The sequence below is a fragment of the Desulfovibrio desulfuricans genome (assembly GCF_024460775.1).
Taxonomy (GTDB): domain Bacteria; phylum Desulfobacterota; class Desulfovibrionia; order Desulfovibrionales; family Desulfovibrionaceae; genus Desulfovibrio; species Desulfovibrio desulfuricans_E.
This window is the reverse complement of the sequence record NZ_JANFYZ010000003.1, coordinates 1-57,536: the sequence shown is the minus strand read 5'-3', so window position 1 is coordinate 57,536 and position 57,536 is coordinate 1. Positions and strand designations below refer to the sequence as shown.

The window sequence follows — 57,536 nt, the reverse complement described above, 5'->3', positions numbered from 1 at the left end:
CTACCACGTTGGGCAGGTCTTCCTGGCGCATATCCATGGTGCGCTTGCACTCGCCCTTCATCACAAGGGCATTGCCCACCAGTTCGTGCAGGCCGCTTACATTGACGCCGGGCGCCCAGTAATTGGCCAGCGGGGGCAGGGTGGCGCGGTCGATGGCGCACACGCAGGCCATGTGGTTGACGCCGTGCTTTTCCTGCACATAGCGCAGGGCATTGCCGCGCGGCATGCCGGAACGCATGCGCAGTTCCATGATTTCTTCTGTGTTGAGGCCGGAACCCGCGCCGCAGCAGAAGGTCTGCTCGCGGATGGTGTTCTCGGGCATTTCCACAAAGTTGTTACACACGGCGTTGAGCACATAGCGGGGTTCATCAAGCAGGCCCATGCCGCGCGCAGGGTTGCACGAGTCATGGAAGGTGGTGATGATATGATCGTTACGGCTGGGGTCGAGGTTCAGCTTGTTGTGGTGGATCAGGTCAGCCGTGAACTCGGCAATGTGCACCATCTTGGTGGAAGCCGCGTTCTGGAACACCGTGCCGGTGTAAGGCGAAACAGGCGTCGTCATGTGCGAGGGCGACGGGCCGTTGTAGGTGTCCATGTACTGGTTGATCACGCGCCACATGTGGCCGCATTCGCCGCCCAGAATCCACTTGGAACCCAGACGCTCGGCTTCGGCGTACATTTTGGCGTTGAGCTTCTTTGCCATGTTGAACGTGGTAAAGGAGCCGAAGTTGCCGCCTTCCGAAGCGTAGGTCGAGAAGGTGTAGTCCAGATCCAGCTCGTGGAAGAGCATCAGATAGCCCATGAAGGTGTAGATGCCGGGGTCGGCAAATACGTCGCCGGAGGGCGTGATGAACAGGATTTCGTGGCCCTTTTCGTTGAAGGGCGTCTTGGGACGGATACCGGTGATGGTTTCGCAGTCATCGGCCAGCATTTCCACGATTTCCACAAAGGAGTGGGGCTTGATGCCAAGGTGGTTGCCGGTGAAGCTGCAGTTCTTGACCGGGTCCATGATCCAGTGGATGCCAAGGCCCACTTCATGCAGCAATTCGCGCACGATGGCGGTGATTTCCGCCGTGTCGATGCCGTAGGGGCAGAAGAGCGAGCAGCGGCGGCATTCGGTGCACTGGTAGGCGTAGTAGAAGAGTTCCTTCACTACTTCCTTGTCCCAGCCGCGAGCGCCAACTTTCTTGCCGAGGATCTTGCCCAGCATGGTGTGGTCGCGGCGGTAGAGCGAACGGAGCAGCTCGGCGCGCAGCACGGGCATGTTTTTGGGATCATTGGTGCCCAGGAAGAAGTGGCATTTGTCGGCGCAGGCGCCGCAACGCACACAGATATCCATGAACAGCTTGAGCGAACGGTGTTTTTCAAGGCGTTCTTCAAAAGCGTCGCAGAGAATCTGTTCCCAGTTTTCGGGCAGGTTCCAGTCTTCTGCCGCCGGATCCCATTCGTGGGGATTGGGCATGTGCAGAAGTTCCATGGTCTCTTGCTTGGCCGGGTAGCAGAAGCTGCCCGGTGTAAATTCGGGCTTGGTGTCAAGCCAGTCCTGGGCGGGAAAGGCCGGGCGGCTGGACACAAGCATTTGCGGCGTAGGTAATTTTGCCATCGTGGAAACTCCTTACTCGGCGGCCTTTTCGGGTTGCTTTTCCAGCGGCAGCCCGGCATCGGCCATGGCGTCGCGGTAGGTATCCTCGTACTCGGCGTAGGTGAAGTACTGCTTGGGCGGATTCCAGGGGTTGATGTGGCGCACGCGGCGGGAATTATTCGCCATGTTGCGCGTGGGGCTGAAGAACACGCCCGGCATGTGCATGAGCTTGGAGAAGGGGAAGTAAATCAGCAGTACGCAGACCAGAGTAAGGTGCGTGAAGAACAGGGCGTTGATGCCCACGGTGGACACAGGCGCAAAGTGGGTCAGGCCCATGACGAAAATCTTGACCTGGGCGATTTCGGTCTTGTCGAAATAGCGCAGGCAGATGCCGGTACCCACGATGCTGATGATCAGCCACAGGGGGAAGTAATCGTTGGCAAGCGAAAGGTAGCGCAGGCGTTCGTTGAACAGGCGGCGTCCCAGAAGGAACAGCAGCGCTACCAGCAACAGGCCGCCCGTCCAGAAGAAGCGGGGCGAGCCAAACTGCATGATGCCGTCAATGCTTTCCAGAAAGCGAATACAGGAAGGCACGGGTTCCATAAAGAAACGGAAGTGACGGATAAAAACCAGCAGGAAGCAGTAGTGGAACAGCAGGGCAAAAACCCACAGCCACTTGGAGGAATAATAGATGGTGCGCGGCCCGTTGCTGACGGGATCAAATTCCCTTACTTCCGCAACCGTGTTGCGGAACAGCGAACGGAAGCAGAACACTTCCAGAAACATGCGCTGCACAACACCCCAAGTTGTGCTGGGACAGTCGATTTTTGCCTGCTTGATGAAGTCAAGCGACTGCTCCTGCCCACCTGTGGTGGGGATGCAGAAGGGCACGGGCGATTTGGCCCAGTACACCATGCGCCAGACGACACCGGCGATGAACACGACTACTGCCACATAAGGCAGCGCCACGCCGAACAGGCCCGCAAGCCCTATGGCCGCTCCCGCCCAGGCGATGGCTCCTATGAGCAGCACCAGCAGTAATGAATTGAACATTCCCTACCTCACTTCCACTAAAGTTGCCTCAAAAGCCCACCACGGGATTTGAGAGATCTCTGGCCCGCATGCTGCAAAGCCCACGGTCAGGCCCTACGGCCTAATGAACGCGGAATGTCAGCGGTTGTCCCCAGAAGGAACAGCTCCGCTTTCCAGTTGTTGCGCCCAGCGCGCCAGTTGGGCGTGCTGGTTGCGTATTTCCGTAATGCGCGACTCAGCCAGAATTTCCCGGTCTTCCATATACATGTCGAAGGCCAGGAGCGTCAGGCTGTCGATGCGCGATTCGGTCTCAAGGTAGGCCGCCAGGTCGTCCTGGGCCATAAGTTCAGGCATGACGTGTTGCCGCAGAAGAGGCTTCATGAGGCTGAACACCGCCAGGCTCTGGCTGGGGGAGAATTTTTGCACTGCCCGCAGTTTGATAAAGCGGTCCATTGCCTTGCGGGTCTGGGCCACTTCCACGGATTCGCCGGTAACGGCATCGTACACGGCCCCTGCGGCTTCCTTGGTCATGTTTGCTACAGGATTGCCGAAGGGGTCGTCTTTTGTGCGAAGAAAACCTGTTGTTTCAAATGGATAGGTGTCGAATACGGAGTCTGTCCATAAACGCACCATCTCGCTCTTGTGTTTACGAAACACGTCGATTGCTTTCATTCTGTCCCCGTGCCCTTTTGTCTAAGGCTCTCTCATATAAATAGTAAGCGCAAAGGGCGTCAAGCCCCTTTGCGCTTTTAAAACGCAAGGTTTGTCATTTTTTGCACAAGGCCCCGGTGGGCGCTATAAGCCAGGGCCGTTTAAGGCTATGCCTGGGCAAGCTAAATCGACCCGCGCAGTTCCTGAGCCGGAGGCAAAAAGAACTGGAGCCAACTTTGCCTAGGGGCAGGGCGTTGTGCCAGAACACTGACCAGCCACTTGCGGGTCAAGCGGCAAATCTGCACTGCCTGCTGCCGGGGGGGGAGTAGGAACTTGCGGCAAAGAAGCCTGGCTTGCCTGCTGCTTGGTATTCTTTTTCAGCATGGCGGGCAAGCCGTGGTATTCAAAAAAGGGAACAGTCTGCGAACCGGCCATGAACACATGGGCCTTGTTGCGCAACATGCGCAGGCGCAGCAACAGCATATCTGGCGCGGTGGCGGCCATGCCCGTTGGCGCGGCAATGTCTTTTGCCTTGGTCAGGGCTTCAGAAAGGCTTGCGCCGTTATCCATGAGGCGCAGCATGCGCGCAACTGTATGAATGTCGGCTTCATTTTCTGCCAGAGGGTAGAAGGCCACATCCACATGGCCGGAGAGAAGGGCGATGCCTTCCTGACAACTGGGGCAGGAGGGAGAAAAGAACATGCGCACGCTGGCTTCGTTGCTGTTGTCCGTGATGGCCCACACGTCCGCCTGGGTGCGCAGGGCGGTACCGGCGTTGACGATAACCAGCAGACCCCAGAGAACCAGCAGAAGCGAACGGCCCGGCTTGTCCGCCGGAAGGCCGGAGCGGCTGCGCTGCGCCGCCTGCCGAAAGCCAGCGTAGATCATGGCAAAAAAGCAGGCCACAATAAGGCAGCTCACGCAAGGGGCCGTGACCGCCATGAGCAGCAGGAGGCAGATATCGCCCAGAAGGGCCAGACCCGCCAGAATCAGGCCCAATTGGGCCGCACCCATCAAGGCTGCTGCGGCAAGCAGCGTAAACATGACCCCGCCAGCCCACCAAAGCGATATGCCCGCAATGGACGTATCCTGAAACAGGGCGCAGCCCGAAGTTACGCACAGGTTCACTTCGTTGCCAAAGGCGCTCCAGATGCAGAAGGCCGCAGCCAGAACGGCCATGCTCAGAATGCCGGGAAATATTTGATGGGTTCGGTTCATAGGTACCTGTGGATGTAATAGCTTTTCGGCTGGTGCAGCAATTGCGCGACAGGCCCGGTACTGACCATCATTAGGCCCGCCGAAACATCGGGCTGTAGCCGCGATCTCATGCAACTCGTTTCAGGTTATAGGCTGTTTTTGCTTTTTCGTAAAGCGCGGCACCATCTCTGTTACGTGGTGGTGTGCGGCAACTCGGCGCAGTGCAAAACTATATTACAGGGGATGTGGCAGAAGTATGGCGTACACCGTTATTCCAGTCCGCATGCGGCAAGGGCTGGCAACGTGCCCAATTAAACAGGTCTGACCGCATTGGGGCATAACTGCTGGGGCGTATTGGGGATGCAGCGAAAACAAAAGGACGCCCTTTCGGGCGTCCTCTCGCGTTGTGTTGCTGCGGTCAAGCTTACATGGTGGAGCCGGAGGCCGCACGCTGCATCTTGATTTCAACTTTTTCGGTCAGGCTGGCATAGTATTCGCGCAGGATGACGAGCACTTCAGCGCGGCCAAAGTGATCCGGCACTTCCGCGCCTTCGGAAAGCATCTTGCGCAGCTTGGTGCCGGACAGGATGACGCGATCTTCCTTGGTGTGGGGGCAGGTGCGCATGCTGGCCATGCCGTCGCACTTTTTGCAGTAGAAGGTCCAGTCAATGTTCAGCGGTTCGCAGAGCAGACGCTTGCCGGTTTCGGCGGGCACAGGGATCTTGCGGAAGATTTCCTGGGCTTCAAACATGCCGTAGAAGTCGCCCACGCCAGCGTGGTCGCGGCCAACCAGCAGGTTGTTGATGCCGTAGTTCTGGCGGAAGGTGGCGTGCAGCAGGGCTTCGCGGGGACCGGCATAACGCATGTCCAGGGGGTAGCCAGCCTGAATGACAAAGTCTTTCACGAAGTACTTGTCAACCAGGGTGTCGATGCACTTCACGCGCACTTCGGCGGGGATGTCGCCGGGCTTCAGGGAGCCCACGAGGGAGTGGATAACCACGCCGTCGCAAACTTCCACGCCGATCTTGGCCAGGTATTCATGCGAGCGGTGCATGGGGTTGCGCAGCTGAAGAGCGGCAACCTTCTGCCAGCCGCGTTCGTCCATCTTGGCGCGCAGCTGAGCAGGGGTCATGTACACGCCGGGGAACTTTTCGGGGAATTCGCCCTGCGAAAGAACCTTAACGGTACCGGCAACGTTGAATTCGTTCTGAGCCAGAACCATCTTCACGCCGGGGTGGTCGTTGGGGGCCACTTCCCAGAACTTTTCGGAGTCAGGGCCAGTGCCCTTGAACACCAGTTCGCATTCCCACTTCTTGTCGGCTTCGGTCATTTCATAGACTTCTTCGACCTTCATGGTAGCCATGATTTCGCCTTTGCGAACCAGGGCCACTTCTTCGCCGACCTTGAGGGCCTTGGCGTCAGCAGCGGGAACATCAAGGGTAACGGGCACGGGCCAGAAGGTGCCGTCAGAAAGGGTCATCTTTTCGCAGACGCTCTTCCAGTTGGCCTTGTTCATGAAGCCGTTCAGAGGCGAGAAACCGCCAATGCCCATCATGATCAGGTCGCCCTTGGCGCGGGAAGAAATCTCGATCTGCTTCAGGCCTGCGGCTTTTTTCTTCTCGTCATCCAAGGCCTTACCTTCCAGAAGGCAACAGACCAGACCCTTACCGCCATGAGGAGCTACCAGCTTGGACATTGCGAAATCCTCCGTGTTTTAGTTATGTGGGCATCCTTCCGTGGCCGCGTCGCCATGCGGAAGGGCAGCGTTCAGTTCGCATCTTGTGAATAATCTAACAAAAAGTCAACTACCTCTTAAAACTTTTCCTGACTACTCGCCAAAAAAACCACAGCCACTGCGGGTAATACGGAAAATTCACTGATACCTATACGCTGAATCGCGCAAAAAGAGAAGGGGGATTCACAATAAAAATGTGCCTGAACCCGAAAAAACATGTGAAAGTGCGCTTTTTTTCGCAAAGTCTTTTGCTAGGCTATGTTGCGCGAACTGGCGTGATTGCTTGCGGGCAGCGAAATACGGCGAAAGACTGTTTGCCTGGATAGAAATTTGCTGACTGGGGGAAATTTTTCTCAACCTCGATGCCGAGACCTGTGGCAAACCTGAATCAACAAAAAAGGCGTGGATGCAGCATCCACGCCTTGCGGTTATTACTCGGAGAGGGAATCAGCCCCTAGAACGGCACATCGTCCATGTTGGAGGCTTCGGAAGGAAAGGCCGGGCCGAGATCGTCGTCCATGGGCTGAGGCTTGCGGCTGCCACCCTGGGGGGCATTACCGCCGCGTCCGCCCTGCGCACCCTGGCCGCCGCGAGGGGCATTGCCGCGCGGAGCCGCAGAGGCAGCGGGCGCGCCGTAGTCGTCTTCAAAGCCACGGCCACCGCCGCCTTCGCGGGGGGCATCGCCGCCCTTGCGGTCAAGAAACTGCACGCGCTGGGCCTTGATTTCTGTGGTATAGCGATCCTGGCCCTGCTGATCCTGCCATTTGCGGGTTTGCAGGCTGCCTTCCACGTAGATCAGGCTGCCCTTGGCAAGAAAGTTGGCGCAGTTTTCCGCCTGACGCTGAAAAACAGAAACGCGGTGCCATTCAGTGCGATCCACCTTGTTGCCGTCACGGTCGGTGTAGGATTCATCGGTGGCGACATTCAGGGTGGCAACGGGCGAACCACTCTGGGTGTACCGCAGCTCGGGGTCGCGGCCCAGACGGCCAATAATCATTACTTTATTCAGCATGGTGATGCTCCAAGGTGGTATTCGAGTTTCAGACTCAGGCTACAAACGCCTTTTCGAGCTGATCCAGCACGTCTTCAATGGCGTCGCTCAATTTGTTGGCTTCGCGCGGCTGCCATTCGGCAAGGGCCGCTTCCAGTTCGGCCTTGAGCCTTGCGGCTTCAAGAATGCCGGGGCCAAGGGCCTTGCGGCGGGCTGGCGACCAGGGCAAAAACTGCAATCCTTCATCCAGCGCGCGCACCATTTCAAGCACTCCGTGCTTTTCGTGCTTGATGGGAACGCTGAAAGCCAGCTCTGTAAGTTTGGGCCAGAGTTTTTCCAGCAGGTCTTCGTTCCAGGTGACGGCGCTCACGCGGATTTGCAGTGCATTGCCCATAGGTGCTCCTTGGCGGCGGGCCGCCCATATGCGAGTTTGCCGCGCCCAGGCTCGCTGCTTGCGGCAGCGTGCGCAGGGCCAACGGCCTGTGCTGGCAGGAGAGCCTAGTCTTTTTCAGTCCATTCGGTCTGCACACGCATGATGACTTCCTGAATGGCGGGAAGCTGATCCTGCGGGCATACGCCAATGAGGGGCGCTCCGGCGTCGATGTTCTCGTTATAGGTGAAGTAGACGGCATAGATAACGCCCGCAGGCCCCGTATAGACCAGCGGCACCTCGCGCTTCATGCGCGACATGATGAGCAGTTCCATGCCTTCGCGCACGGCCACCGACTGTGAATCAGCCGCGCGGATTTTTTTGTCCACCTCTGGTGTGAAGTAGTACTTGGCCCGCTCGGGCGCAACAAAAAGATGCAGGGCTTTTTTGAGCAGGATGCGTTCCACCTCTGCGCGGGTGAGCATGTGGCGCACCACGGCAAGGGGGGTACCTGCCTCCACAAATGCGCCTTCAAGCTCTGTGTGCAGAAGGCTGATCTCGCCTTTTTCGTTGGCGCAGATGGATTTGGGATTGCGTTCGCGCTCAAGCGTGGCAATGAGCGTTCCGGGCTTTTCCTTCCACTGGCCCTGCGGGCCTACCACTTTGTCGCCCTGTTTTATGCCAGCAAAGGTCACCTTGCCCGTGTGGGGCGTGCTGATGACTATTTCGCGGTAGGGCGAAGCCTTTATTTCGTCCAGCAGTGCAGATATGTTTATCATGCTTGGGTCCGTTAACGTTATATATTGGCGACGCTCCGGCTGGTGGGGCTGCTGCCCCCAAACCTCCGGCGCATGGCGACCGGACTGTTCCCGGCCGCCGCGTCACTCGGAATACTTGTTGTTTTTCTACGCAGTGGGGCGCTATCTGTAATACAGGTTTCTGCCGCCAATGGTCAGCAGGGCCTGCTTGAGGTTGGCGCGCACTTCCCTTCTGTCCCATATGCCCTGAATGTGCCCGCGCGAAAGGGCGCGGTACGAGCGGTGATACTTGGGCGGGATGTCCATGCCCGTGGTTTCCTTGATAACGCCCGGCCCGGCAAAGCCGATGTTGGACGAGCGCACCGCGAACTGGTAGGGCGAGCAGCCGAGGAAGCTGGCCACAGGCCCGGCAAAGGAATTGGTGTCGTACAGCACCATGTACAGGCCGCCGGATTCGATGTAGCGGCGCACAGCAACCGTGCAGCGGGGCATCTGGATAACGCCGTGCGTGCCTTCCTGAATGCGGATGCCCGCCGTGCCGTGCACATAGGCCAGGAAGGGATAACGCTTCTTGGCGGCGCGCTGGGCGGCTTCCACAAACTTGTAGCCTTCCGCCGCGCCCACGGAGCCGCCCCGGAAGGTGCCCATGAGCATGGCCACGACCATCTTGGTATTGTCTATGCGCGCTTCAAAGGTCATGCAGCCGCTCTTGGCTCCGGTTTTCTTCTGCGCGTCAAGAATGCGGTCGCCGAAGTTGGGGAAATCAAGGGGGTTGCCCGCCTCAATCTCGCTATTGAATTCAAAGACCGAGCCGAGGTCAAAGACGTTCTTCACATACCATTCCGGCTCCATGGGAAAGTGGTAGCCGCAGTGGCTGCACACGCCCGCGAATTCGGCAAAGAGGTCAGGCCCCCACAGGTCAAGGCAGCCATAGGCGGCGCTGTTGGGGCAGGTGATGGCCCGGTCTGTCTTGTAGCGCGGTGAAATGTAGTTCCACCGGCTGCGGCGGCCGTCGTCCGACCACGTGGACAGGGCGGTCAGTTCCTTGACCTTGCTGCTTTCGGCCTTGGCGCTGGGCAGCTTGCGGGTGAGCTTGTGCCAGGGGGCCAGCAGGCGGCTCTTGAACACTTCCCACTCGTTGTCGATTTCTTCCATAAAGGTGCGGATACGCATCTGGTGCTTGCGGTAGAAATCGTACTTGAAGCTGACCCACGGCTTGGTGAGCCAGTCCCAGGTGGCAACGGCCATCTTGGTAAAGAAAGGACGCCTGTCGCGCGCTGCCTGACGCGAAAGCCGCAGGAACTTTTGCTGGCGGCGTTCGCGCAGCCTGTCCTTGGCGGCAGAGGTCAGCCCCCAGCGGGTGTACATTTCGTCCAGGTTGGCATCGGGCTTGCGCACGCGGGCCAGGGCCAGGCCTTTGAGGCCGGGTACGGTGCGCGTGGAGATCACAACCTCATCGGTGGCGCGCAGCACTTCCTGTCGCAGATTGCGGAAAAAGTCGAAGTGCCAGGGGCGTGCGCCCAGAGGCGGCTCCTGCACCACGCGGTCGATGTAGCCGAACTTGAGGTTGTCCTGCGCTGTCATCTTGAGGTTATTGGCGCAGCTTTCAATCAGCTCGGTCGTGGCGCGCTGGCCAGCCTTGATGCGGCCTTCAATGGCGGCGGCGCCTTCGGGCGAAATAACCGAATAGTAGCCGTGCGAGAGCATCAGGCGTTTGTCGGCAAGGCCGATGGCTTCCGCACCGCCGGAACCGCCCTCGGAAATAACGGCGATAACGGGCACGCGCAGGCCGGCCATGCTGTAAATGTTGCGGGCGATCTGCTGCGCCGCGCCGGGGTAATCCTCAATGGGATACGAGCCAGGCGTGAATATGTAGGTGTGAACAGGTATCCCTTCGGTCTCGGCCACGCGCATGTACTGCTGCGCCTTGGCGTTGCCCCAGGGCTTGACCGAGCCGCCGTTGCGGAATTCCGCGCCGTGGCCCTTTTCCTGCCCGATAACCATGACGGACTGGGTGTATACCTTTTTGCCGCGGCGGCGGGTAATGACCGCACGGGCAATGAGCATGCTGGGGTCGAGGCTGTGCTCGTCCTGGCCGCCCACTTCGGTGAAGTTGTCGTAGACGTTTTCAAGTATGTCGCGCAGGCAGATACGCTGGGAGTGGCGTACAATGCGCACCTTGTCCATGGGCGTGATGCTGCCCTCAAGGCGGCGTTCCACATAGTTGAAAAGGTCTTCTACCGTGGCAAGTTCGGCATAGGGGTCTTCCACATTGCCGGAGCGGACGCGCGCAGTAAAGGCGGTCAGCTTTTCTTCAAGCAGGTCGGCGTTGTCCTTGTGCTTGCCGGCGAATATGTCCACCAGATAGGTAAGTCTGTCGCGCAGACTCTGGATGCGTTTTTCGATGTTGTTGTCCATAGTATATTGGGGCCAGCTAGACTGGTTTTTTTAGGTAGGCGAAATCCCCGGAATTCCGGGCGGCCAATGGCTTGTCTGCCAGCATGCGTCCATACTGGGGGCATAAAGTTATCGCCCCGGCCAGAGCACTGGAGCTTCCGCTGTCTGCGGAAACCTGCGCCTGATGTGTGGACGGTGCCGTGCTCATGGGCTGGTCCCCGTCAGAAGCGCAAAATGCGCTCTGTGTTGGCCGCAAGGAAGTTGACGTTGGACTTCAGCTCCTCGCCCGAGGCATTGTGTCCCTCCAGCCGCAGATCCCCAAGAAATTCAAGGCCGCGGGCCTTGGCTTCCTCAAGGTCTTTGCCCCAGATGATGGCAAGGGCCAGGTTGGGGTCAAACTCTGTGGGAATTTCGTAAGGCTCGGTTGTCGGAACATGGGTAAGCATGGTCAGCCAGGGCTGGTCTTTCCACGCAAATTTTTCAATGCGACCCACCCAGGGGGTGAAGTTGCTGTCCGGATCTTCGGCGATCAGGCGGTATTCAATGCCCAGACCTTCAAAGGTGATGTCCGACTGCCCGTAGCCCAAAGGCTCGCCAAGGCCAATGCGGATCTGCTCGGCAATGAGGTCCACATCGCCCTTGCCGTTCACCTTTGAAATACGTGCCGAAACGCCATTTTCCACCTGAATGCGCGTGTTCACTTCCATCAGGAAGGGTTCGCCCTTGCGGGTCACAATCCATTCCCAGGTTCCCACGTTGTCGTAGCCCACCTTGCGGGCCATAGTGAGGGAGTAGTCAACAATATCGCGCAGCACCTTGCCCGCATCGAAGGTGTATTTGAGTTCTTCGGGCGCAAAGCCCGGTGCGACCTCAATGCGCTTCTGGCGGCCAGTGGACTGGATGGAGCAGTTGCGGGTGCCAAAGTGTACGGGGTTATGCCCCGAACGGTCAGAAACAACCTGTACTTCAAGATGGTTGAAGTCTGTAATGCGCTGCTCGATGAGCACGCCTTCATCCTTGAACTGGCGCAGGGCGTAGCTGCGGATGCGGCGGTAGACCGAGCGGAACTGATCCGGGTCGTACACTTCCTCAATGCCCATGCCGCCGCCGCCAGCGGAAGCCTTGACCAGCACCAGCGGGCGCGTGATGCCCTGCTGATCCTGAAATTCGAACACGCTCTTGGCGATGCGTTCGGCTTCCATCTCGTCATAGATGGGGCGGTCTGAACCGGGAACGGTGGGTACGCCCAGGCTGCGCGCCAGTCGTTTGGTGTTGATTTTGTCGCCCAGCTCGCGAATGATTTTCCACGAGGGGCCGATGAAGATAAGTTTCCGGTCGCGTTTGGTTACGCGGCGTGCAAAACGAAAATCCTCGGCAAAAAAACCGTAGCCGGGGTGAACTGCTGTGCAGCCCGCCTCATCAGCCACGGCCATAAGTTCGTTGGCGTCATGGTAAGACGACACGCGGTACAGGCTTTTTTCTCCGCCTTGTTCGCGCGCCAGGCGCACATGGCCCGATGCCGCGTCCTCAGCCGTGAAGATGGCGGTAAAGGCCACTCCAAGCTTGCGGCAGGCGCGCATGATGCGCATGGCTATCTCGCCACGGTTGGCCACCAGAATTTTGTGCTTTTGCAGGGGAATGCTGTCCTGAGCTTTGTCCAAGCCTGTCTCCCTCATTGAATTGCGCTTTTTTGTGTTGGTTTATGCCCGGCAAGACCGCGATTGCCCAAGAGGCGGAGCGAGCGCGTGCCGGAGTTTGGATTTGCATCGCGGGGTGTTACGGTTCTGTTTCGTTGCCCGCTCCCCCCTTGTGGGGTGTCGATTGGCGAGCTATACAGACTGTGCATCCGCACCTCTTACCCGCTTTTGGCGCGAAAATCCACTCGCGCAGGGGCTGTCCGGCACAAAAAGCCGCGCAGCGGCAAAGGAACGCGCGGCGCGGATTGCGGCCTGACAGCAGACCACTGAGCGTATTTTTCAGGAGGGGATTCTATGCAAAATTTTCAGGATGTCCAGCGCGCCGCAACGGCACTGCGTGACGCCATTCAGGCCGCGCAAGGGCCTCTGGCCTTGCCCTTGGGAGCGCGCAGGCTTGATCCCAAGGCCGCGCCCGATGCGGATGCACCTGTGGGCATTGTGCTGGGTACGGGGCTTTCTGCCCTGGCAGAAAAGCTGCAAGACCGCGTTGTTGTTCCCTATACCGACTTGCCGGGTTTTCCTGCCTCCAGCGTGGAAGGGCATGCGGGCGCATTTGTATGGGGGCGGTTTGCCGGCGCATGCGGCGAGGACGACTCCATCGGGCGCTATGCGCTTATCCAGCAGGGGCGCTGTCATCTCTATGAAGGGCGTACCCCGGCAGAAGTCTGTATGGGGGTGCGGGTTATGGCGCTGATGGGCGTAAAAACGCTTGTCATTACCAATGCAGCGGGCGGCCTGAACCCGCAGTTCGATGCTGGCGGCATCATGTGCATGAGCGACATAATCAACCATACCGGGCATTCGCCCCTTACCGGAATCAACGCTGAGGAGTGGGGGCCGCGCTTCCCCGACATGTGCGCGCCTCTGGACGCGGATTTGCGGGCGATGGCCATGGAAACCGCAGCAAAAATGGGCCTGCGGCTTGAGCGCGGCGTATACATTGGCGTGCATGGGCCGGAAATGGAAACGCCCGCAGAAACACGCATGTATCGACAGTGGGGAGCAGATGCCGTGGGCATGAGCACTGTACTTGAGATCATTGCGGCACGTCATATGGGCATGCGTGTACTTGGCCTTTCATGTTTGACCAATAAAAATTTACCTGACTGCATGACCCCGGCCCCCTTGGAAGAAATCCTCGCAGTGGCCGCTGTGGCGGGCAAAAATCTGGGTCGGCTCATCCGCGCTATGGTGACAAAACTCTGAAAAGTGCGTAAAAGCGCGGCCCGGACATCATTAAAGAACAAACAATACCGACTGCCGGTTTTTCCCCCTGCCTGCGTCGGCCGCACCCGGCGCTGAACTGGCGCAGCTTCGCTGCCAGTCGGAATCTCTCCCCGGCGGGGAACAAAACCGCACTACCCAGTGTTTTTTTAAGGGCACAAAGCCATGCAGCACAATGAATCCCTTCGTAACGTCGCCATTATCGCCCACGTTGACCACGGCAAGACCACCCTCGTGGACGGTCTGTTCAAGCAGGGCGGCGTGTTCCGCGCCGACCAGCAGGTTGACGACCGCGTGATGGACAAAATGGATCTGGAACGCGAACGCGGCATCACCATTGCCGCCAAGAACTGCGCCGTCAACTGGAAAGGGGTCAAGATCAATATCATTGACACCCCTGGCCACGCCGACTTTGGCGGCGAAGTGGAGCGCTCGCTCTCCATGGCTACCGGCGCGATCCTGCTGGTGGACTCTTCTGAAGGGCCGCTGCCGCAAACGCGTTTTGTGTTGCGCAAAACCCTTGAGGCCGGTCTGCCCGTGGTTGTGGTCATCAACAAGATTGACCGCAAGGACGCCCGCCCCCAGGAAGTGCTCAACGAAATTTACGACCTGTTCATCGACCTGGACGCCAACGAGCACCAGCTTGAATTCCCCGTGCTGTACGCCATTGGGCGCGCTGGCGTGGCCATGAACAATATTGATGACGAGCAGAAGGACCTTTCGCCTCTGTTTGATGCCATCGTCAAATACATTCCCGGTCCCGGCTATGATCCCGATCAGCCCTTCCAGATGCTGGTGGCCGACCTCGACTATTCCGACTATCTGGGGCGTCTGGCCGTGGGCCGCATCATGCACGGCACGGTTTACGCCAAGGAATCCCTGGCCTGCATTGGCGAGGATGGTCAGCCCAAGCCCCTGCGCGCCACCAAACTTCAGGTGTATGACGGATTGCAGGTGGTGGAAGTGGAAAAGGCCCTGCCCGGTGATATCGTGGTTCTGGCAGGTATTGAAGATGTGACCATCGGCGATACCATCTGCACCCGCGACAACCCCCGCGCCATGCCCCGTATCCGCGTGGACGAACCCACCGTGGCCATGCGCTTTGGCATCAACAGCTCTCCCCTTGCCGGGCGCGAGGGCAAGATTGTGCAGAGCCGCGCCATCTATGACCGCCTGGTCAAGGAAACCCTGCGTAACGTGGCCGTGCGCGTGGAAAACACCGCTGACCGTGACGCCTTCCTGGTCAAGGGCCGTGGCGAATTTCAGATGGCTATTCTTATCGAAACCATGCGCCGCGAAGGTTTTGAACTTTCCGTTGGCCGCCCCGAAGTTATTCTGCGCAAGGACGAAAACGGCAAGGTTATCGAACCCATCGAACGCCTGTACGTGGACTGCGACGAAGTGTTCATGGGCGTGGTGACGGACAAGCTGGCCCAGCGCAAGGGTCGTATGCTCAACTGCGTCAACAACGGCACGGGCCGTGTGCGCCTTGAATTCAGCGTGCCCTCGCGCGGCCTTATCGGCTACCGCGACGAGTTCCTTACCGATACCAAGGGTACCGGCATCATGAACTCCTATGTGGAAGGCTACGAAGAATGGCGCGGCGACTTCCCCACACGTTACACGGGTTCCATCGTTGCCGACCGCGCTGGCGCAGGCGTGGCCTACGCCCTCTTTAACCTTGAGCCGCGCGGCGTTCTGTTTGTGGAACCCGGCGACCCGGTGTACGAGGGCATGATCGTGGGCGAACACAACCGCGATAACGACATCGACGTTAACCCCACCAAGGAAAAGAAGCTCACCAACCTGCGCGCTTCGGGCAAGGACGAAAACGTCACCCTCACCCCGGTGAAAAAAATGACCCTTGAACACGCCCTGCACTTTGTGCGCGAAGATGAACTGGTGGAAGTCACGCCTCTTTCCATCCGTTTGCGCAAGGCCGAACTTTCGGCCATGAAGCGCTACCAGACCGCAGGCAAGCGCAAGAACAGCTAAAGCATCAACACCGCGAGCGGCAGTATCCTTGCCGTTCTTCAGATAGTTCACCCCCGCAGGGCATGCCCTGCGGGGGTGTTGTTATCTGCGCCGCCCGCTTGATTTTTTTGTGGTGGCTCAGGGTTCCCTGCCATGAATGGGATGCCTTTCAGACAAATGCCCTTAAGTTTTTATTATGCTGTCGATAAGCGTATGGTGTGCTGCTCTGTCCGCAATGCAAATAATAATTTGATTGTATGTATTGAATACATGCTCAAATACAAAAATATGAAATGTATTTGACTGCCATGAATGATTAGTGTGCTAACAAATTTGTAGTTTGTTGCTTATCATTTTTAATAAGACAAACCTCTGGATGCGCAAAAATACCTCCTTAAAAAAAATCAGAGTAGCATTGACTTTTGAGCAAATTTTTCACAGGTTCTTTGCCCCCCCGCTTGAGTTTTGATACAGCTACTGTAATTTGCAACGGATTATTAATTGTCCGTTCTTTTGCTCTGCGTTGCGGCGCCAAGAGAAAATCCGAGCGAGGTGATTGTGCGCGACCCCCATGCGTCCACGAAAGAGGCCGTTGAGCAGCTGATTCCCTTTATGCCTGATATCAGGCGGTGCCACACGGTTTTTTCTCAACTGGAACGGCAATGGACGTGGATTGCCCTCACGGGCAAGATCAACTGCAACGCCATTGCCGCCACCCTCTTTGATTTCATCTTCAAAACCCGTGATACTTTTGGACTGCTGCGGCAGGACATGACCAGCATGCTGGGCGAAAAACTGCTTGAAAAAGCCGTGCGCGAAATGTCGCCCGTAGCCCAGGTGGTGATGGACATCATCAAGCGCAATCTTTATGAGCGCACTGCGGACGTGAGCTTTCTGGCAACAGATGGCGAAATTGTGGGTTTTTTGCAGAGCGGCGCATGCGATGTGCCCACGCTACGCGCCCGGCTTGCTGCCTACCGCTCAAAATACAGCGTGTACCGTGACATTCTGGTACTTGATCCGCAGGGTCGGGTGTGCGTGCAGCTTGATACCAAAAGGCCGGTGAGCGTCTCAAACGATCCGCTGGTCAGGCAGACTCTGGGCGCGCCGGAATTTGTGGAAACATTTCGGCCCACAGACCTCGCCCCCGATGGCAGGTCGGCCCTTGTATATTCCCATGCTATCCGGGCCGAAGGCGTCACCGAACCCCTGGGCGTGCTCTGTCTTGTATTTGATATGGACGGTGAAACCGCAGACCTCTTTGCGGGCATGGCGCGGTTTGCACAGGATATGGTCATCCTGCTGCTGGACGAAAAAGGTCAGGCCTTTGCCAGCAGCGATACGCGGATGGTTCCCATCGGGCGCTCTTTTGCCCGCACCCCGGAGGACAGCTTTGCCGTGACCTCCCATGCCAGCAAGGCAACCCTGGCGGTCTCGCGTCCTTCAGAAGGCTATCAGGGCTATGAAGGGCAGGCATGGCAAACCCACGTCCTGCGCAACGCGCAAAGCGCTTTTGCCAGCAAGGCGGCAGAAGGGATTGATGTTGCCCTTGTGCGGCGGGAAGCGGGATTCTCCGCCCAGTTGACCAGTATTGAAGAGCAGGCTGGCGATGTTATGGGCGATCTGACGCTGGCGGCGCTCAACGGGCAGATAATGGCCGCCCGTCAAAGCGGCAACGCGCGGGAAGACGAGCGCCATGCCGCCCAGGCTCTGCCGCCCATATTGGATGCCGTGCGCAAAATGGGCATCGAGATGGAGCATGAGTTCCATTATTTCACTGATGGCCTGCTGAAAACGGTAACGGCCTCGCGCCTGAACGATGCCTCGTTTCTGGCCTCCATAACCGTGGAAATAATGGATCGTAACCTGTATGAGCGGGCCAACGACTGCCGCTGGTGGGCGCTGACGCCGGATTTTCGGCGTATCCTTGCGCAGCCGTCCATCAGCAGGGGCGACCTCTCTCGGCTCGAGGATATTCTGGAATACATCAACAGCTATTACACGGTGTATTCAAACCTGTTTCTCTACGATGCGCGCGGAACTGTAGTGGCCTGTTCGCAGGCCGGGGAACGTGGCCTCTACGGACAGCAGATAGGCGAGGAGTATGTGCGCCGCACGTTGTCGCTCAAGGATTCGGACGATTTTTCCGTATCACCCTTTCGTGCTACTGAACTGTATCACCCCAAGGGCGCGGCGCAACCAACCTATGTGTACAGCGCTCCCGTGTTTGCTCCACAGGGGGGGCAGGCCGTTGGCGGCATAGGCATTGTTTTCGATTCCCTGCCGCAGTTTGCGGACATGCTGGGCGATACCCTGCCCAAGAATGGGGATGGCGCAGTGATCACCGGTGCGGCAAGCTTTTTTGCCGAAGCGGGCGGAATCCTTGTGGCCGCCAGCGAAGCCCACATGCATCCCGGCGAAAACTGTCAGCTACAGCCCCAATGGATGGCCCTTGGGCAGGGTGAATGCACCTCGCAGCTCGAATCTGTAGACGGTGTACTGTATGCCGTGGGGTGCGCGCGCTCGCGCGGCTACCGCGAATACAAGCGCGATGGGCGCTACGTCAACGATGTGCTCTGCGTTGTGCGGCTGCCAATTTAGAGCAGTAACTCATCCATTCGCAAGCCGAGCTAAAAATTTTTTCTGCCAGCCCGAAGCCAGAATTGCAAACGCCCTCTGCCGCTCAAATGTCAAGCGGCAGAGGGCGTTGTGAGTAGTTGAACTCTGGAGCGCAGGTCAGGCTATGTGCTGTACCTTGCCCCGGCAGGTGATGGCGGGGCCGTCAAGGGAACTCATGGCATCCAGCAGCAGAGTGCGGTAGGTGCCTGTGCCGCCGCCCACGGCCCCCATATTTTCTGCGGCAATTTCCCCGGCCACGCCCATGGAGCACATGGCGCACAGGCAGGCCTGGGGCAGCTCAGCCGGGGCAGCGCCCACGCAGCAGCCCACCACGGCGGCTGTCATACAGCCTGCGCCGGTGATGCGCGTCATGAGCGGGTCGCCGTTGCTGACGGCCCAGGCCCCCTTGGGGTGGGCCACAATGTCGATGCGCCCGCTGATGATGATAATCGCACCAGTGGCGGCGCACATGTCCATAGCCATGCGGGCCGAGGCGGCAAGGTTGTATTCTGAAACGAGCGTGCCTTCATCGGCGTCAACACCGCGCGCCGTGGCTTTGTCGCCCGCCAGAAAACGGATTTCAGAACTGTTGCCCTTTATGACGGCAAAGCGCACTTCCCGCATCAGGGTGCGCAGTGTTTCGTTGCGCAGGCTGGAAGCGCCCGCGCCCACAGGGTCGAGCACAACGGGAATGTTCAGGGCATTGGCGCGTTTGCCCGCCGCCAGCATGGATGCCGCCGTGCGGGTGTTGAGTGTGCCGATATTGAGAACCAGAGCCGAACTGAGGCCCACAATCTGCTCCACTTCCGCCGCATCATCAGCCATGATGGGCGATCCCCCCGCAGCCAGAATGATATTGGCGCAGTCATTGACTGTCACATAGTTTGTAATGCTGTGCACCACGGGGCTTTGGCGGCGCACCATGTCGAGAATTTCCCCAAAGCATTCCATGCTCTGTCTCCCCCGGCCAGACCGGAAGCAATAGTAAAAAAAGCGCAGGATAGAACGCGCTCAGACACCGCAGATGCCCACAGAAACGCAGTTTGTCCTAGGGCTTGATGTAGGCGAAACCTTCGCGTTGCAGGCGCACAATTTCCACAAGACCGGCGGGCACAACATCGCAGCCGGGCCAGATGTCGGCATGGTCGATCTTGTTGTCGGCCAGCGCGTTGGCGCACAGCAGAATGCGCAGGCCCTGATCCTGCAGGGGGGCCGCAATGGCGCGGAATTCTTCATTGCCCTTGACGAACTGGGTGACGGCTGGGCCGTTGGCTACAACCACAAGCTGAAAGCGTTCTTGGGGCAGGGCTTTGATATAGTTGGCCGCATTACGAAGAACAAGGCGCAGAATGGCGGGGTCCTTGCTGTCCATGTGCAGGCAGAGATCGTAATTCATACTTCTTCCTGTTGTTATGCGTTGCGCAGGCTGCAAGGCCTGTTGCAACAATCCTAGCCAAGCGGCAGTTTTTTGCAAGCAACAGTTGCGAATGGTTCTTGATTCATGCGGCGGGGCAACGTATGGTTAGGTATGATGTTTAACCTTGGCAAACCAAGGCCCCAAGGGGCGCACTGTCTTGCCTTGCTGCGAGCGCTCGCAGTCTTGGTGTTGCTGCTGTGCGCCGGGGGCTGCGGTTTGCTGGCCCGCGCGCCCGCAGAAGAACCGCAGCCAGCGCCGCCGGGGCTGGAAACGGCGTGGCAGGGCAAGCCAGTGCCGTACAAGGTGCGTATCAAGGTGCAGGATGGCCCGGATTCTCTGGCAGGGCAGATGAAAGCCTCAAGCCAGCTTGTGCAGCTTGCCAAGGAGCCGCCAGACAGCCTGCTGGCTCTGGAAAGGCGCGCCAGAGCCGACACCGCCAGCGCGCAAAGCCTGCTGCATTCCCAAGGCTATTATGACGGCCTTGCTTCCGTTCAAATAGACAAGGACGCCTCGCCCGTTGTTGTTGACCTCGTTCTTTCGCCGGGCAAACGCTACAGCCTTGGCCGCGCCGATGTGTACTACGATCCGGAACCCGACATCCCGCAGTTTTTCCGCAACCGGCAGCGCGAGGTGGGCTTTTGGGGGCTGCAAACAGAACCCGTGCCCCCGCCGTCCTTCCCCACGGTTTTGCCCGGCGTAGCCATTGGCAAGCCTATTGCCGCCGATGACCTGCTCGCGGCGGTGGATGCCCTGCCAGAATCCTTGCGGCGGCAGGGCTATCCCCTGGCCGCAGTGGCGGATACCAGCTACACCCTCGACCGCGAGGCCCGCAAACTCAATGCCGATATCCTGGTGCGGCCCGGCCCTCCGGCGCTCATGGGCCGCATCGAAGTGCGCGGAGCCAAGGAAGTGAACGCCGAATACGTACAGCGGCTCGCCCCCTGGAATGTGGGCGAGGAACCGTGGGATTCGGACATGGTGGAAGACTACGCCAACAAGCTGCGTGGTCTGGGCCTGTTCCGCTCCGTGCAGGTCAAACCTCAGGAAGAAAATCTCGCCTGGGGCGCGGGGCGCGAAAGCGCCTCCGTGCTGCCCCTGGAAGTGACCGTTGCGGAATCGCCCTTCCATTCGGTAGGGGCCAGCGCCCGGTACGATACGGATACGGGAATTGGCGTGGAAGGCATGTGGGAAAACCGCAATGTCTTCGGCAATGGAGAAAAACTCACGCTTTCAGCGCCGCTGGCTACGGAAACGCAAGGCCTCAAGGCTGTGTTTGAAAAGCCTGCCTTTATGGCCAGGGAGCAGAAACTGCTCGTCACCGGCTCCACCCTGCGGGAAGATACCAGCGCCTACGAAAAAATTGCGGGCAGCGGTTCCGGCGACATTGAGCGGCGGCTTTCTCGTCAGTGGTGGGGCAGCGCTGGCCTTGGAGGCGAAAGCGGCACCATCAAGGATAACGAGCAGGATCCCAAGGGCTACGGATTTTTTGGGCCACGCGTGGGCCTGCGGCGTGACACGCGCAACAATATCCTCAATCCTTCCGACGGCTCGGAGCTTGCGGTCAAGGTCAAGCCTTACACGGGCTTTTACGGCGAATCATTCAACGTCATGACAGGCGTTGTTTCAGCCAGCGGCTACTATGCCCCCTTCCGCAAGGACGGCCTGCCGGACGACAAGCTTGTGCTGGCGGGCAGGGTTGAGGCCGGGGGGCTTGCTGGTGCCGGGCTGCGCACCATCCCGGCCAGTTTGCGCTACTACACGGGCGGGGCGGGTTCTGTGCGCGGCTATGCCTATCAGTCGCTCGGCCCGCGCGACCACAAGGACGAGCCGCTGGGCGGGCGTTCCTATCAGGTGGTCAATCTTGAGGCGCGCTATAAAATTACCGAAGATGTGGGCATTGTGCCTTTTCTGGATGGCGGCATGGTCTACAGGGACGAGCTGCCGCGCATCATTGGCGACATGAGCTGGGGCGCTGGCCTTGGCCTGCGGTACTACACGCCCATCGGGCCCGTGCGGCTGGACGTGGGCTTTCCCCTGCAGCCCATTGACGGCGACCCCCCGGTGCAGATTTACGTCAGCATAGGACAGTCTTTCTGATGGATCAGGAACACAGCGCGGCCCCGCCGTCTTCCTCTTCTGCCACACCCGCCGCTCTAGGCGGCAAGGCTTCCCCCAGTGCGGGCCAGCCCGGCCACAGAAAACCCTCTGGCGGGGGCAGTGGTCCCTTTCGCAAGTGGCTGCGCCGTGCTGGCTGGGCGCTGGGCCTGTGCGTACTGTTGTGCGCAGTTGCCCTTGCCGCAACCCTCGCGGCCCTGCGCAGCGAAACCGCGCAGGGCTGGCTGACGGAAAAAATCAATACAGCTATGGAAGCCGCGCCGCACGCTGGCGCAACCCCTGCCGGGGTGCGGGCGCGTATCACCCATCTTTCCGGCTCCCTGCCCTTTGAATTTTTTCTTGGGGTGGAGTTGTTCGACAGTGACGGCCTGTGGATGCGCCTGCCGGACTGCCGTGCGCAGTGGGACTGGCGCGCCCTGCCTTCGGTCGTGCGTATTGCTTCTGTAGATGTGAACGATGCGCAACTGCTGCGCCTGCCCATACTGCCGGACGCGCCTGTGCCTGCGCCTGCGCCGTCCCTGACTGAGGCGACCTTGCGCGCCATGCTGGGTGATGCCCTGCGTACGCTTGGCAGTTTGCCCGGCTGGTTGCCGCAGGTGCGCCTTGAAGGGCTGAGCATCCTCAATGCCCGTTTGCCTCAGGCCTTGCTGGGCGGGGAGCCTCCTGCCGCTGCCCGGAATGGAACTCCGCCAGCCGCTACGGGTGCCGCGCCAGATGCTGAAAGAAGTGCGCCTGCCGGCGCAGAGGCCCAGCCAGCGGCATCCGGCGCAACGTTGCCCGAAATGCATCCCGAGACGCATCCCGATACGCAGGGCGGAGGGCAAAACAACACTGCTGCCGATGCCAGTCTTGAAGGCAACCTGAGCTTGGTGGCCGGAACACAGGGTGCGAAAGCATCCCTGCTGGTCAGGATTGCATGTGCGGAAGATACCCCCCTGCACGTGGCCGGGGCGGCAATCTACGGGGTGGAGTCAACAGCCCTTCTTACCCTTGCTCCCTCCCGCGTGGGCGAAATTCTTGCACTTGATGCCACAGCGGAGTTTGCCGCAATCCTGCGCAGATATCCCGACCCTGTTGCCGAGGATTCTCCTGCAAGCCTCCCCGCAAGTTCCCCCGTAAAAATATCTTCTGCCACTGATCAGCCCGCCGAACCAGGTGCACTTGCCGCCTTGCTGCGTGAAGGCGCCAATGCGCGGCTGCGCCTTGCGGCGCGCGTGACGGCTCCCACCGCAGATGGCGAAGCTGTCGGGGCCAGCGCTGCGCTGGAGAAAATCAGCGTTGAAGCCGGGCCTCTGCATCTTGCCGGTCACGCAAAGTGGGACGCTGGCGGGGCCGCTTCGTGGCTGGACGGGCCGCTGGATGTGGATATTCAGGCCAGCCTGGGCGAGAAAGCTGATATGGAAAAAGAGGCGGCTGAAAAATCCGCATCCACATCAGCCGTTGCCCTTTCCACGAATAGCGGCGGGCTGTTGCCGCAACGCGCCCAGTTGCGCATCACGGCAACGGGGCCGCTGCAAACTCCAGATACCCAGATAGCGCTGGCTTGCTCCGCGTGGAACGTGGGCGGGCATGCTCTGGCGGATATTTCCCTGAAACTGCAATCCACGCCGCTCAACTGGGGGCGAGTGCTGCTTGGCGCTATCAAGCAGACAGGTGCAGCTCCGGCAGAAATCGGGCTGTCAGACCCTGGCCAAAAAGAGGCGGAGCAGGCAGCGGAACTGACAGTTAAGGTGCAGGCCTCTGCCGTGATGGATAACCATCCACAGCGTTTTGGCGCTACGCTTTTTGCCCTGAACGACAGGGAAGACGGGCATGGTCTTTTGCGCGCTGGCGTGCGTGATCTTCAATGCCAGTTGCTGGGCGTGGCTGGTTCCGGTCAGGTGGCTGCGGCCTTGCCTCTGCCGCCTTTGGCGGGCGGCATGCCCCGCGTGGACGGCAAGGTGGATGTGCGCGTGTCCGACTGGCAGGCGCTGTCAGCCATGTTGCCGGGGGCGCGGCTGGACGGAGACGCAGCGCTCTCCCTTGAATTCGTTTCGCAGCGGGCGGAATCTGCGGTGCCCATAGCCGCTCAAAATTCGTCAGCTCAGAGTCCCCCCGATCAGAATCCTCAGGCCCAGACAAAGCAGACTCCTGCCCCACAGGCCGCGTACACCCAGCAGGCAACGCTTCGCTGGCGTGTGCCCCGGCTGGCCTATAGGGCAGGCAACGGCCAGCCGGTGGAAGCCCAGGGTTTGGAGGGCGAGGCGGTGCTGACTGATGCCCTTGGCAAGGGCCTGCTTGCCGCCCGGCTTGACCTCGCCGGGGTGCGCAGCGGTGCCATTCGCCTTGGTGCCAAACTGCGCGCGCAGGGTTCCATATTCGGGCCATTGGAGGCCAGCCTTGAAACAGGCGGATTTGCCGCAACGCGTTGCGCAGTGCGCTGGCAGCCCGGTCTGCTTGAATTGCGCCGCCTTGATCTTGACCTGCCCGCGCAAAAGCTGGGCCTGCGCGCGGCGGCAGGGGCCACAGTGCGCTACGGCGCGGGCGATCTGGCGGTCAGCGGTCTTGATGTAGCCATGAAGCCTTCCGGCAGGTTACGGGCGCAGGCCGCCTTTGGGCCGGAAAAGCTCGATCTGCGCCTCACGCTTGAACATCTTTCGCTCGCGCCCTGGCATGTTCTGATCCCTGCCCTGCCCAAGGGCGAGCTTGAGGCCAGCGTGCGGCTTACCGGCACCCCGGCCCAACCCGGCGGGGATATACGCGTGGATGCGCGCGGCCTTGTGGTGCCGGGGGCGGCGCTCAAACCCATGAATCTTGCGCTGACAGGCAAGCTGGAGCGGGACAACGCTGGCGGCGGTGCGCTGGCCCTGCGTCTTGTGCCGGATCAGGCCACGGTGGCGGCTCTGGGCGGCACGGAATGCCGGGTAGAGGCCCGTTTGCCCCTTCTTTTCGGGCCGGACGGATTGCCGAGCCCGAACATGCAGGGGCCGCTGCGCGCATCCTTGCGATGGAACGGAGCCGTGGCCCCCTTGTGGAGCCTGATGCCTGTGGCTGATCAGCGGCTTGCGGGGCGGCTTGCTCTTTCGCTTGATGTGGGCGGCACCCTTGAGGCCCCGGCCCCCAAGGGGTTTGTGCGCATGGACGATACCCGCTACGAAAATTTGCAGTACGGCGTGCTGCTCACGGGCATCAACCTGCGGCTTGAACTTGAAGAAGGCCGTGGCGGCGCATTGGGGTTTGCCCGTCTGAACCTCGCTGCAGCCGACGGGCAGGGCGGTACAGCGCGCATCACAGGGCAGGGCAGGCTCGACGGCAGCATGCTTGATTTCAATGTCGTGGTTGACCATCTGCGCCCCTTGCGCCGCCGCGACATCCGCGTGGAGCTTTCAGCGCAGGCTTCCGTGGCTGGCAGCGCCGCAGCGCCCCAAGTACGCGGAACCGTCACCGTGAATCAGGGCCTTGTGCTGCTCAATAACCTTGACGTGGGCGGCAGCATCACCACTCTGCCCATCAGCGAGGTCTCGCCCGTCTGGGCCAGAGCAGGGCATGAGCCGCCCACGCCTGCCGTGCCGCAGGGCAAAAAGACAGCATCCCCCGCAGCCGTCGGCCCAGCCCCAACTGCTCCCGCTTCTGGCGGCAGTGCGGGCCTGCTGGACTTGCGCATTGTCATCCCGGGGCGCTTTGTCGTGGAAGGGTTTGGCCTCAAGAGCGAGTGGAAGGCAGACATGCACGTGGGTGGTACGCCCGCCGAACCGCTGATCTCCGGCCAGCTTAACGCCGTAAAAGGCAGCCTTGATATTCTGGGCAAAAATTTCAAGCTGGCGCGGGGCGCTGTGACCTTTGGCGGCGGGGCTGTATCCAATCCCCTGCTGGACATCATGCTGACCACTCAGACCCCTGCACTCATGGCCAATATCAGCATTGTTGGTACGGTGCGCAAAATGCAGTTGATCCTGAGCAGCGACCCTGAAATGCCGCGCGATGAAATTCTTGCCCAGATACTCTTTGGCAAAAGTGCCAGCGAACTTGGGCGGTTCGAAAATCTGCGTCTGGCTGCTGCCGTGGCCCAACTGGCCGGATTTGGCTCGGGCAGCGGCGGCGGTGTGCTGGATTCTGCACGTCAGGCGCTGGGCGTCGATGTGCTGCGCTTCAATTCCGGCGCTTCCGGCACAAACGGGACGGGCCAGTCGGGCCAAGGCGGCGAAGGCATGGCGGCGGGCAGCTCGGTGGAGATGGGCAAGTACCTCACGGAAGATATTTATGTGGGCGTGCAGCAGGGTGCCAAACAGGGCACGACTGCCTTTGTTATCCAACTGGAGCTGACCCCGAGGGCCAACCTCGAACTGCGCACCGAGCAGCAGAGTACCAAGGGCGGCCTGACCTGGAAGTACAATTACTGAGGCGGCTCATCTTGGCGGGCGGCGCGGGCTGTGATAACCTACGTAAATAGTGGTATTCGGTGGCTCCACTGCTCACGCGCCTGTTTGTTTGGCTTTTCGCCTACGGCGATCTGGCGGGTGGGCAAGCATACCTGAGGTGTCAGGCAGCGGGCTTGCCGCCTGACTGGACGCAGCCGTCTATCTGGGGCAGACTGCGGGCAGCCGCTTGCAGGCGGCAAGGCATAAAGACAGCAAAGGAACAGCATTATGGGCAAGATTATAGCCATTTGCACCAGCCAGAAAAAAGGCACGGCCAAAAAGGCCGTAGATCAGGCAAATATTTTAGAAAATCACGGCATTGAGGGCGATGCCCACGCGGGCAACTGGCACCGTCAGGTGAGTTTGCTTTCGTGGCAGGCCATTGAGGCCTTTAAGGCGCGGGGCGCTCTGGTTGCCAATGGCTGTTTTGGAGAAAACCTGATAGTGGACGGCATTGATTTTGCCGCGCTGCCGGTGGGAACCCGTATCGCGTGTAACGACGTGCTGCTGGAAGTTTCGCAGATCGGCAAGGAATGCCACAGCCATTGTCAGATATTCCACACCATGGGCGAATGCATCATGCCCACCCAGGGGGTCTTTGCCAAGGTGCTGCACGGCGGCGCTGTGCGCACGGGCGACATGATGGAAGTACTGGCTCCCTCTGCCGGGGAAGCCGCGCCTGCATAACACGTTCAGGTCGGGAGACATATGGAAACGCTTAAGATGTTGCTGCGCACGGCGCTGTTTCTCGGCGGGGTAACAGTAGTTTTTGTGGCCTATACTGTTTGCGTGGCGCTGGTCGAAAGACATTTTTCGCCCAAGTACGCCAAGGGGCAAGAACCAGCGGCTTCGGCTGTGGCTTCAGCCGCGCCTGACCGCGAGGCTCGCGCCCGCGCCCTGCTCGACAGCGGCCAGCTGGTCAAGGAGCAGTTTACCCTTGAAGTGCAAAGCCATGTGCCGCCCCTGCGTGTAGACCGCACTGCCGGTCTGCTGGCCGGGGTTGCTCACCAGAGCGGACGATGAGCGGCGCTGACGAAAAGGCTCTTTTACAGGCATTGCGCATCCGGCAGGCAACGGCCTGTGATCATGCTGCGTTGGCGGATTTGTGGCGGCGCAGCGTGGAGGCTACCCACTATTTTTTGTCTTCCGGCGAGGTGGAACGCCTGTTTCATGATGTGCGAAACACCTATCTGCCGGGCGTGGAAATTCTATGGGTGGCGGAGCTTGCCCCTTGCGGACAGACTGCCCTCGCGCAATACGCTGCGGGCAGCCCGTTGGCGGGCTTTATTGGCTGCAACGGCGCTCAGGTGAAGATGCTTTTTGTTGAGCCGCGCTGCTTCCGCCACGGTGTGGGCAGGGCGCTTCTGGAGCACGTGCGGGCCTTGCACTCCCGGCTGGCGCTGGATGTGAACGAACAGAATCCGCAGGCTCTGGCTTTTTATGAGCGGCAGGGTTTCAAGGTGGTGGGGCGGTCGGCTCTGGATGGGCAGGGCAATCCCTACCCCCTGTTGCACATGGAGTGGCAGGGCGAAACAGCCTGACATCTTTCGGCGCACGGTTCTGCCCTGCGCCGATTTTTTTTGCTACACATAAAAATAGATGCTGTGCAGCAGGTATTCCACCTTATGCCGTTCGGCCAGGGTCAGCAGCAGGCGTTTGACGCGCGGCAGGGCGGCAACGCCGTTTTGCAGCTCAGCCATGCCCGTCAGGGCGCGCTTTTTTTCTGCGGGCGAGGCCAGCTTGTCCACATAGCCCCACACATGTTCGGCGGCATTGCGCGCCTGCGGGCCGTAAAGTTCCTTTTCCATCGCCTGCTCCACCAGCGCATAAAAACCCTTGGCATCGGGCGTCTCCGCCTTGAGCAGGGCGCGTATGCCCGTGTAGGCGCCCTGATCTCGCTCCAGCACCAGATACTTGTATCTGGCCCACTGGGCCGTAAGCTCCTGCCGCGTCAGCCCAGGATTGGTGAGTTGGATGCACTTTTCGGCTGAAAGGTTTTTGTCCTTCACCTCCAGCATCACATCCACCTCGCGCTGCCCCAGCGATTGATGAAATTCCATAAATTCCCGCATGGCAATGGAGCGCGAGTGCATGCCCGGTTTGCCGCCTGCAAGCTGCTGGCTGTAATGCAGTTTGGGGCGGCCATGCTGCGGAGTCCAGCTCTCCATGGCGCGATCAAGCCAGTACGCCAGATTTCCCTTTGCCGGGGCATTCAGGGAATGGTGAAAAACATCAAAGATGGCGGGCAGGCCGCATTTCCCGCAGATACACAGAGCATCTTCAATAGTAAAGGTGCGCTCATCGTTTTCAAGCGAGATGCGGGCCAGCACGTGCGGCGGCAGGGCCAGCAGATTTTCCGCCAGCCGTGCGAGGGCGGATGCCCTGTCGCCATAGCCCCCGCCAAGGTGCAACACTATGCGGGCGCTGCCGTCCGCCCCAAGCGCGTCAAGAAAGTCGGCATGGAATACGAGGTCGGCAACGGCGTGCTCCACTACATCCTGCCGGGGGGAGTTCAGCACCGTGTACTGACCAGGATGCATGGAAACCCGGATGCCGGTTTTCTTCAGCACGGCGCGCAGCGCCTCAAACTCCTCGTGCAGCCGGGCACGCCAGTCAAATGTGTTTTGCGGGTGCGAGGCCAGCGGAATAATATCCGAGCTTATGCGCATCAGGGGGATGCGCGCCGAGGCGCAGTAGCGCAACATGGTTCCCAGAGCGCGCAGGTTGTGGCGGCACACGGTGAGCATGTTTTCGGGCGTGGCCCGGGCAAGGGTAAGGGCGCTCAGGTCAGCGCCGGGTACCCCGATGGTCTTGCAGGCAAATCCATAACGTATCATGGGCATACTGTAGCGGATTTGCACTGGGCCGCAAGAGGCTGCCAGTCCGCCAAAAGTTTACGTTCCCGAGTCCGCTTGTTGGCTGGCTCGATTTTTTTTGTCTGCTCCAGTTTGTCACATTGTCAGAATAAGATGACTTTTGTCATTTTATTCTGACAAATCCTAAGCCCCCAGCCTTCCAGCAGATCACAAACTACCGCTAATCACACAAATTTTTAAAACAGGGTTTTTGGCACCTCTTTTGCTTTTTGTGGTGAAATTCACAATTTGCGCCCTGCCGCAGGCATATCCCCGGACGGGAATGCCCTTTTGGCATGGCGGCACCATCAGCCATGGAGACCAAAACCATGCCGTATCCTTCTAAGCGCGTCTGGATTGTGGGCTGTATCGCCCTGGCCGCGTGCGTAGGCCTGGCGGCAGCGGGAGTGTCGTATTCGTCGCGGACGGAGTTTTGCCTGTCCTGCCATGAAATGCGCGTGTATCAGGATGAACTGATGCTCTCCCCGCACGCCAAGGACGCACAGGGCAAAGCCATCGGATGCTCGCAATGCCATATCCCTTCGGGCAACCTGGCCCGCATGCTCGGCGCCAAGGCATGGATGGGGATAAAAGACCTGTGGGTTCACAATGTGGAGGGCGGTACGGATCTTGACCGGGCTGCCATGCAACCCATTGCCCGCCGCTTTACGGACGATGCCAACTGCCGCGCCTGCCATCAGGATTTGACCCGCAATGCCAAGGCAGACGGGCCGATCTCGGCAGAGGGCCTCCTTGCGCACGACAATTACGAAGGCAAGAACGGTCAGGCCCGCAGCGGCTGCGTGGGCTGCCACCGCAACCTTGCCCACTTGCCCGCATTTGACGAGCGCATTCCCGCAAATCAGAAGTTCGCACAGAAAATCAAGGAGATACGGCCATGACTCGCAACAAGAAACTGCTCATCGTTCTGCTTGCCCTGGCGGTGCTGACGGGCGGCTATTTTCTGTATATGGCCTGGGCCTTCCCTGCGGAGCGCTGCGAGGCGGCAAAGCATCTGGATTCGCCACAGATGGCGGGCGACTGCTACGCCTGCCACATGAAGAGTACCCCGCGCCTTGCGCAGGAGTGGTATGAGAGCAAGCACGGCATCACCCTTGTGCGCTGCCAGACCTGTCACGGCATGCCTGACGGCAAGGGGGCTATTCCCTTTACCCGCAAGCCGGGGGTTGAGGTCTGCGCCCGCTGCCATTCGCTTTCCATCCAGCGCATGGAGGCCAAGTTTGGCAAGCGCGATGACTGTTCCGCCTGTCATCCCAACCACCAGAGCCCCATGCACGGCAAGGCTTACGAATACCGTATGCCCAGCGGCAAGACGGACTGGTAGCCCGCACGTGCGGTATGCGCCGCATCTGGCGGCGCAGGGTGGGCCAGCCCGCAAGCAGGGCGGCCCGCAGTAAAAAAACAATCATGCCAAGCTAACAGCGAGGTTGCGGATATGAATTCATCGCGTCGTGACTTTTTACGTTTTTTTGCCATGTCTGCCGCTATGGCGGCGGCTACGGGCGTGGGCCTGCCAACCCTCGCCCTTGCTGCGGACGATCAGAAACCCGACAAATGGGTCAAGGGCGTATGCCGTTACTGCGGCACCGGCTGCGGGGTGATGGTGGGCGTTAAAAACGGCAAGGCCGTTGCCATTCAGGGCGACCCCAACAACCACAATGCGGGCCTGCTGTGCCTGAAGTGTTCGCTGCTCATTCCCGTGCTCAATTCCAAGGAACGCGTCACCCAGCCCATGGTGCGGCGCAAAAAGGGCGGCCCCCTTGAGCCTGTGAGCTGGGATGAGGCCCTTGACCTCATGGCCTCCAAGTTCCGGCACAGCATTGATACCTACGGCGCCAATTCCGTTGCATGGTATGGCTCCGGCCAGTGCCTGACGGAAGAAAGCTACCTCGCCAGCAAGATATTCAAGGCTGGCTTCGGCACCAATAACGTGGACGGCAACCCCCGCCTGTGCATGGCCTCGGCTGTGGGCGGCTACACCACCACGTTCGGCAAGGACGAGCCCATGGGCACCTATGCCGACATCGATCAGGCCACCTGTTTTTTCATCATAGGTTCCAATACCTCAGAGGCGCACCCCGTGCTGTTTCGCCGTATTGCCCGCCGCAAGCAGGTGGAGCCGGGCATCAAGATCATTGTGGCTGACCCGCGCCGCACTAATACTGCCCGCATAGCCGACATGCACGTGGCCTTTCGCCCCGGCACGGATCTGGCCTTCATGCACAGTATGGCCTGGGTCATCATCAATGAGGAGCTGGACAATCCGCGCTTCTGGCAGCGCTATGTGAGCTTTGTGGATGCCGAGGGCAAACCATCGGACTTTGAAGGCTACAAGGCCTTTCTGGAAAACTACCGGCCTGAAAAAGTAGCCGAAATCTGCCGCGTCCCTGTGGAGCAGATTTATTCGGCGGCCAGAGCCTTTGCCGAATCGTCCGCCACCATGAGCCTGTGGTGCATGGGCATCAACCAGCGCGTGCAGGGGGTTTTTGCCAACAACCTCATCCACAACCTGCATTTGCTGACCGGGCAGATATGCCGCCCCGGCGCAACGCCTTTTTCGCTCACGGGCCAGCCCAACGCCTGCGGCGGCGTGCGCGATACCGGCGCGCTCTCGCATCTGTTGCCAGCGGGTCGCGCCATTCCCAATCCCAAACACAGGGCAGAAATGGAAAAACTCTGGGGCCTGCCGGAAGGGCGCATTTCGCCCAATCCCGGCTACCACACCGTGGCGCTTTTTGAGGCACTGGGCCGGGGCGATGTGAAGTGCATGGTCATTTGCGAGACCAATCCCGCGCACACACTGCCCAACCTGAACAAGGTGCACAAGGCCATGTCGCATCCGGAATCGTTCATCGTATGCATTGAGGCCTTCCCCGATGCCGTCACCCTGCAATACGCCGACCTTGTGCTTGCGCCTTCCTTCTGGTGCGAGCGTGACGGCGTGTATGGCTGCGGCGAGCGGCGTTATTCTCTGACAGAAAAGGCCGTGGATTCGCCCGGCCAGTGCCGCCCCACAGTGAACACTCTGGTGGAATTCGCCAAGCGCGCAGGCGTTGATCCCAAGCTGGTGAACTTCAAAAACGCCGAGGACGTGTGGAACGAATGGCGCATGGTGGCCAAGGGCACCACCTATGATTTCTACGGCATGACGCGTGAGCGCCTGCGTAAGGAATCAGGCATCATCTGGCCCTGCCCCTCGGAGGATCATCCCGGTACCAATCTGCGCTTTGTGCGCGGGCATGATCCGCTGGTGCCAGCCGATCATCCGGACAAGTTCTTCTTTTACGGCAAGCCGGACGGCAAGCCCACCATCTTCATGCGGCCCGCCAAGGGCGCTGCGGAAGAGCCGGATGCCGAATACCCGCTGTACCTTACCTCCATGCGCGTTATCGACCACTGGCACACAGCGACAATGACGGGCAAGGTGCCGGAACTGCTCAAGGCCAATCCGGCGGCATTTGTGGAAATCAACGAGCAGGACGCTGCCTCCCTCGGCGTGAAGCACGGGGACAATGTGATCCTGGAAACCCGGCGCGACAAAATGGAACTGCCCGCGCGCGTGAGCGATGTGTGCAGGCCGGGGCTTGTGGCCGTGCCATTTTTTGACCCCAAAAAGCTGGTCAACAAGCTGTTTCTGGACGCCACAGACCCCGGTTCGCGCGAGCCGGAATACAAGATATGCGCCGCGCGGGTGCGCAAGGTTTAACGCCCGGCGGTCAGCCCCATATGTATGAAAGTCCCCGTCCGCGTGCTGACATGCGGGCGGGGTAACGCGGGAGGAAATATGGCTATTGCGGGGATAATCCTGAGTGTGTCTGCCGCGGCCTGCGCAGGGCTTGAGAAAGAGTTGCGGGGCAGGGACGGCATTCTGGATGTGAAACGCACGCCGGACGGTGCGGACATTGGCGGGCTGGTGGTCGTGGTGGAGCAGCCTTCGGACAAAATCCAGAAGGAACTCATGGCCCTGAGGGAACTGCCGGAGGTGGACGATCTTCATCTGGCCTTTGCCGATTATGAGGATGATCTGGACGCGCAAGGGCACATGGGCTGCCCTGCGCATGAATCGCGCTGCCATGCGGGCGCGGGTGATGGCGAGAGCGGGGAACAGGCAGGGGAGACGAAATGAGCCTTTTTGTGCCGCCTCTGCGCCCGCCGGGTGCTGTGGATGAAGAAACCTTTTTGCGCAAGTGCGTGCGTTGCGGCAAGTGCGTGACCGCCTGCCCGCACGAAAGTATTGAGCTGGCTGGCGGTCTGGGCCGCTCGCGGCGTACGCCGCAGGTGCGCCCCCGCAGAAAACCCTGCTACCTCTGCATGAAGTGCCCGCCCGTTTGTCCCACTGGGGCGCTGGACACGGGCGTAAAGGAAATTGCGCGGGCGGGAATGGGGCAGGCCTATATTCTTAAAGACCGCTGCCATAATTACAAAACCGGCACCATGTGCATGACCTGCTACGACCGCTGTCCCCTGCGCGGAACAGCCGTGGTGCTGAGCGGCGGGCTGGTGCCTGCCATGACCACTGCCTGCGTGGGCTGCGGCATCTGCGACTATGTCTGCCCGGTGCAGGCTGTGGAGATTGTTCCCGCTTCATCCCGTTTTGTGCCGCCGATGGCGGCTCCCACGGAAAAAGCGCCCGGAGGCAAGTCATGAAGATTCTCGCTTGGGCGCGGCGCGGCGTGCAGTTGCTGGTGGTGGCGGGGCTGTGCGTGCTGCCGTGGCTCAATGCAGCAGAACTGCGCCAGGTCAGTGGCAGTTTTTTTGCGCTGGATTTTTTCGGCATCCCCTTTGCTGACCCGGTTGGCGCGGCTCAGGTTGCGGCTACGGGCTTTTTGCCCGGCGAGCGCCTGCTGGCCGGGGCCTTGATCTCGCTGGCGCTGGCATTGGTGCTGGGCAGAGTTTTTTGCTCGTGGATATGCCCCTACGGATTTTTTTCCGAGTTGGCGCATTGGGCGCGTGGGCGTCAAGGCGGCGCGCACGTGAAGGAAGGCCGTGCGTTTGCGGGCAAGGCTCTGCTGCTGGGGGCAGGGCTTGCGGCGGCTCTGGTGGCGGGCTTTCCCGCAATGGGTATTGTTTCGCTGCCGGGTGAGCTATCGCTCCTGCCCATGCTTGTATGGCAGGGCGGGGACTTTTGGCTTTTACTTGGTGCGGTGGCTGTGCCGCTGGCGGCGCTGATACTGGAGCTTGCGGTTGGCAAAAGGCTGTGGTGCCGGTTTGTGTGCCCGCAGTCGGTGCTACTTGGCGCTGCGGCCCAATGCCTGCCCGCCAAGGCTCCGGGCTTGCGCATAGGTTGGCAGGCGGCAAACTGTACCTGCAAGGGCAAGGCACCCTGCCAGCAGGCCTGCTCGCTTGAGCTGAATCCGCGCCGTAAGGGCGGCCCCGAGCGCAGGGACTGCACCCACTGCGGCGACTGTGTCAATACCTGCGCGAGCTACGGTAAGGCGCTGGAGTGGCGGGGGATGGGTAGAGGGGGAGTATAGCAGGAATTCGTTCCGCTACTATTTTTCCACACGGCATTGTTCCCACACCACAACTACGCCGATTAGGAAGATTGAATTTTTCTAGTAACCATAATTGTTGCAGAACATTTCAGAATTAAACTGAATTTCTGTCAATGTTCACGCTGCCAGCGTAATGAGGCATTTTCATAAATAATCATTTCATTTTTGAGGATTGGCACATCTGTGGACCAAAAAGTCAAAATCCCGGATTCGTCAAAATGACGAATCCGGGATTTTCCTTGATATTCAATGGTACCCGGAGCGGGACTCGAACCCGCATAGCCTTACAGCCGAGGGATTTTAAGTCCCTTGTGTCTACCATTCCACCATCCGGGCATGTGCTGCGCGTGGCAAGCGGCGAGAGCCGCTATGATCTGTTATGCGTCCGGCTCTTCCCCGTCCATATCCTGCGGGCCGGAGCCTGCAATGCGCCATGTTTTGAGGCCGCTTGGCGGGTCTTCGGGAACAGGGCGTTCCTCTTCCTGCCATTCGCCGGGGCGCAGCCAGAAAACGTGCATGGATTCAAAATTCTTGTCCAGGCACAGCAACCTTCCGCGTACGCCCTGCGGCAGCAGGGCCGCAATTTCGAGCGCAATCTTGCGGTACACATACAGTCTGTGCGCTTCAAAAACGCACTGGAACATAAGCGCATCGCCCAGTGGCGTAAAGTCCAGATGGGCCGCCCCGGCCCGCTGGAGCAACTGCTCAACCTCGCGGGTCAGTTCTTCCTCCACTTCAAGCAGGGCCTCGTATGTGAGGCTGTCGTCATAGCTGAAGTGGGCAAAAAGTTCGCTGCGGTTTTTGTCCATGCGCTTGCATATACGGCAAAGAAGCCCTTTAGGCAATAATTGCGCGTGGATGTCTTCAGTGCTGGTCTTGCGGGCCCTTTGGGCGTAAGGTGCACAAAAAACACGCACATAGCGGAGGCCGCATGAGTTTTTTTGACAAGCTGATCCTGTCGTTTTGCCGTCTGGGCGTGGCCGGGCTTGACCCCAAGGCTCCCGGCACGTGGGGCACGGCCATAGCCTGCCTGCTGGCGCCGTATATTTTTCTGCCCTTGTCCCTGCCGTGGCGGGTCGTGCTGCTGGTCGTGATTTTTGTGGTCGGCGGCTTGGCCTCCACCCGCGCCGAGCATTTGCTTGAGCGCAAAGACCCCGGCGAGGTTGTCATCGACGAGTTGGTGGGGGTGTGGCTTGTGCTGCTGCCTTTTGAAAGCCCCAGTTTCTGGCTGGTGCTGGCGGCTTTTGCCTTTTTCCGGCTGTTCGACATTTGCAAGCCGTGGCCCGTGCGGGCTTCTGAAAACTGGCTGCCCGCCGGGTTTGGCATCATGATCGATGATGTTGTGGCTGGCGTGTGGGCCTTGCTGTGCGTGGCTCTGCTGCGTGTGCTGGGCCTTGTGTAGGCCGCGAGGGCAGGGCCACAGAATAGGTGGAAAGCTGCAAGAGGGCGCGGCCAATGGCGCAAAAGGCCACTCTGGTGGCGGAAAAAGCCGCCGCGCCCGCAGCTACTTCATGCGGTAGGTGATGCGCCCGCGGGTGAGGTCGTAAGGGGAAAGCTCCACCTTGACGCGGTCGCCGGGCAGAATGCGGATATAAAACTTGCGCATCTTGCCAGAAATGTGGGCCAGAACTTCGTGGCCGTTCTCCAGTTCCACACGGAACATGGCGTTGGGCAGAGCTTCCTGCACCACGCCGTCTACTTCGATTGATCCTTCCTTGGCCATGAGTACTCCAAAATATGATGTGGATAAACGCCGGTCAGCTTCACAAAAAAGCGGAGCGCTGTCAACACGCCGGTGCCCCTGCTCGGGGGATAATCGGCGCGCAAACAGCGCCCGCTGTCACTGCACGGGTTGAAAGTTATTTCTTGCGTCCCTTTGATGATTTGCCGCTGGAAGATTTGCCGCCGGGGCGGGGTTTGTTCTCCACGGGGGGCACGTGGGGTGCAAGCACCGGGGCCTTGCGGCACAGCAGCCACAGACCCGCCAGTATGAGCGGCACGCAGAGCAGTTGGCCCATGGTCAGCCAGCCAAAGGCCAGATAGCCAAGCTGCACGTCAGGCATGCGCACAAATTCCACGGCAAAGCGGAATACGCCGTAGCCCAGGGCAAACAGGCCGGAGACCGCGCCCGTTTTTCGTGGCTTGGACGAAAAAATCCAAACCATGAAAAAGAGCACCAGTCCTTCAAGCGCAGCCTCGTAAAGCTGCGATGGATGGCGCGGATTAGGCCCGGCGCCGGGAAACACAATGGCCCACGGCACGTCGCTGACCTTGCCCCACAACTCGCCGTTGATAAAGTTGCCGAGCCGCCCGAAAAAGAGGCCCTGCGGCACCAGCGGGGCGATGAAGTCAGATACTTCCAGAAACGACCTGCCCCGCGAGCGGGCAAAATACCAGAATGCGCCAAGCACGCCCAGCAGCCCGCCATGAAAGGACATGCCGCCGTTCCAGATGCGCAGAATTTCCATGGGGTCGCTGATGTAGACAGGCAGATCATAAAACAGCACGTAGCCGATTCTGCCTCCCAGGATGATGCCGATCATCACGCAGGTCAGCAGGTCATCCACATCGGGGGCTGTCCAGCCGGAGCCGGGGCGCGAGGCGCGCCAGCGGCCAAGCGCCCATCCAAGACCAAAGCCCGCCAGATACATAAGCCCGTACCAACGCAACTGCAGGCTGCCTATGGAAAGGGCTACGGGGTCGATTTGAGCGAGGTTCATGCGTCAATATCCGAGGCGTTGAATTCGCCGCTTTTGCCGCCGCGTTTGTGCAGCAGGCGTACACGGCTGATAACGATATCCCGCTGCACGGCCTTGCACATGTCGTAAATGGTGGCCGCTGCGGTCTGGGCCGCAACAATGGCTTCCATCTCCACCCCGGTGGGGCCGACCGTGCGGGTTTCCGCTTCAATACGCACCGTGGGCGGCATTTCTGTTACGGTAAAGCGCACGTCCACATAGGTGAGGTTAAGTGGGTGGCACATGGGGATAAGCTCGCCTGTGCGCTTGGCAGCCATGATGCCGCCAATTTTGGCGCAGGTGAGCACATCGCCCTTGGGCAGGGCGTTTTTGATCAGTAGTTCCATGGTGGCCGGGGCCAGTTCCACCACAGCTTCAGCTATGGCTACGCGTTCTGTGGGTGTTTTGGCGCCCACATCCACCATGGTGACGTTGCCCTGGCTGTCGAGATGCGTAAAGTTGTCGTTCATTGATACCTCAAAAAATTCCCGCAGCGCGGGCTGCCGGGATGTTGTTTCAAATATGCGCTCCGCATGCCTTGCTGGAAAAACGCAGCACTCGGGAGCAACTATTGATGCTATCCCAAAAAGCAATGGGAGTCATTGCGCCTGTGATTGCTTTGCCCGCCGCAGTTTTCCGGATGGAGAATATTCCGGCTGGGCATTGAGTCGTGTGGGCATCGGGCCAGACAAACAAAGGCTCAGCGCAAGCCCACAAGCCATTGCAACAGAGTGGGACTTGTAGGCGGGCGGGGCGCTTGCCAGAAAGAATCGCGTCTGCTGTCAGAAAAACGCATCCGTTCCCGCAACAGTCGCTGCGGAAAAGCGGCGATTGTGGATATGATTGGCCCGGCGGTTGTGGCGTTTTCCTGGGCGGAATTTTCGGCAAGGGTGTCTGATTCAGCAGGCTGCGGCGCAGGGGCCAGTTCCGCCATATATTTAAACGGAATATCCGCACTCGGGCGCATGTTCATGATCTTGTGCACAATGGCAAGGCTGCTGCCAAACCTCTGGTCGTGGATCATCACATAGCTGGGGGCCGGGGCGTTTGCTGCCTGCGTTGCCTGCGGATTATCGGCGGGCAGCATGTCTGCTGGCAGGGGAGCCACCACAGGCAGCAGGGTGAAATTCAGAAAAGCATCAGCCACAACAGACTGCCGCGCAAGGTCACGGGCAAGGCTCTCGGGCAGGGCCGTGGCGGCAACTTCCGGGCCTCGGGGGGAACCAAGGGCGTTCATGCCCTGAGTGTACACCATGCCCCCGTTGGGTGTGGCTTCTGAATACAGGGCGCGCCAGAAAAAGGGCGAAAAGGCATCCGGCAGCACCACAATTTCCTGAGGTGCGCGGCCTTCCGCCGTGAGGCGCTCGCGGGTCTGCGCCGTATGCCATGCGTTGAGGCCTATGGAAATGCCGGGATAGACAAAGAGCCACGCCATTGCCATCAGCAGGAGGCCGCGCCGTGCGCGCCAGCGCCAGATGGCCCACAGCAGCGGCAGGGTGACCAGCAGGTCAATGATAAACACCGCGTTCAGCCGCATCCGCATGTGCGAGAAAGGCAGAAAGATCATGGTGCCGTAGGTGGTGATGCAGTCCAGCCAGATATGCAGCAAGACCATAGCCGTCATGAACAGCCATGTTTTTGCAAACCGCCAGTGGCCGGGTGTTTGCGTCCGCCACAGCGAGCAGCCCACGAGCGCAAGAACCAGGCCCAGCAGCGGAGCAAAAAACAGGGAATGCGTAATGCCCCGGTGCAACAGCAAAAATTGCAGGGGGGTGTTCGCCATCAGCACATCAACATCGGGAGAGGCGGCGGCCAGGGCGGCCAGAGGCACAGCCCAGCGGCTCGCGGGGCGGTTGGGCATGGCAAGCATGGCCACCGCGCCGCTTGCGGCGTGAGTTATCGGATCCATGTATTACTGCCTGAACGGGCTGCGCTGCTTGGGCACAGCCCTGTATTGCGGGTCTTCGGGGTTTACGTCCGTATCAAGGCCGTTCATGCGGCGAAACTGCTGCATGCGCCATTGCTGCATGTTGGCCATGACATCGGGGCGGTTTTGATAATAGAGCATGCGCTGGGTATTGTTTGATCCGTACACCGGGTAGCGCAACTGATCTTCCACGCTCACTCCCTGCGGCTGCGAATCGTTTTCGCTGGAGGAACCCGCGCCGATGTCCTTGGGGCCGCAACCGCCCATCCCGCCAACGGCGGCCAGCAGTAGTACAAAAAGGCAGGCAACGGATTTTTTGTTCATAAGCACAGTATAGCTGTGTCGCAAAAACTCTGCAACAGGGGCTGAGGCGCGCTTCCTTCGGGCAAATCCGGGATTCTGCGGGTGCCGCCCCCGCAGGCATGTTCTCCGCTGCATCGTGACAATGTTGCCTCTTCGCCCGCCTGCATTCTTGGGGCACGGCATCCACATGCGGGCTTGCCTTGCAGAAAAACGCAGGGTATGTAGCACATTCAGCACTTGTCCTTTTTTATTCAAGCGTTGTCCGGCTTTTGCTGGCTACGACAATTTATACAGGAGTCGCCATGCGTGCACCCAATTGCGGCATCACCCCCGAAGGTTGGCCTTGCATCGGCCTTACCGCGTTCAGCGCTTTGGTTTTTGCCTGCATGGGCTGGTGGCTTCTGGCCGTGATTTTTCTGGCCCTCTTCTGGTTCAGCATGCACTTTTTCCGCGATCCCGAGCGGGTTGTGCCCCAGGGTGAGGGGCTTGCCGTAAGCCCTGCGGACGGCAAGGTTATCCGCATTGAGGAGCGCCCCGACCCCTTCACCGATGAACCCAAGCTGTGCATAAGCATTTTTATGAACGTGTTCAGCGTGCACGTAAACCGCGCCCCCGTGGCGGGAACGGTCGAGGGTATCCGCTATTTTCCCGGCGCGTTCGTCAACGCCGCTTTTGACAAAGCCTCGACGCACAATGAGCGCTGCGCCTACAGCATGCGCGATGCGGACGGCAATCCCTGGACCATGGTGCAGATCGCCGGGCTTATCGCCCGCCGCATTGTCTGCCGCGTTGACGAGGGCGACGCCCTTGCGCGGGGGGAACGCTACGGCATGATCCGCTTTGGTTCGCGAGTTGACCTTTACCTTCCTCAGGGATATGTTGCGGCCACGCGCATCGGCGAACAGGTCTTCGCCGGGCAGAGCGTGGTGGCCAGAGCGAAGTAGCCCAGCCGAAAAACGCGCCCCCAATGCCGCGCTCAAAAGCCGACAGACCGGCACTTAGTTTATAAAGATGGTGAATGATGGCCCCGGAAGTTAAAAAGCCGCGCAAGGGAGTATACCTCCTGCCGAACATGATCACGACGTTGAGCATGTTTCTCGGCTTTTTGTCCATGGTCTGGGCCGTGCAGGGACGTTTTGAATCGGCCTGCTTCGCCATCCTGCTCTCTGCCGTCATGGACGGTCTGGACGGCAAGGTTGCCCGCCTCACCAATACGGCCAGCGAGTTCGGCGTTCAGTACGATTCGCTTTCCGATCTTGTGGCCTTTGGTATTGCCCCGGCCATGCTCATGTGGCAGTGGGAACTTTCGGCCCTTGGCCGCATGGGGCTTGCCGCCGCCTTCATTTACGCTGCCTGCGGCGCTTTGCGCCTTGCGCGTTTTAACGTGAGCACTGCGGCTGTGGGCAAGCGCTTTTTTATCGGCCTGCCCATTCCTGCGGGCGGCTGCACTGTAGTTACCTTTGTTTTTTGCGCCGCGCATTTCCCTGCTATCATGGCTTCGGCCCTGCCCTATATGACCCTTTTTCTCGCCATTGGCGTAGGGGTTTTGATGGTCAGCAAGGTGCGCTATTTTTCCTTCAAGGAATATGATTTCCTGCGCGCCCATCCCATCCGCACCATGCTTTTCTTCCTGCTTGTGCTCGGAACGGTCATTTCCTTTCCGCGCGTCATGGGATTTGTGCTTTGCGCCGTCTACATCATTGGCGGCGTTGTCTACACCTTCGTCATCCTTCCCCGCCGCAATCGTCAGCTACTACGCGCCCTATCGCCCCAGAGCGATTGAGGTTGCGTAACGGTTGCCGCCCCCTAAGGGCGGAAACGCTCCCCTGGACAGCCGCCCTTTACGGTGGCCGTTATGCAAGATATAGCCATCTTTGTCAGAACCAGAGGAGTTTGTCATGAACAACCGCGTCTATTTTTTCGACACCACTTTGCGCGATGGCGAGCAGTCGCCCGGCGCCACCATGAACTTGCAGGAAAAGCTGCGTGTAGCCCACCAGCTTGAAGTGCTCGGCGTTGACATTATGGAAGCGGGCTTTCCCGCCTCCAGCCCCGGCGATTTCGAGTCTGTGCAGCGCATTGCCTCACAGGCTGGCGACATCCAGGTGGCGGGGCTTGCCCGTTGCGTTCCCAATGATATCGACCGCTGCTGGGAAGCCGTAAAAGTGGCTAAAAATCCCCGCATCCATGTCTTTTTGTCCACCTCTCCCCTGCACATGAAGCACAAGCTGCGCAAAGATCCCGAAGACGTTCTTAAAATGATCGTCGAGGGCGTCAAACGCTGCGCCACATATACCAGCAACGTGGAATTTTCCCTTGAGGATTTTTCACGCACCGAAGGCGATTTTGCCTGCCGCGTGGTCGAGGCCGCCATCAAGGCCGGGGCCAGCACCATCAATCTGCCCGATACCGTGGGCTATGCCGAGCCGCAGGAATACGCCGCGCTGCTTGACCACGTCATCAAGAACACGCCCAACAGCGACAAGGCCATCTTCAGCGTGCACTGCCACAACGACCTCGGCCTTGCCGTGGCCAACACGCTTGCCGCCTTCCGTGTGGGCGTGCGCCAGGCAGAGGTTACGCTGTGCGGTATTGGCGAGCGCGCCGGCAACGCCGCCCTTGAAGAAGTGGTCATGAACCTGCGTGTGCGCCACGATTATTACCAGCTTGAGCACAACATCGTCACCGAGCAGCTTTACCCCTCGTGCCGCCTGCTTTCCATGACCATTGGTCAGCCCATTGCCAACAACAAGGCCATTGTGGGCGCCAACGCCTTTGCGCACGAGTCGGGCATCCATCAGGACGGCATGCTCAAGAACCGCGAAACTTACGAGATCATGACCCCGCAGTCTGTGGGCCGCACCGAGAGCAATCTTGTGATCGGCAAGCACTCTGGCCGCAACGCAGTGCGCAACAAGTTTGAGAGCATGGGCTACAAGCTGGACGACGAGCAGCTCAACCTCGTGTTTGAAGCTGTGAAGCAGCTGGCCGACCGCAAGAAAACCCTGCACGACGATGACCTCATGGCCCTCGTGCAGGAAGAAGTCTACCGCATGCCCGATCTTTTCCGCCTGCGCCATGTGAGCGTGCAGAGTTCCGATGCGGGCGGCGTGCCGCCCACGGCTGCCGTCATCATGGACATCAAGGGGATTGAAAGCAGCGGCGCTGGCTTTGGCGTTGGCCCTGTGGACGCCCTGTTCAACGTGATCGCCGACATGGTGGGCCGCCAGCCCGAGCTTGAGCAGTACGCCATCAACGCCATCACCGGCGGCACCGATGCTCAGGGCGAAGTTACTGTGCGTCTTCGCGAGGGCGAAGTGAGCGCCGTGGGGCGCGGTACCCATCCGGATATTTTTGTTGCCAGCGCACGTGCCTACGTCAATGCCCTTAACCACCTGTTCAAGAAGGAGCAGGAAGGGCCGAGGCTGCACTGCCAGCACGATTAAGGGTTGTTCCTCTGGTCTGCAACGGGTCTGCCCCCCTGGGGGCGGCAGGCCTGTGGGCCAAGACGTACCCGCGCCCCGCAGGCAAAGCCTGTGCGAGCAAATAAAAAACAGGCGCTCGGTTTTTGCCGCGCCTTACGAAACACCGTATTCGCCGCGCCCCCCTCGGTGGAGCCAGGATGAAAGGAGTAGATCATGCCACAGACGCTTGCGCAAAAAATTTTGCAAGCCCACACAGACGAAGTTGTGGAACAGGACGGCCAGATTGTTCAGTGCCGCGTGTCGCTGGTGCTCGCCAACGACATCACCGGGCCGCTGGCCATCAAATCTTTCAAGGGAATGGGCGCGGAAAAGGTTTTTGACAAAGACAAGATTGCTCTGGTCATGGATCACTTTACGCCGCAAAAAGATATTGATTCCGCCAATCAGGTCATGGTGACCCGCAAGTTCGCCGAAGAACAGAACATCACCCACTATTATGAAGGCGGCGACTGCGGCGTGGAACACACCCTGCTGCCCGAGCAGGGCCTTGTTGGCCCCGGCGATGTGGTCATTGGCGCAGACAGCCATACCTGCACCTACGGCGGCATCGGCGCTTTTGCCACGGGCATGGGCTCTACCGATATCGCCGCCGCGATGGCGCTGGGAGAAACCTGGTTCAAGGTGCCGTCCACCATCCGCGTCAATATTGACGGCCAGATGCCCAAGTGGCTGCGCGGCAAGGATCTCATGCTCATGCTCATCGGCGCTATCGGCGTGGACGGCGCTCTCTACAAGGCCCTGGAATTTGGTGGCTCTGTGGTGGATGACCTTTCTGTTGAAGGCCGCCTGTGCATGGCAAACATGGCCATTGAAGCGGGCGGCAAGGTGGGCCTGTTTGCGGTGGACGCCAAAACGCGCGCCTACTGCGCGGAGCACAAGCGCCCTGGCCTGACGCAGGATTTGGCCGCAGACCCAGGCGCTGTTTACGAGCGCGTGGTCAATATTGACGTGACCGGCAAGGAGCCTGTGGTAGCCTGCCCGCACCTGCCCTCCAACGTCAAGCCTGTCTCCGAGGTGCGCAACACGCCCATCCAGCAGGTGGTTATCGGCTCCTGCACCAATGGCCGCATCAGCGACATGCGCGATGCCGCCGAAGTGCTGCGGGGCCGCAAGGTTGCCAAGCACCTGCGCTGCATTGTGCTGCCCTCCACGCCCACGGTGTGGAAGCAGTGCCTCAAGGAAGGCCTCATCGAAACCTTCATGGAATCCGGCTGCGTGGTCGGCCCCTGCACATGCGGCCCCTGCCTTGGCGGCCACATGGGCATCTTGGGCGATGGCGAACGCGCCGTGGCCACCACCAACCGCAATTTCAAGGGCCGCATGGGCAGCCTGAGTTCCGAGGTTTATCTGGCAAGCCCCATCGTGGCAGCCGCTTCGGCCATTGCGGGTTGCGTGGCCGGGCCTGATCAGCTGTAGGCAGCACACATCAGCACCTGCCTGCGCCACGGCCCACCGAGCCCGGCGCAGAGAAAGAAGGACAGCCTCATGAATTACAAAGGTAAGGCCCACAAAGTGGGCGAGCACATTGATACGGACGCTATCATTCCCGCGCGTTTTCTGGTCACCACCGATTCCAAAAAGCTGGGCGAAAACTGCATGTCCGGCCTTGAGCCAGACTGGGTCAAGCGCGTGACCCCCGGCGACATCATGGTCGCAGGCCGCAACTTTGGCTGCGGTTCCTCCCGCGAGCATGCGCCTATCGCCATTCTTGGCGCGGGCATGCACGTGGTGATCGGCCACAGCTTTGCGCGCATTTTTTACCGAAACTCCTTCAATATGGGCCTGTTGCTCATGGAAGTGGGCGACGACGTGGACAAGATCAATGACGGCGACGAGCTGGAAATCGACGCCACCACCGGTATTATCCGCGATCTGACCAACGGTGCGCAGATAACCTGCCCCCCGCTGCCCAAGTCCATGGCTGCCATTCTGGATAAGGGCGGATTGGTAGGCTACGTCAAGGAACGTTTGGCCTAAATTGGCCTTTTGCCCTCTGGCGGCGTTAGATAATCCTTTTTACTCCGGTCGAGTACCATGAGAGTACACTCCCTGCGCAAAAAGGATTATCTGCCTTGCCAGAGAACAAAAATCCAATTTTTACAAGATATTTTTGGCCAGAACTGCGTCAAAACGGGCTTTTGCCTCCAGTCGAATACCGTAAGAGTATACTCCTGCCGGCAAACCCCATTTTTCCTTGTTCTGGCGTAAAAATCTTCATGTAAAAAAGAGCTGGTAATCGGATAATGATAAGAAAATGAGCATCAACAGAAAGAATTGAGTTCAAGGATATACCATGAAAAAGACCATCTGCCTCTTGCCGGGTGACGGCATCGGCCCGGAGATTCTGGCCGAAGGTGTTAAGGTTTTGAAGGCCGCCGCCGAAAAGTTTGACCACGAATTTGTTTTCGACACCGCGCACATCGGCGGTTCCGCCATTGATGCGGCTGGCGACCCCCTGCCGGAAGAAACCGTGCGCAAGTGCCGCAATGCCGATGCCGTTTTTCTGGCGGCTGTGGGCGGCCCCAAGTGGGACGCCCTCGCGCCCGAAAAACGCCCGGAAAAAGGCCTGCTGCGCATTCGCAAGGAGCTTGAGCTTTTTGCCAACCTGCGTCCTGCTATGCTGCTGCCCGAACTGGCAGGCGCGTGCCTGTTGCGTGCCGACATCGCCGCCAAGGGCCTTGACCTCGTGGTTGTGCGCGAACTGACCGGCGACATCTATTTTGGCGAGCCGCGCGGACAGGAAATGCGCGATGGCCTGCGCACCGGCTACAATACCATGGTGTACAACGAGGAAGAAATCCGCCGTATTGCTACGGTGGCCTTTGAAACGGCGCGCAAACGCCGCAACAAGGTCTGCTCTGTGGAAAAGAGCAACGTGCTGGAAACCTCGCGCCTGTGGAAGGAAGTGGTCATTGAAACGCACCGCCAGTATGCGGATGTGGAACTGACTCACATGTACGTGGACAATGCCGCCATGCAGCTTGTGCGCGATCCTTCGCAGTTTGACGTGATCCTCACGGGCAATATTTTTGGCGATATCCTGTCTGACGAAGCCTCGGTTATCACCGGCTCGCTGGGCATGCTGCCCTCGGCCTCCATGGGCGCTTCCGGCCCCGGCCTGTTTGAACCCATCCACGGCTCCGCCCCCGACATCGCGGGGCAGAACAAGGCCAACCCTCTTGCCACCATTCTTTCCGGGGCCATGATGCTGCGCCTTGGCTTTGATATGGGCAAAGAAGCCGATGCCATCGAGGCGGCAGTGCGCAAGGCTCTGGCCGATGGTTTCCGCACTGGCGACATTATGGAACCCGGCAAAACCCTGCTGGGTTGCAAAGAAATGGGCGACAAGGTTGTGGAGCGGCTGTAGCCGCTGCTCCGAACCATTTCAAAAAGGCCGTCCGCACCATCGGGCGGCCTTTTGTGGTTTTTACCATGCAAACGTTTACATAAGGGCATAGAGGCGGAATCATGAAATCGACCACAGGCAAGCTGAGCGATTGGGTAGTTAAAATCGCGTGCGGCAGAGATCTTGAAACGCAGCTTCAGGAAGTTGCAGCCACAGGCCAGCACGGCGCGCCGCAGATGTTGCGGACAATGGCTCTGGCAGCCAACGGTTTTGCAGGTGCGCCGCAACAGGCGGATTTGGCGTTGGTTTTCGGCTGCTACAGGCCATTCAGCACGCCCAATATTCTGCGCGAGGTGGCGTGGATTTTGGGGCGTCTTGGCATGGCCCACACCTGGCTGGAGAAAGAAAACTGCTGCGGTTTGCCCCTGCTGCATCAGGTCGCCTCAGAGGACAGGCCGCAGATGGTAGAAGCCGCCCAGGGTTTTGTGCGGGGCAACAGCAAGGCGGCAGCGCAAAAGGGCGCATCCCGCCTCGCATACTGCTGTGCTGGCTGCGCGCATGTGGCCAAGTCGGTTGATGCCGATGGCGATGTTTCCCACAACTATATTCTTGACGTGCTGCTGGATGCCCTGAAAGGGCAGAGCTTGCGGGTCAATCCCTTGAAAGTGGCCTATTTTGAAGGATGCCACACCTCGTATCGCAGGCCCTTTCCGCAGACGTCATTAAACTGGTCAGCTTACAGACAGTTTCTTGAAGGGGTGGAAGGGCTTGAAGTCCTGGATGTTGCGGGCGGCCTATGCTGCAAAAATCAGCCTGACCGGATAGTGGCGGCAGCGCTGGATGGCGGCGTTGACGCTCTTGTATGCGCCTGTTCCGGCTGCACTGTGGCCCTGCGCGGTGCTGGTCAGGGCAAACTCAGGGTTATGAGCTATACCGAATTATTGGCTCGGGCCTTGGGGTATGAACCCGCAGAGCTGTAGCGTTCTGGCAGCAAAAAAATAAAAAAGCGCGGCAAATTATGTTTGCCGCGCTTTTTTATGCGTGTTTGTGGCGCTGAAAAAAGGCCGTTATCTGTTTGCCGAGCATGACCAGTACAACCGATGCGGCAATAAAGGCCACCCCTGCGACCAGCGACATGCTGAACGGCTCGCTGAACACCAGAATGCCCACCACCACGGCGGTTACAGGCTCCATAACGCCAAGGATGGATGTCAGCGTGGAGCCAATGCGCTGTACGGCAAGAATGAGAGTGAGGTTTGAAATAACGGCTGTCACTACGGCCAGCAAAGTTGCGAGCAGCAGTTCCCACCATGAGTGCAGGGGCTGGAACGAGCCTGACAACAGGGCGTTGGCCCCGGAAATAACCGCCCCAAAGGCCAGCACGTAAAAAGTCATCACAAGCCCGCTCATGTTGGGAATGCGCGCGGCATAAATGGTTGTGATGTATACGGCGTTGCACAGTGCGGAAAGCAGAAGCAGGGCCACGGCCAGCAGGCTTGCCCCGCCCATGTCGCCATCACTTCCGCCGCAGAGCAGATAAACGCCAGCGATTGCCAGCAGGATGGACAGGGCCGTGATCCACGAGAAGCGCTCGTGATAAAACACAATCATGATCAGCATGACCATGACTGGATAGGTAAATTGCAGCGTTGCCACAACGCCGCTCGGCATGTGCTTGAATCCCCAAAAAAAGAGCAGGGCCGCCATGGTATACATGGAACTCATGCCAGCAAGTTTGCACAGATCAATGCCGCGCGCGCTGAATCTTTCGCCGCGTACGGCAAGCACTATGCCCAGCACCACAGTGGCAATGGCAAAGCGATAGAACAGGGCGGAAGGCCCTGAAACGCCGCCATGCATCAGCGGTAGTGTAAACAGTGGGATAAGGCCAAAGGCCGCAGAAGAAAGAATACTGTAAAAAAAGCCCATGACATCCTTCTTGGTGGGGAACAACAAACAGATTCCATACCGGGGAAGCCGCAGTGTGGCAAGCTTGCGCACGGCATAAAAAAACGTCCCCGGTACAAACCGGGGACGTTTTCGCGCGTGTGCAGCGCGGAAGGTATTGCGCTGTTACTTGGATTGATCCATGACCACTTCAGCCTCGGGGTGAACCTGGCGCAGTGCTTCATGCATGGCCGCAGCATCCGCAAATGCGCGGAAGGGGCCGATTTTTTCATCACCCTGAGCGGCGTTGTAGCGTACAAAATATGCTTCATCGGGTTTGAGGGGCGTGCCGCTTTCGTCGCTGATGACTTCCAGCTTGACCTTGCTGATGCCTTTGTCATCAATATCAATCTGTTGCGCTGCGGCAAAGGAAAGATCAATGATGCGCCCGCGCACAAAGGGGCCTCTGTCCGTCACGCAGACCATAACGCTCTTGCCGTTATTCTGGTCGGTGACGCGAACAACCGTGCCCATGGGCAGGGTGCGGTGCGCGGCGGTAAAGGTATACATGTCGTAATCAAGCCCGCTGGCGGTGGAGCCGCCGTGGAAATCCCGTCCGTACCAGGAGGCCTTGCCGGACATGATTTCGCTCTCCTGAGCGCGTTTCAGCCAGATATCACGGCTGTCGGTGCTATCCCGGCGTTCTTTTTCGGATAAGGACGCAGTGGATGAGGATTTGCGTTGCTTGGATTTGGAGCGCGATTCAGCTTTATCGCGCTTGGAGCGCGAGCTGTGCGAAGAGGCGGTTTTGTCACTGGTCTTTTCGCGTTTGGATTTGCGAGTTTCAGTGTCGCCGGAGGACTTTTTGGCGGCGTGGGGGGTAGCGTTCGAATGCTTTTGATCGGAGGGAGCGCTTTGTGAAGCCGCGTCGGCGTTCATGGGGGAGGCCAAAAGCATGCATAAGGCTATGGCCGCCAGCACTAATGGCCAGCGTGAATACTTCATGATCGTTCCTTTGTTAGTGTTCGAGGCTGGCCAGCGAAATTGCCGGACGAACCGCGCCCGCGGTTCTGACCCCAGGAACCTTCCAATGATGGCAGCAAGCGCGCCTTGCGCTCAACGTCCATCGGTTCCCCAGGGGAATGCCTGTTCTTTGTGGAGGCACTATACAGTAAAAAAATACTCCATGTCAAACTGATAAAATCTTTTAATTCAAATAGTTATTGAAAAAGATAGTCTAGAAAATGTCAAAAATGCAGTAGGGGAGTATGAAATCGGCATGCTCGAGCGGCGTGGCGAACTGGCATGAAGCCGAGGAAAAAGCCCTGTGCGCAGCAGAAATATTTATGCAAAAATGCAGAGAACAGCGCCGGATTCCACCAAATAAAAAAGGGCAGGCGGCCGCAAAGCCACCTGCCCCGACAGTTCAGTCGCAGCGGTGTTACCAGTCCAGCGTACGCTTGAAGGCGCGGGCCAGATCTTCCACCGAAGAGTTGACGATGATGCTGTCGCCGGATTTCATGGTCAGTTGACCGTTACCGGTGACAGTACCAATGCGGGTGCAGGGCTGCCACATTCCCAGCGCATCGAGAATCATGGCCAGATCGGGCTTGACGCTCACAACCAGGCGGCTGGCGCTTTCGCTGTAGAGCAGTTCGGTCACGTTCATGGCTTCAAGGGCTGGCACGGCATCAAGGTTGATTTCCGCACCCAGGCGGCCGCCGATGCACATTTCTGCAATGGCTACGGCAAGGCCGCCGTCAGAGCAGTCGTGGCAGGCGGAAATGGCGCGCTGGCCCATGAGGGCGTTGACCGCGCGGTAGCGCAGCATGGCGTTGGAGGCGTCCACATGGGGAACGCGGCCACCCTTGAGGCCCAGTTCGGTAGCTGCTTCACTGCCAGCCATTTCACGCCAAGTGCCGCCGAGCACGTAGATGGCATCGCCGGGTTGCTTGAAGTCAGAGGTCTGGGCCGCAGTGACGTTGCGGATGACGCCAAGAATGGAGAACAGCACCGTGGGCGGAATGGAAATGCGCTCGCCGCCGCCAGTGTAGTCGTTTTTCATGGAGTCCTTGCCCGAGATGCACGGCACGCCGTAGGCCAGCGAGAACTGGCGCAGGGCGCGGCAGGCGCGTACAAGCTGAGCCAGCTTGTAGCGTCCATCGGGGTTGGAGGGGCTGACCACCGGGTCGCACCAGCAGAAGTTGTCCACGCCCGCCAGAGCGTCGGGGTCCGCACCCACGGCAACGGCGTTGCGGATGGCTTCGTCCATGGCGTTGGCCATCATCCAGTAGGTGTCGTAATCGCTGAATTTGGGGCAGATGCCGTGGGAGATCACAAGGCCCGCGTCCGATTCCAGCAGGGGGCGGATAACGCCCGCGTCTGCCGGGCCGTCGCGCTTGACGCCCACGAGGGGCTTCACCACGCTGCCGCCACGCACCTCGTGGTCATACTGGCGGATGATGTATTCCTTGGAGCAGATATTGAGCGTGCCGAGCATGCGCTGCAAAAAGGCGGTCTGCTCAACTTCGGCCACGTCCACGGTGACATCGGTGATTTCGGGAGCCTTCCATTCGGCTTCAAGCTCAAGCTGCGGCACGCCGTCGTGCATGAATTCCATGGGCATGGAGGCAATGATGCGGTCGTGGTAGCGCACTTCAAAGAAGCCGGAGGTGGTGAAGCGGCCAAGGGCTGTGGCTTCCACATCCATGCGGGCGGCAAGGGCCATGAATTCGTCGAGCTTTTCCGGCGAAACGGCCAGGGTCATGCGTTCCTGCGCTTCAGAAAGCAGAATCTCCCAGGGGCGCAGGCCATCATATTTCAGCGGGGCTTTGGCGATATCCAGCACACAGCCGCCGGTGTCCTCGGCCATTTCGCCCACTGAGGAGGAAAGGCCGCCAGCGCCGTTGTCGGTGATGGCGTGGTACAGGCCCAAATCGCGGGCGCGCATGATGAAGTCGTACATCTTGCGCTGGGTGATGGGGTCGCCGATCTGCACCGCAGTGGCGGGCGAGCCTTCGTGCAGCTCTTCAGAAGAGAAGGTTGCGCCGTGGATGCCGTCCTTGCCGATGCGGCCGCCGGTCATAACAATGTAGTCGCCTTCCTCGGCCTGCTTGAACCAGCCGGGGCGGCCATGAATCTCTGCGGGGATGATGCCCACGGTGCCGCAGTATACCAGCGGCTTGCCAAGATAGCGCTCGTCAAAAACCAGCGAACCGTTGACCGTGGGAATGCCCGACTTGTTGCCGCCGTGCTCCACGCCTTCGCGCACGCCTTCCAGCACGCGGCGGGGGTGCAGCAGGCGCGGGGGCAGGTTTTTATCGTGGAAGGGCGAGGCAAAGCAGAACACGTCCGTATTGCACACCAGTTCCGCGCCCATGCCGGTGCCCATGGGGTCGCGGTTTACGCCCACAATGCCGGTGAGCGCGCCGCCGTACGGGTCGAGCGCCGAAGGGCTGTTGTGGGTTTCAACCTTGATGCAGGCATCGTAGCCGTTGATAAAGGCGATAACGCCCGCGTTGTCCTTGAAAACGGACTTGCAGTAGTCGTCTTCGCCCATGCGCTCGCGCAGCATGGCCGTGGCGTCGCGGATGCAGGTCTTGTAGAGGTTGTCCACCACTTCGCTGCGGCCCGTGGCGGCATCGGTATAATTGATGCGCGAGGCGAAAATCTTGTGCTTGCAGTGCTCGGACCATGTCTGGGCCAGCACTTCCATTTCCACATCCGTGGGGTCGGCGGGCAGGCCAAGGGCCTTGCGGCGGTCGGCTTCTTCCTGCGCGGTGAACTGAGCGCGGATGCTGTGCATTTCCTTGAGGTTGAGCGCCCAGGTATTTTCGCGGCTGGCCTTGGTCAGGGCTTCATCGTCCATGGCTGAAAGGGCGATGGTGTCAACGGTTTCGTTGATTTCGCCCGTAACCCTGGCGGCCTGAGCTTCAAAGCCGGGCTGGGCGTCCCATTCCTGACGGCTCTTGATGCGGTAGCGCTGGATGAGCGTGTTGCACAAAAGGTCGCGGGCCAGCATGTCTACCTGCTCGCGGGTGAGGGGCGCGGCTTTGTCGCTGCTGATGCGGTACTGCACGGCGGTATACACGCGCAGGCTGTCGCGCGGGATGTCCAGCACCATGGCGGCAGTGTCGCGCGCGGTGCGGGCCTCGTTATCCGTCACGCCGGGGCGAAAGCCCACTTCCACAAACCAGTCTGCAGCAGGGTCAAGCAGGGGCAGCGGCTCAAGGGAGGCTTCCTGAAGGATGGGGTCGTGCCAGATGCTTTCGTTCAGCAGACGGGCCACCTGCGCGGCATCAAGCCCGTCAGCCGTAAAGACCTTGATCTGGCGAACGCCAGAAACAGAAATGTTCAGCGCCTTGCGCAGGTGCTGGGCCGTCTTGCGGCCCTGGGTATCGTCAAGTCCGGCGCGGGGGCCGGTTTCCACCCTATAGAGCATGATTTGCATTCCTCTTGGTTTGGCTGCTTACTTTTTTCTGTCGCGCACGTAGTCGGCCATCTGGCGCATAAGCTCGCGCTCGGGCCTGTCAGGCAGAGTTTCTAATGCCTGCCTGGCCGCGTCAAGAAATTCATCGGCCTGACGGCGCACGGCGTCGTCGTGTCCGGCCTGCCGGATGCTCTCGGCAATGCTGGCGGCATCGGTTTCCGTCATCAGCCCTGCGCAAAAGGCGGCGTCAAAGGCGCTGCGTTCTGCGGTGCTCAGGCTGTCGCGGTAGAGGCGCAGGGGCGGCGTGAGCTTGCCCTCGCGCACATCGCCGCCAGTGGGCTTGCCGGTCACGCTTTCTGGCGCGAAATCAAGGGCATCGTCAACCATCTGAAAGGCCATGCCAAGGTTTTCGCCATAGGCGGCGGCAGCGGCCACTGCCGCATCGTCGGCCCCGGCGGCGAGCGCGCCCATTTCACAGGCAGCGCGGATAAGCCAGGCCGTTTTGCCGCGCACCATGTCTTCATAGTCGGCGCTGCTCGAATCAACACGGCGCTGGGCCGCGATTTCGAGAATTTCACCCGCCGCCGTGCGGCTGGTGGCTTCCGAGAAACAGCGGGTCAGGCGCGTGTCGTCATAATTGGCCACCAGGGCGTTGGCACCGGCCAGCAGGGCATCGCCCGCAAGAATGACGCTGGAAACATCAAACAGCGTATGCGCAGCGGGCTTGCCACGGCGGCTTACCGCATTGTCCAGCACATCGTCGTGCAGCAGGGTCGCGGCGTGGAGCATCTCCAGCGTGATCGCCAGATCCTGTATGCTTTTGGCCTCATGGCCCAGCAGGCGGGCCGTGAGCACAGTGAGCAGGGGCCGCAGGCGCTTGCCGCCCGCATCAAAAATGTGCCGGGCCACAGGCCGCACCGGTTCCGGCAGGGTGTCCACTGCCTTGTTCAGAGCGCGGTTGATGCCGGGCAGCTCAAGGGCCAGACGTGCTTTCAGTTGGATCATATGCTACTCAGATAAGGTTAAGCGCGGGCAAAACCCGCGTGAGCGCGCGTAGCGCGCCGGGAAAATCCTTTTCGTCATTGGCGCGTGGCCCGACCTTGTTGGAAACGCTGCGTGCCTCCACACAAGGTATGCCCTCGCGGGCGCAGGCATACGCCACGGCAAAGCCTTCCATATTTTCCAGATCAGCCCGGTAGCGGGCGCGCAGGTCTGCCGCTCTGGCAAAACTCGCGCTGACCCCGGCAACTGTGAGCGATGTACAGGGCAAAAAAACATCCGGTTGTTGCCGCGCGCCAAAGCGTTCCAGCGCTTCCGGCCCTGCCAGGGGCAGGCGGTTGCGCACCGCAGGCCCGGTCGCGGGCTGCCACTGCGGAAAGCCAAAAGCTTCGGCGGTGACGGAGCGCCCATCGTGCAGGCCGTATTCCGGCCAGATTTCTTCGTTCACCATGCACAGCCCCAAAAGCGGGCGCTCTGCCAGATCAAAGGCTCCCGCAAGACCCGCGTTGAGCACTGCTGTAATGGGCGTGCCCTCGGCTTTAGCCCTGCAAAGGGCCATGCCCATGGCCAGCGCTGCGTTAATGGGGCCAACCCCGGTAATGCAGCACAGCGCGTCGCCACATTTGAGGCGCACTGGCCAGAGGTGCATTTCTGGCCAGGATTTTGCCGGGCTTTCAGTTGTTTCCCGTGCTGGCGCGGCAAGCCCCGCCGGAGAAAAACCGGGCACAAGGCCCGCCAGTTCCGGGCCGGTGGCGGCGCAAAGTAGCAGGCTCACAGGATTACTGCCTTCGGCTGCTGTTTGCCGGGCGCAGGGCTGGGCAGAACGAGCCTGCGGGATAATCCCGGCAGGTCATGTCTGTGCCGTTTTGCAGCGCCGTGTGAGCAGCCATGATTCGTTCCTTTACAAAAGGCTGGTTTTCCGTCACCAGAAAACCATGAAACTCGATTACGCCCTTTTTCTCCGCGCTCTTGGTCTGGCCATCGTTATTGAGGGCCTTTGCTGGACACTCTTTCCCGGCGGCATGCGGCGCGCCCTGCTGCAATTGCTGCCCCAGCCGGAAAGCCGCCTCCGTGTCCTCGGGCTGATCGCCCTGGCCGTGGGACTTGGTCTGGTGGCGCTGGCCTCGCACTAAGGCCTGATTACCCCACCATCGTGTCTGGCTTGCCGCATGGTGAGCCTTCAGATGCCGTTTGCCGTCAGATGGCAAGAAAACGGCATGCTTTTTCACGCCAATTTGCTCTAGCGTGCCTTTTCGCCCACGTGCAGGCAGACAATGCCGGACGTGAGCTTTTCGTGCCATGCACGTTCAAAGCCCGCTGCACGCATTTCTTTTTCAAGGCTGAGGGCCGAGGGAAACTTGCGGATTGTATCGGCAAGGTACTCGTACGCGCCGGGATCTTTTGAAAATACTTTGCCAACCCTGGGCAGCAGGTGGTTGAGATACACGTTGTACAGGCCGCCCCAGATGCGCTCCTGCCCGGAACCGAATTCAAGGATGCAGGCCCTGCCGCCGGGGCGCAGAACGCGCAGCATTTCGGCAAAGGCCGCCTCGCGGGGCAGGATGTTGCGGATGCCAAAGGCAATGGTGATGCAGTCAACTGAAGCATCGGGCAGGGGCAGGCGCTTGGCGTCTGCTGCAACGGGCAGGATACTGCGGGCGTTGGCGTTCTTGAGTTTGCGGCTGCCGCGCACCAGCATGGGCGGGCAAAAATCCATGGCCGGAACAATGGCCGAGGGGTGGCGGCGGCGAATGGCAAGGGAAACATCCAGCGTGCCGGCCGCCAGATCCAGTACGCGCCCGGTATCGCCGAGGCGCACGTTTTGCGCCAGCACCTTGCGCCAGTACTGGTCAAGCCCGAGGCTGAGCACGCGGTTCAGCAGGTCATAAAAAGGCACAATACGGCCAAACATGCCAGCCACCGCCGCATCGTGCGCAGGTTTGACAACAGTTTCCGTAGCGGTGTTGCGGGGAGATTCCACGTTATTTCCCGGCCTTGTCCTGGTCGGCATCCACACCGATGGCGGCGCAGACAACACGATAGACCGAAGGAAATACCTCAGCAAAATTGCTGGGGGAAACCGTGCGCGTTTCTATGAATTTGGCGGTCAGTTCCTTGGCAACCTGAAGGGCTTCCTTGCGATCCTTATCCATATGGCCTCAGCTTCCGGCCCTGAAGGGCGCGGCAAATATGAAAAACCCGCCCCTTTGGGGAACGGCCGTGACCCACAGCGGGTATTGCCTGGACGGGTTAAGAAACGGAAGCAACAGCCCCCGCCCCTTTGTTTTATTGATTGAGAATCGCGGGACAGCGCCCGCGAAACCGCGCAACAGCATATGCGTTCCGCCTGCCATTGGCAAGGCCGACATGCCTGTGCGCCTGGTGCCTTCTTACCTTGAAATACCCGCTGCCGGCGGAGCAGTGATTGAAGCAGGCCTTAGGCAATGGGCGAATCTGGTTCGGTTTGCAGGCGCATTGCCAAGGGGCTCCAAAAATCGCGCAGATCAGACGGGCAGCTCTGCTGCCAACCTGCGCTAACACCCCGGAATAGTTCGGGCGGCTGCATAGGGCAAAAAGCCCCTTACTGATCTTCGAGCAGTCTGCCGATTTCTTCGCGCAGTATGCGCGCCGCAGCCGCAGCCGCGGCCCGTTCCACCCTGTCGTTGAAGCGTGGTTCAAGGGCATCCAGCCGGGTTTCAAGGGCATCTATGCGCGCAGTTGCGCTGCGGGCGGCAGTGACAACGGGTTGCAGGTGCTCTTCCACAAGCGATTGCGCATCGTCATGTTCGGTCTGCTGGGCCGGGGCAGATGCCAGGGCTGCGGCAACCGCCTTACTGATGCAATCCATGAGGCTCTGGTACAGGGGATGGCCCTCAACAAACATGTCTTCCAGTTCCTGACGGGGCAGGCTGTTGGCGGCCAGTTCCTGTGATGCGTGTATCTGCGCTTCCAGGGCGGTTTCCAGCGCGATGATGCGATCCCCGGCTTCCTGTAGCGCGGCCTCGCACTGCTCAACGCGTGCCGTGAGCTTGCTTGCTGTTTCGGCAGCGTCTGCCGCGCGCGTGGAGGCGTCAAATGCCTGGGCAAAGGCGTCAATGGCGTGGGACGAGGCCTCTTTGGCCTGTTCCATGACAGCCTCAAGGGCTGCGCCAGACACAGCTACGGCTGCACCGTCAGCTGCAGTATCTGTCGAATCCGCAACAGGGGCCGCCTGAGGCCTGAATGCAGGTTCATAAGCGAACTGCCCGGCGCTTTCCGGCATATCTGCCGCAACATGCTCCACTTCGACAGCTTCCACTTCGGCAGGCTCGGCCGTGAAAAGGTCGGCTCCGGCAGGTTCATCCACTGAAGGCTCTGCCTGCAAGTTGGCATCCGGCGGCAGGATTTCATCGGGTTCAAGCAGGGGAAGGTCATTGGCCTGCGCTGGTTCAGCAGCCGCAACGGACTCAAATACATCGGATTCTGCCTGAACGGAGGCATCTGCCATAATGCCCTGTATGTCTGCCGGGGCGGCATCCGCAGGGACCACATCCGCTTGGTCGGTGGCGGCTTCGTCCGCAGCGGCAGCCAGAAGCGCGTCAAAATCTGTAGGCAGTTCCACAGCCTGTTCGGGCAAAGAGTCGGGAAATGCTTCGGCAACAGGCTCTGGCTGGGCGTCAGTCATGAGTTCCAGCTCGGGGTGGAGCAGAACATCGGAAACGCCTTCCTGCGGCTCAGCGGCAGGGGCCGCACCGCCAGTCACAGCAGCCAGCAGGCTGTCAAGGTCTGCATTCAGATCGGGCTGGGGTTCCGGGGCAGGCGCGGGCGCTTGCACAGGGGCCTCTTCGGGCTGGGCAGCGTCAAGCTTGCTCTGCAAATCATCAGCGGCGGCAGCCAGCAGGCTGTCGATATCCAC

General features: G+C 59.8%; 49 protein-coding genes, 1 tRNA gene and 1 pseudogene (1 of these 51 running past the window's edge). 23 read left to right on the top strand and 28 right to left on the bottom strand.

Annotated features, from left to right (window positions below; genetic code table 11):
- From dsrK to NE637_RS04620, 10 genes are all read right to left on the bottom strand, one after another.
- Positions 1–1,603, bottom strand: the 5' portion of a protein-coding gene (gene dsrK, locus NE637_RS04665; RefSeq protein ID WP_192112732.1) for a sulfate reduction electron transfer complex DsrMKJOP subunit DsrK. Its footprint begins 41 nt before the window's first position; 1,603 of the gene's 1,644 nt are visible here — the first part of the coding sequence; it begins with the start codon at positions 1,601–1,603; its stop codon lies beyond the left edge, outside the window.
- Positions 1,604–1,615: 12 nt separating this feature from the next.
- Positions 1,616–2,635, bottom strand: coding sequence for a sulfate reduction electron transfer complex DsrMKJOP subunit DsrM (gene dsrM, locus NE637_RS04660; RefSeq protein ID WP_192112733.1), 1,020 nt, complete (start codon positions 2,633–2,635; stop codon positions 1,616–1,618).
- A 117-nt stretch (positions 2,636–2,752) separates the two neighbouring features.
- The gene (locus tag NE637_RS04655; protein ID WP_215648367.1) at positions 2,753–3,286 is read right to left on the bottom strand and encodes an RsbRD N-terminal domain-containing protein; all 534 of its coding nucleotides are present in this window, start codon (positions 3,284–3,286) and stop codon (positions 2,753–2,755) included.
- Between the two features lie 219 nt (positions 3,287–3,505).
- On the bottom strand, positions 3,506–4,483 hold the full coding sequence (locus tag NE637_RS04650; protein ID WP_192112734.1) for a hypothetical protein: 978 nt from the start codon (positions 4,481–4,483) through the stop codon (positions 3,506–3,508).
- 403 nt (positions 4,484–4,886) lie between these two features.
- Positions 4,887–6,158: a sulfate adenylyltransferase gene (gene sat / locus NE637_RS04645; protein ID WP_192112735.1), complete on the bottom strand. Its 1,272-nt coding sequence runs from the start codon at positions 6,156–6,158 to the stop codon at positions 4,887–4,889.
- 493 nt (positions 6,159–6,651) lie between these two features.
- Positions 6,652–7,209, bottom strand: a complete 558-nt coding sequence (locus NE637_RS04640; protein ID WP_192112736.1) for a single-stranded DNA-binding protein — start codon at positions 7,207–7,209, stop codon at positions 6,652–6,654.
- A 34-nt stretch (positions 7,210–7,243) separates the two neighbouring features.
- A complete protein-coding gene (locus NE637_RS04635; RefSeq protein WP_192112737.1) occupies positions 7,244–7,582 on the bottom strand; it encodes a hypothetical protein in 339 nt (112 codons plus the stop codon).
- A gap of 104 nt (positions 7,583–7,686) precedes the next feature.
- Positions 7,687–8,337 carry a biotin attachment protein gene (locus NE637_RS04630; protein WP_192112738.1) on the bottom strand — a complete coding sequence of 217 codons (651 nt, stop codon included), beginning with the start codon at positions 8,335–8,337 and terminating at the stop codon, positions 7,687–7,689.
- A gap of 141 nt (positions 8,338–8,478) precedes the next feature.
- Positions 8,479–10,734: an acetyl-CoA carboxylase carboxyl transferase subunit alpha/beta gene (locus NE637_RS04625; RefSeq protein ID WP_192112739.1), complete on the bottom strand. Its 2,256-nt coding sequence runs from the start codon at positions 10,732–10,734 to the stop codon at positions 8,479–8,481.
- Positions 10,735–10,934: 200 nt separating this feature from the next.
- Positions 10,935–12,389 (bottom strand): ATP-binding protein, encoded by a 1,455-nt coding sequence (locus tag NE637_RS04620; protein ID WP_022659771.1) that lies wholly within the window; start codon positions 12,387–12,389, stop codon positions 10,935–10,937.
- Between the two features lie 315 nt (positions 12,390–12,704).
- On the opposite strand from NE637_RS04620, the gene NE637_RS04615 reads away from it, so the two are divergent.
- The 3 genes from NE637_RS04615 (at position 12,705) to NE637_RS04605 (ending at position 18,209) form a co-directional block, all read left to right on the top strand.
- A complete protein-coding gene (locus tag NE637_RS04615; RefSeq protein ID WP_215648370.1) occupies positions 12,705–13,616 on the top strand; it encodes a purine-nucleoside phosphorylase in 912 nt (303 codons plus the stop codon).
- Between the two features lie 183 nt (positions 13,617–13,799).
- Positions 13,800–15,629 carry a translational GTPase TypA gene (gene typA / locus NE637_RS04610; RefSeq protein ID WP_227118068.1) on the top strand — a complete coding sequence of 610 codons (1,830 nt, stop codon included), beginning with the start codon at positions 13,800–13,802 and terminating at the stop codon, positions 15,627–15,629.
- A 591-nt stretch (positions 15,630–16,220) separates the two neighbouring features.
- A complete protein-coding gene (locus NE637_RS04605; RefSeq protein WP_233483352.1) occupies positions 16,221–18,209 on the top strand; it encodes a cache domain-containing protein in 1,989 nt (662 codons plus the stop codon).
- Between the two features lie 135 nt (positions 18,210–18,344).
- Here NE637_RS04605 and thiM read toward each other — a convergent pair whose 3' ends face one another.
- On the bottom strand, positions 18,345–19,178 hold the full coding sequence (gene thiM / locus NE637_RS04600; protein WP_227118070.1) for a hydroxyethylthiazole kinase: 834 nt from the start codon (positions 19,176–19,178) through the stop codon (positions 18,345–18,347).
- Between the two features lie 97 nt (positions 19,179–19,275).
- Entirely contained in the window at positions 19,276–19,623 is a 348-nt protein-coding gene (locus NE637_RS04595) for a DsrE family protein (protein WP_022659776.1), read from the bottom strand.
- Between the two features lie 183 nt (positions 19,624–19,806).
- Here NE637_RS04595 and NE637_RS04590 point away from each other — a divergent pair, with 183 nt between their 5' ends.
- The 5 genes from NE637_RS04590 (at position 19,807) to NE637_RS04570 (ending at position 27,697) form a co-directional block, all read left to right on the top strand.
- A complete protein-coding gene (locus NE637_RS04590) occupies positions 19,807–21,741 on the top strand; it encodes an autotransporter assembly complex protein TamA (RefSeq protein ID WP_256267588.1) in 1,935 nt (644 codons plus the stop codon).
- Entirely contained in the window at positions 21,741–26,138 is a 4,398-nt protein-coding gene (locus NE637_RS04585) for a translocation/assembly module TamB domain-containing protein (RefSeq protein ID WP_227118072.1), read from the top strand. The genes NE637_RS04590 and NE637_RS04585 overlap by 1 nt, the downstream gene beginning before the upstream one ends.
- Positions 26,139–26,384: 246 nt before the next feature.
- Positions 26,385–26,843, top strand: a complete 459-nt coding sequence (locus NE637_RS04580; RefSeq protein ID WP_192112746.1) for an MOSC domain-containing protein — start codon at positions 26,385–26,387, stop codon at positions 26,841–26,843.
- 21 nt (positions 26,844–26,864) lie between these two features.
- A complete protein-coding gene (locus tag NE637_RS04575) occupies positions 26,865–27,179 on the top strand; it encodes a hypothetical protein (RefSeq protein ID WP_227118073.1) in 315 nt (104 codons plus the stop codon).
- Entirely contained in the window at positions 27,176–27,697 is a 522-nt protein-coding gene (locus NE637_RS04570) for a GNAT family N-acetyltransferase (protein ID WP_256267587.1), read from the top strand. Before NE637_RS04575 ends, NE637_RS04570 begins: the two co-directional genes overlap by 4 nt.
- Positions 27,698–27,739: 42 nt before the next feature.
- Here NE637_RS04570 and uvsE read toward each other — a convergent pair whose 3' ends face one another.
- A complete protein-coding gene (gene uvsE, locus NE637_RS04565; RefSeq protein ID WP_227118075.1) occupies positions 27,740–28,999 on the bottom strand; it encodes a UV DNA damage repair endonuclease UvsE in 1,260 nt (419 codons plus the stop codon).
- Between the two features lie 341 nt (positions 29,000–29,340).
- Here uvsE and NE637_RS04560 point away from each other — a divergent pair, with 341 nt between their 5' ends.
- The 6 genes from NE637_RS04560 (at position 29,341) to NE637_RS04535 (ending at position 34,506) form a co-directional block, all read left to right on the top strand.
- Positions 29,341–29,913 carry a cytochrome c3 family protein gene (locus NE637_RS04560; RefSeq protein ID WP_227118076.1) on the top strand — a complete coding sequence of 191 codons (573 nt, stop codon included), beginning with the start codon at positions 29,341–29,343 and terminating at the stop codon, positions 29,911–29,913.
- Positions 29,910–30,356, top strand: coding sequence for a hypothetical protein (locus tag NE637_RS04555; RefSeq protein WP_192112751.1), 447 nt, complete (start codon positions 29,910–29,912; stop codon positions 30,354–30,356). The genes NE637_RS04560 and NE637_RS04555 overlap by 4 nt, the downstream gene beginning before the upstream one ends.
- Before the next feature lie 111 nt (positions 30,357–30,467).
- Complete coding sequence (locus tag NE637_RS04550) at positions 30,468–32,738, top strand: nitrate reductase (protein WP_256267586.1); 2,271 nt, start codon at positions 30,468–30,470, stop codon at positions 32,736–32,738.
- Positions 32,739–32,816: 78 nt separating this feature from the next.
- The gene (locus tag NE637_RS04545; protein WP_215648391.1) at positions 32,817–33,158 is read left to right on the top strand and encodes a hypothetical protein; all 342 of its coding nucleotides are present in this window, start codon (positions 32,817–32,819) and stop codon (positions 33,156–33,158) included.
- Entirely contained in the window at positions 33,155–33,679 is a 525-nt protein-coding gene (locus tag NE637_RS04540; RefSeq protein ID WP_227118078.1) for a 4Fe-4S dicluster domain-containing protein, read from the top strand. Before NE637_RS04545 ends, NE637_RS04540 begins: the two co-directional genes overlap by 4 nt.
- Positions 33,676–34,506: a 4Fe-4S binding protein gene (locus tag NE637_RS04535; RefSeq protein ID WP_227118079.1), complete on the top strand. Its 831-nt coding sequence runs from the start codon at positions 33,676–33,678 to the stop codon at positions 34,504–34,506. Before NE637_RS04540 ends, NE637_RS04535 begins: the two co-directional genes overlap by 4 nt.
- 271 nt (positions 34,507–34,777) lie before the next feature.
- Here NE637_RS04535 and NE637_RS04530 read toward each other — a convergent pair.
- A tRNA-Leu gene (locus tag NE637_RS04530) sits at positions 34,778–34,863 on the bottom strand.
- A gap of 41 nt (positions 34,864–34,904) precedes the next feature.
- Positions 34,905–35,336 (bottom strand): hypothetical protein, encoded by a 432-nt coding sequence (locus tag NE637_RS04525; RefSeq protein ID WP_227118080.1) that lies wholly within the window; start codon positions 35,334–35,336, stop codon positions 34,905–34,907.
- Between the two features lie 122 nt (positions 35,337–35,458).
- Between NE637_RS04525 and NE637_RS04520 the strand changes: the two genes are divergently transcribed.
- Positions 35,459–35,929, top strand: coding sequence for a phosphatidylglycerophosphatase A family protein (locus NE637_RS04520; protein WP_192112769.1), 471 nt, complete (start codon positions 35,459–35,461; stop codon positions 35,927–35,929).
- 102 nt (positions 35,930–36,031) lie between these two features.
- On the opposite strand, the gene infA is transcribed toward NE637_RS04520, so the two are convergent.
- From infA to NE637_RS04495, 5 genes are all read right to left on the bottom strand, one after another.
- Positions 36,032–36,250 carry a translation initiation factor IF-1 gene (gene infA, locus NE637_RS04515; RefSeq protein WP_006008898.1) on the bottom strand — a complete coding sequence of 73 codons (219 nt, stop codon included), beginning with the start codon at positions 36,248–36,250 and terminating at the stop codon, positions 36,032–36,034.
- 136 nt (positions 36,251–36,386) lie between these two features.
- The gene (gene lgt / locus NE637_RS04510; protein WP_227118081.1) at positions 36,387–37,247 is read right to left on the bottom strand and encodes a prolipoprotein diacylglyceryl transferase; all 861 of its coding nucleotides are present in this window, start codon (positions 37,245–37,247) and stop codon (positions 36,387–36,389) included.
- Complete coding sequence (gene moaC, locus NE637_RS04505; RefSeq protein ID WP_027180997.1) at positions 37,244–37,735, bottom strand: cyclic pyranopterin monophosphate synthase MoaC; 492 nt, start codon at positions 37,733–37,735, stop codon at positions 37,244–37,246. Before moaC ends, lgt begins: the two co-directional genes overlap by 4 nt.
- A gap of 230 nt (positions 37,736–37,965) precedes the next feature.
- The gene (locus NE637_RS04500; RefSeq protein WP_227118082.1) at positions 37,966–39,174 is read right to left on the bottom strand and encodes a metal-dependent hydrolase; all 1,209 of its coding nucleotides are present in this window, start codon (positions 39,172–39,174) and stop codon (positions 37,966–37,968) included.
- Positions 39,175–39,177: 3 nt separating this feature from the next.
- On the bottom strand, positions 39,178–39,540 hold the full coding sequence (locus NE637_RS04495; protein ID WP_227124391.1) for a chemotaxis protein: 363 nt from the start codon (positions 39,538–39,540) through the stop codon (positions 39,178–39,180).
- Between the two features lie 257 nt (positions 39,541–39,797).
- On the opposite strand from NE637_RS04495, the gene NE637_RS04490 reads away from it, so the two are divergent.
- The 7 genes from NE637_RS04490 (at position 39,798) to NE637_RS04460 (ending at position 47,306) form a co-directional block, all read left to right on the top strand.
- Entirely contained in the window at positions 39,798–40,439 is a 642-nt protein-coding gene (locus tag NE637_RS04490; protein WP_215648408.1) for a phosphatidylserine decarboxylase family protein, read from the top strand.
- Positions 40,440–40,513: 74 nt separating this feature from the next.
- Entirely contained in the window at positions 40,514–41,278 is a 765-nt protein-coding gene (pssA, locus tag NE637_RS04485) for a CDP-diacylglycerol--serine O-phosphatidyltransferase (protein ID WP_371740808.1), read from the top strand.
- A gap of 115 nt (positions 41,279–41,393) precedes the next feature.
- Positions 41,394–42,941: a 2-isopropylmalate synthase gene (locus NE637_RS04480; protein ID WP_192112774.1), complete on the top strand. Its 1,548-nt coding sequence runs from the start codon at positions 41,394–41,396 to the stop codon at positions 42,939–42,941.
- A 192-nt stretch (positions 42,942–43,133) separates the two neighbouring features.
- Positions 43,134–44,396, top strand: coding sequence for a 3-isopropylmalate dehydratase large subunit (locus tag NE637_RS04475; protein ID WP_192112775.1), 1,263 nt, complete (start codon positions 43,134–43,136; stop codon positions 44,394–44,396).
- Positions 44,397–44,465: 69 nt separating this feature from the next.
- A complete protein-coding gene (locus NE637_RS04470) occupies positions 44,466–44,957 on the top strand; it encodes a 3-isopropylmalate dehydratase small subunit (protein WP_215648412.1) in 492 nt (163 codons plus the stop codon).
- Positions 44,958–45,273: 316 nt separating this feature from the next.
- Positions 45,274–46,347 carry a 3-isopropylmalate dehydrogenase gene (gene leuB, locus NE637_RS04465; RefSeq protein WP_227118084.1) on the top strand — a complete coding sequence of 358 codons (1,074 nt, stop codon included), beginning with the start codon at positions 45,274–45,276 and terminating at the stop codon, positions 46,345–46,347.
- 101 nt (positions 46,348–46,448) lie between these two features.
- Positions 46,449–47,306, top strand: coding sequence for a heterodisulfide reductase-related iron-sulfur binding cluster (locus NE637_RS04460; RefSeq protein WP_227118085.1), 858 nt, complete (start codon positions 46,449–46,451; stop codon positions 47,304–47,306).
- A 55-nt stretch (positions 47,307–47,361) separates the two neighbouring features.
- Here NE637_RS04460 and NE637_RS04455 read toward each other — a convergent pair whose 3' ends face one another.
- The 5 genes from NE637_RS04455 to mqnB form a co-directional block, all read right to left on the bottom strand.
- Positions 47,362–48,255, bottom strand: coding sequence for a DMT family transporter (locus NE637_RS04455; RefSeq protein WP_227118086.1), 894 nt, complete (start codon positions 48,253–48,255; stop codon positions 47,362–47,364).
- A gap of 144 nt (positions 48,256–48,399) precedes the next feature.
- Complete coding sequence (locus tag NE637_RS04450; RefSeq protein ID WP_022659804.1) at positions 48,400–49,218, bottom strand: septal ring lytic transglycosylase RlpA family protein; 819 nt, start codon at positions 49,216–49,218, stop codon at positions 48,400–48,402.
- A gap of 436 nt (positions 49,219–49,654) precedes the next feature.
- Positions 49,655–52,654 (bottom strand): AIR synthase-related protein, encoded by a 3,000-nt coding sequence (locus tag NE637_RS04445; RefSeq protein ID WP_227118087.1) that lies wholly within the window; start codon positions 52,652–52,654, stop codon positions 49,655–49,657.
- 27 nt (positions 52,655–52,681) lie between these two features.
- A complete protein-coding gene (locus tag NE637_RS04440) occupies positions 52,682–53,647 on the bottom strand; it encodes a polyprenyl synthetase family protein (RefSeq protein WP_227118088.1) in 966 nt (321 codons plus the stop codon).
- Positions 53,648–53,654: 7 nt separating this feature from the next.
- Positions 53,655–54,416 carry a futalosine hydrolase gene (gene mqnB / locus NE637_RS04435; RefSeq protein WP_215648418.1) on the bottom strand — a complete coding sequence of 254 codons (762 nt, stop codon included), beginning with the start codon at positions 54,414–54,416 and terminating at the stop codon, positions 53,655–53,657.
- A 160-nt stretch (positions 54,417–54,576) separates the two neighbouring features.
- Here mqnB and NE637_RS04430 point away from each other — a divergent pair, with 160 nt between their 5' ends.
- Positions 54,577–54,774: a DUF2065 domain-containing protein gene (locus tag NE637_RS04430; protein ID WP_192112783.1), complete on the top strand. Its 198-nt coding sequence runs from the start codon at positions 54,577–54,579 to the stop codon at positions 54,772–54,774.
- A gap of 107 nt (positions 54,775–54,881) precedes the next feature.
- On the opposite strand, the gene NE637_RS04425 is transcribed toward NE637_RS04430, so the two are convergent.
- From NE637_RS04425 to NE637_RS04415, 3 genes and pseudogenes are all read right to left on the bottom strand, one after another.
- A complete protein-coding gene (locus NE637_RS04425; RefSeq protein ID WP_227118089.1) occupies positions 54,882–55,622 on the bottom strand; it encodes a ubiquinone/menaquinone biosynthesis methyltransferase in 741 nt (246 codons plus the stop codon).
- Position 55,623: 1 nt separating this feature from the next.
- Positions 55,624–55,794, bottom strand: coding sequence for a hypothetical protein (locus NE637_RS04420; protein WP_192112785.1), 171 nt, complete (start codon positions 55,792–55,794; stop codon positions 55,624–55,626).
- Between the two features lie 428 nt (positions 55,795–56,222).
- Positions 56,223–57,536: pseudogene (locus tag NE637_RS04415) on the bottom strand (hypothetical protein); the annotation flags it as partial.

Coding starts and splice junctions, on each gene's coding strand:
- moaC (WP_027180997.1), bottom strand. CDS start 37,735: ATGAACGACAACTTTACGCATCTCGACAGCCAGGGCAACGTCACCATG.
- NE637_RS04570 (WP_256267587.1), top strand. CDS start 27,176: ATGAGCGGCGCTGACGAAAAGGCTCTTTTACAGGCATTGCGCATCCGG.
- NE637_RS04605 (WP_233483352.1), top strand. CDS start 16,221: ATGCCTGATATCAGGCGGTGCCACACGGTTTTTTCTCAACTGGAACGG.
- NE637_RS04475 (WP_192112775.1), top strand. CDS start 43,134: ATGCCACAGACGCTTGCGCAAAAAATTTTGCAAGCCCACACAGACGAA.
- NE637_RS04630 (WP_192112738.1), bottom strand. CDS start 8,337: ATGATAAACATATCTGCACTGCTGGACGAAATAAAGGCTTCGCCCTAC.
- NE637_RS04490 (WP_215648408.1), top strand. CDS start 39,798: ATGCGTGCACCCAATTGCGGCATCACCCCCGAAGGTTGGCCTTGCATC.
- NE637_RS04550 (WP_256267586.1), top strand. CDS start 30,468: ATGAATTCATCGCGTCGTGACTTTTTACGTTTTTTTGCCATGTCTGCC.
- dsrM (WP_192112733.1), bottom strand. CDS start 2,635: ATGTTCAATTCATTACTGCTGGTGCTGCTCATAGGAGCCATCGCCTGG.
- typA (WP_227118068.1), top strand. CDS start 13,800: ATGCAGCACAATGAATCCCTTCGTAACGTCGCCATTATCGCCCACGTT.
- leuB (WP_227118084.1), top strand. CDS start 45,274: ATGAAAAAGACCATCTGCCTCTTGCCGGGTGACGGCATCGGCCCGGAG.
- NE637_RS04620 (WP_022659771.1), bottom strand. CDS start 12,389: ATGAGGGAGACAGGCTTGGACAAAGCTCAGGACAGCATTCCCCTGCAA.
- NE637_RS04540 (WP_227118078.1), top strand. CDS start 33,155: ATGAGCCTTTTTGTGCCGCCTCTGCGCCCGCCGGGTGCTGTGGATGAA.
- NE637_RS04580 (WP_192112746.1), top strand. CDS start 26,385: ATGGGCAAGATTATAGCCATTTGCACCAGCCAGAAAAAAGGCACGGCC.
- NE637_RS04575 (WP_227118073.1), top strand. CDS start 26,865: ATGGAAACGCTTAAGATGTTGCTGCGCACGGCGCTGTTTCTCGGCGGG.
- NE637_RS04420 (WP_192112785.1), bottom strand. CDS start 55,794: ATGGATAAGGATCGCAAGGAAGCCCTTCAGGTTGCCAAGGAACTGACC.
- thiM (WP_227118070.1), bottom strand. CDS start 19,178: ATGGAATGCTTTGGGGAAATTCTCGACATGGTGCGCCGCCAAAGCCCC.
- NE637_RS04440 (WP_227118088.1), bottom strand. CDS start 53,647: ATGATCCAACTGAAAGCACGTCTGGCCCTTGAGCTGCCCGGCATCAAC.
- lgt (WP_227118081.1), bottom strand. CDS start 37,247: ATGAACCTCGCTCAAATCGACCCCGTAGCCCTTTCCATAGGCAGCCTG.
- uvsE (WP_227118075.1), bottom strand. CDS start 28,999: ATGCCCATGATACGTTATGGATTTGCCTGCAAGACCATCGGGGTACCC.
- NE637_RS04560 (WP_227118076.1), top strand. CDS start 29,341: ATGCCGTATCCTTCTAAGCGCGTCTGGATTGTGGGCTGTATCGCCCTG.
- NE637_RS04460 (WP_227118085.1), top strand. CDS start 46,449: ATGAAATCGACCACAGGCAAGCTGAGCGATTGGGTAGTTAAAATCGCG.
- NE637_RS04595 (WP_022659776.1), bottom strand. CDS start 19,623: ATGAATTACGATCTCTGCCTGCACATGGACAGCAAGGACCCCGCCATT.
- NE637_RS04500 (WP_227118082.1), bottom strand. CDS start 39,174: ATGGATCCGATAACTCACGCCGCAAGCGGCGCGGTGGCCATGCTTGCC.
- NE637_RS04450 (WP_022659804.1), bottom strand. CDS start 49,218: ATGAAGTATTCACGCTGGCCATTAGTGCTGGCGGCCATAGCCTTATGC.
- NE637_RS04640 (WP_192112736.1), bottom strand. CDS start 7,209: ATGCTGAATAAAGTAATGATTATTGGCCGTCTGGGCCGCGACCCCGAG.
- pssA (WP_371740808.1), top strand. CDS start 40,514: ATGATGGCCCCGGAAGTTAAAAAGCCGCGCAAGGGAGTATACCTCCTG.
- NE637_RS04455 (WP_227118086.1), bottom strand. CDS start 48,255: ATGGGCTTTTTTTACAGTATTCTTTCTTCTGCGGCCTTTGGCCTTATC.
- NE637_RS04535 (WP_227118079.1), top strand. CDS start 33,676: ATGAAGATTCTCGCTTGGGCGCGGCGCGGCGTGCAGTTGCTGGTGGTG.
- NE637_RS04520 (WP_192112769.1), top strand. CDS start 35,459: ATGAGTTTTTTTGACAAGCTGATCCTGTCGTTTTGCCGTCTGGGCGTG.
- NE637_RS04585 (WP_227118072.1), top strand. CDS start 21,741: ATGGATCAGGAACACAGCGCGGCCCCGCCGTCTTCCTCTTCTGCCACA.
- sat (WP_192112735.1), bottom strand. CDS start 6,158: ATGTCCAAGCTGGTAGCTCCTCATGGCGGTAAGGGTCTGGTCTGTTGC.
- NE637_RS04635 (WP_192112737.1), bottom strand. CDS start 7,582: ATGGGCAATGCACTGCAAATCCGCGTGAGCGCCGTCACCTGGAACGAA.
- NE637_RS04525 (WP_227118080.1), bottom strand. CDS start 35,336: ATGGACAAAAACCGCAGCGAACTTTTTGCCCACTTCAGCTATGACGAC.
- NE637_RS04545 (WP_215648391.1), top strand. CDS start 32,817: ATGGCTATTGCGGGGATAATCCTGAGTGTGTCTGCCGCGGCCTGCGCA.
- NE637_RS04470 (WP_215648412.1), top strand. CDS start 44,466: ATGAATTACAAAGGTAAGGCCCACAAAGTGGGCGAGCACATTGATACG.
- NE637_RS04650 (WP_192112734.1), bottom strand. CDS start 4,483: ATGAACCGAACCCATCAAATATTTCCCGGCATTCTGAGCATGGCCGTT.
- NE637_RS04445 (WP_227118087.1), bottom strand. CDS start 52,654: ATGCTCTATAGGGTGGAAACCGGCCCCCGCGCCGGACTTGACGATACC.
- NE637_RS04625 (WP_192112739.1), bottom strand. CDS start 10,734: ATGGACAACAACATCGAAAAACGCATCCAGAGTCTGCGCGACAGACTT.
- NE637_RS04430 (WP_192112783.1), top strand. CDS start 54,577: ATGAAACTCGATTACGCCCTTTTTCTCCGCGCTCTTGGTCTGGCCATC.
- infA (WP_006008898.1), bottom strand. CDS start 36,250: ATGGCCAAGGAAGGATCAATCGAAGTAGACGGCGTGGTGCAGGAAGCT.
- NE637_RS04615 (WP_215648370.1), top strand. CDS start 12,705: ATGCAAAATTTTCAGGATGTCCAGCGCGCCGCAACGGCACTGCGTGAC.
- NE637_RS04655 (WP_215648367.1), bottom strand. CDS start 3,286: ATGAAAGCAATCGACGTGTTTCGTAAACACAAGAGCGAGATGGTGCGT.
- NE637_RS04555 (WP_192112751.1), top strand. CDS start 29,910: ATGACTCGCAACAAGAAACTGCTCATCGTTCTGCTTGCCCTGGCGGTG.
- NE637_RS04480 (WP_192112774.1), top strand. CDS start 41,394: ATGAACAACCGCGTCTATTTTTTCGACACCACTTTGCGCGATGGCGAG.